Origin of the sequence: Micromonospora lupini, from assembly GCF_026342015.1 — a bacterium.
GTDB classification, from domain to species: domain Bacteria; phylum Actinomycetota; class Actinomycetes; order Mycobacteriales; family Micromonosporaceae; genus Micromonospora; species Micromonospora lupini_B.
This window is the reverse complement of sequence record NZ_JAPENL010000002.1, coordinates 1305090-1362760: the sequence shown is the minus strand read 5'-3', so window position 1 is coordinate 1362760 and position 57671 is coordinate 1305090. Positions and strand designations below refer to the sequence as shown.

Below are 57671 nucleotides of genomic sequence, written 5' to 3'. Positions count from 1 at the left end.
GAACACCGGCACACCGTTCACGCTGATCTTGAGCTGGGTGATGGCGTTGCTGACCGCCTTGACGTCGGTCCACCGCTGCCCGTCGTCGGAGACCTGGATGACGAAGTCGCGGGCGTACGCCTGCTCCCAGACGATGGTGACCTGGTCGAAGGCGACCGGCGAGCCGAGGTCGACCTGGATCCACTGGTTGTCCTCGAATTTCGACGACCAGCGGGTCCTCGGGTTGCCGTCGACGGCGCGCTCCGGGCCGTTCGAGTCGCCGTCGGAGGACGAGGCGGTGGCGGTCCTGCCCAAGGCCAGGTCGACGGTCGGTTCGGCCTGGCGTTGCACCGAGAGCGTCCACATGGACACGCCCCACGAGGTCACCCGGGCGCCGGTCTGGATGCGCAGGTGCCTGGCGGTCTGGCTCGGGAACGTCTCGACCTGGGTGGCGCGACTGCCGAGCGGGGTGTCGTTGCTCACCGACTTCACGTCGGTCCAGGCGCCGCCGTCGGTGGAGACCTGGACGCGGTAGTCGAGGGCGTACGCCTGCTCCCACGAGATGGTGACCCGGTCGAAGTCGACGGCCGCGCCGAGGTCGACCTGGATCCACTGGTTGTCCTCGGCCTGGGAGGCCCAGCGCGTCGTCGGGTCACCGTCGACGGCCTTGGCGGCCACGTTCGTGTCGTTCTCCGTCGAGGAGGCGGTCGCCTCCCGGCGCAGCGCGAGATCTGGGCCGGTGCCGTCGGCCACCGACAGCGAGAACATCGAGATGCCCCACCCGGTGGCACGCTGACCGGCCTGGATGCGGACGTGCCGGGCGTGCTGCCGGTCGAAGGTGACCGTCTGGGTGGCGGCGCCGTCGACGAACTCCAGGGGCGGCTTGCCGGGCGGCGATATGACGATCGGCTGGTGCCAGTCGTAGTCGAACTCGCGGATGCCGAAGCGGAGCTGCCGCCGGTCGCTGACCGAGCGCTTGACGGTGGCGGTGAGCGACAGGTCGTACAGGTGCGGGTCGCCGTAGCCGTTTGGCCACCACAGCCGGGGGTTGCGCAGGCGCAGCGCACCGAATCGGTCCGGTGCGAAGGTGACGGTCGTGTCGCCGCCGGCGGGGACGGTGACCGTGGACTCGACGCGTACCTTGTCGAACTCGGCGCGGACGGTGACAGTGGTCGCGGTTGCCGCCGCGTTGCGCACCGGCACCCTGATGGTGACCTCGGCCGTGCCGGTGCCCGGCAGGTCGGGCAGCGTGGTCTGGACGTGCGGGTCGCCGACGACCACAGCGCCGGTGCTGCGCAGCCGGACGTGGTCCCACAGACCGGTGACCCGGTCCCGGACGGCGGGCATCCAGTCCCAGCCGGACACCGCCAGGTAGGTCGGCGCGTCCAGGTAGTGGTGGGCCGACTGGAGGAAGGTACGGCCGTCGGTGCCCTTGTCGCCGGGGGTGCCGGGGTGGGGCATCGGGGTGACATGGACGGCGAGGACGTGCTCGCGGTGACCGGCCAGGGCGTCGGTGATGTCGAAGGCCGCCCGTGCGAACGGGTGCGCGACGCTGCCGACCCGCACGCCGTTGACCCAGGCGGTGGCCTCGTGGTTGATGCCGTCGAACTCCAACCAGATCCGGCGACCGGCCGACATGTCGAGGCCGCGCGGCAGGCGCAGCGCACGCCGGTACCACCAGGTGTGCCGGGACAGCGCCTCCGGGATGCGCATGTTGTTGAAGCCGGCGACGGGGTCGGGCAGGTGGCCCTGGTCGACGAGGGTGCCCAGCACGGTGCCGGGCACCGTCGCCGGCAGCCAGGACCGCACGTCCACGCCGGCGCGGGAGAGCTCGGCGCCGTCGGCGGTGCCAGCGAAGTCGTCAATCGTCAGCGACCAGCCAGACTCCAGCGGGACCGTGCCGTCGGCGGCCACCTTCAGCTCGGGCACCGGCCCGGTGTTGCCGCGTTCCCAACTGGTCCAGCCCTCGGCCGCCGGGCGGCCCGAGAGGGCGACGCCGTACACCTGGAAGCCGTTGAGGCCGACCGGGTTGCTGTTCGAGCGCTTGGTGGAGGTCATCCGGATCCAGCGCGCGGTCACCGGTTCGGCAAGCTTGATGGCCTGGGTGCCGCCCTGGCCCTCGCTGGTTTCGTACACCGACCGCCACTCGCGGCCGTCGGTGGAGACCTCGATCCGGTACGCCGTCGCGGCGCTGGAAAGGATCTCGTCGCCGTCGGTGTCGGTGTAGTTGCCATCGAACGGGCCGTCGCTGAGCGTGGCCTCGAAGACCAGGGTGACCGCCTCGATCCGGCACAGCGTCTGCAGGTCCACCGAGATCCACTGAGGATCGCCGGGGGCGGCCCGCCAGCCACTGCCACGCACGCCGACCTGCGGCAGACCATCCACGGCGAACGTGCCGGGCGTCGGCGCGTAGTCCGTCGAGGAGACCGCCACCGGGCGGTACCGGGCGAGGTCGGCGGCCGGCTGGGGCGCGGGCGCGGCGAGAGCGGCGTCCGGTAGGGCAGCGGTCACGCCGACCGACGCGAGCAGCGTGGCTCCGGCGGAGAGGAAGGTTCGCCGTGAGATGGGGGATTGCTCGGGCATCGCGCCTCCAGAGATGACAACGTTGTCAGATCTTGGCGGGATGTTTCACGGGAGTCAAGGGCTCGCGTCAGTCGTGATCAGTCCGAACCGGAATCGAACGAAGCCACCCCGTACGCCGACGGGCGCCACCCCCGAGCAGGGAGTGACGCCCGTCGGCGTACCGCGGTCAGCGCGTCTCGACTGCCGTCCCGTCCACGGAGACCGCGCCCTTGCCTGTCGACGTGCCGTTGCCCGGAGTGGACGCCGAGCCCAGCCGTGCCAGCAGGCCGGCCAGGTCGATGCCGGTCAGGTCGCTGCCGAGCTGAAGCCCCTGGGCGACGTTGCCGGCCACCGACTTCGTCAGCGACGACGCGCCATCGGTGGAGATGACAGTCATCTTGTCGATCGCCCCGATCGGAGCGCTCGCCGCCTCGACCACCTGCGGCAGCACCTTGACCAGCAGGTCCAGCACCGCAGCCTCTCCGTACGCCGCGAACGCCTCGGCCTTGCGGGCCATCGCGTCGGCCTCGGCCTCACCCTTCGCCAGGATCGCCGCCGCCTCGGCCGTACCCTCGCGCTCGACCGCCTCGGCGATCGCGGAGCGCCGCCGCTGCTCTGCCTCACCCTCCTTGGCGCCCTCGATCGCGTTCGCCTCGGCAAGCGCCGCCCGCCGGGCCCGCTCGCCCTCACCTGTGAGCCGCGCCTGCTCGGCTTCGGCCTGGGCGGCGGCGATGGTGGCCTGCCGCCGCGCATCGGCGTTCAGCACCGCCGCGTTGCGGGCCGCCTCGGCCTCCTGCTCCACCTTGTACCGGGCGGCGTCGGCCGGCTTGCGCACCTCGGTGTCCAGTTGGCGCTGCTTGAGCTCGGCGTTGCGCTCGGCAACCTTCTGCTGCTCGGAGAGGATCGCCTGGTCCCGTTCCGCCTGGGCGAGCGGGCCGGCCGCTGCGGACTTGGCCTTCGCCGCGTCGATCTCGGCCTGGATGCCGGCCTGCTTCAGAGCCAGGTTCCGGTTCGCCTCCGCGATGGCCTCCTCGGCGAGCAGCCGCTCCTGCTCGGCCTGCTGCCGGGCCCGCGCCTCGGCGATCGCCGCGTCCTTGAGCACCCGGGCCGCCTCGGGCCGCCCCAGATCCTGCAGGTACGAGCCCTCGGCGAGGATGTCCTGGAGCTGGAAGGTGTCCAGCACCAGACCCTGGTTGGTCATCGAGTGCTCGGCCTCCTCGGCCACGGCGCTGGCGAACGCCGCCCGGTCCCGGATGACCTCCTCGACGGTGAGCCGGCCGACGATCGAGCGCAGCGCGCCGGCCAGCACCTCCCGGGTGAAGTTGTCGATCTCGGCCTGCTGGTGCAGGAACCGCTGGGCCGCCGCCCGGATCGCGTCCTCGGTGCCGCCGACCTTGACGATCGCCACGCCGTGCAGGTCGGCGCGGATGCCCTGCTTGCTGACCGCGCCCCGGATGCCGACGTCGATCCGGCGGCTGGACAGGTCGAGCGACTGGAGCTTCTGCACCACCGGGAGCACGAAGACCGAGGCGCCCAGCACCACCTTCTGCCCGGAGTTGTCGGTCGACCGGGCGCCGTCGGCGGTCTGCGTGGTGCGGCCCTTGCGGCCGGTGACGATGAACGCCTCGTTCGGCCCGGCGACCTTGATCCGGGAGAGAACGAAGAACACCAGGATGAGCGCGAGGAGAACCGCGCCGCCGACAGCTATCAACAGGGGCATGGAGGGGAAGTCCCGTCTGCGAGGAGGTGATCAGTAGGTTTCGACGTGCACGCTTGTCTCGCTGAGCGCCTGCACGACGAAGATCTGCGCGCCGATCGGGATCGGCTGGTCGGCGCGGGCGTTGAGTTTGACCGGCTGGCCGGCCACGCGTACCCGGACCTCGCCGTACCCGTTCACCGGCACCGGGGTCACGACCAGGCCGAGCGCGCCGACCAGATCGTCCCGGGTGGGCGTGGGGTCCGTGCGCATGTTGCGCGCCGCCCGACTGAGCCGCGACGCCAACCACGCCGTGGGCACGGCCGCGAGCAGGCCGCCGGCCGCCGCGCCCGCGATCAGCGCGGGGGTACGCGCGCCGAGCATCTCGTTGACGATCGCCCCGCCGAAACCGAACGCGCCGGCGAACCCCGCGACCGTCTCGGTGGAGATGGGCCCGTCCACGTCGGCGTGCCCGAAGTGCAGCAGCTCGCTGCCGAGCAGGGCGAGTGCCAGCACCCCGACACCCGCCCCACCGATGATGAGAAAGATGAGCGTCCCCGTGGCCACGACCCGCACGGTATCGACGTCACGCAAAGGCGGCGACCGGCCGAACGGCTCAGCCTCGCCGCGCGGGACAATGTCGGGATGAGGTGGACTGTGCTCGACTCGCCGATCGGAGAGTTCTCCGTCGGCACCGACGCGGAGGGCGTCCGTGCGGCGCACTTCGGCAGGGTGGAGTCGGCGGCCGACGAGCCCGGTGACGACGCCTCCCGGCAGGCCGTATCCGAGCTGCGGGCGTACTTCGTCGGTGAGCTGACCGCGTTCACCGTGCCCGTGTCGGCGCCGGGCGGCTCCGAGTTCGAACGGGCGGTGTGGCGGGAGATGACCCACATCCCGTACGGCGAGACGCTTACCTACGGCGAGGTGGCACGCCTGGTCGGCGATCCCGGTGCGGCGCGGGCGGTGGGCGTGGCCTGCAACCGCAACCCGATCCCGGTGCTCGTGCCCTGTCACCGGATCGTCGGCGCGGGCGGCAAGCTTGTCGGTTTCGGCGGGGGTCTGCCCCGCAAGGTCAAGCTGTTGGAGTTGGAGGCCGGGGTCGCGCTGCGACACGCCTGGTCCTGACCGTGGTTGACGTGCCACCGGAGGAGCTAAACAAAAGTGGTATGGCCTTCACCCTGACGCTCAAGCCTGAAGTCGAACAGCGCCTCAAGGAGCTTGCCGAGGCCGAGCAGCGGTCCATGCACAAGACCGTCGAGGTGGCGATGCGGATCTACCTCGTCCGCTCTGGCGTGACGCTGAACATGCCCGCGAAGGAGCGGATGGCGTTGACCGACGCGCTGGTCAGCGGTGAGGTCGACTCGGTCGACGAGTTGGCGCTGCGGCTGTCGCCGTACCTGGAGATGGCGGGCTGAACGTGGCGAGGGCCGGGTCCATGCGGACCCGGCCCTCGACGGTGCTGCTGGTGTTTCAGCGGGTCAGCGCTCGACCTCGCCGGCGATGAACTCCTCGACGGCCTGGTGGGCGTCGTGGTCGGCGTACTGCACCGGCGGGGACTTCATGAAGTACGACGAGGCCGACAGGATCGGGCCGCCGATCTTCCGGTCCAGGGCGATCTTCGCGGCGCGCACCGCGTCGATGATGACGCCTGCCGAGTTCGGCGAGTCCCACACCTCGAGCTTGAGCTCGGCGTTGAGCGGGGTGTCGCCGAACGAGCGGCCCTCCAGGCGGATGTACGCCCACTTGCGGTCGTCCAGCCACGGCACGTGGTCCGACGGGCCGATGTGCACGTCGCTCTTGCTCATCTCGTGCGGGATCTGCGAGGTGACCGACTGGGTCTTCGAGATCTTCTTCGAGACCAGCCGCTTGCGCTCCAGCATGTTCATGAAGTCCATGTTGCCGCCGAAGTTGAGCTGGTACGTGCGCAGCAGCTCGACACCGCGGTCCTCGAAGAGCTTCGCGAGCGCGCGGTGCACGATCGTGGCACCGACCTGGCTCTTGATGTCGTCACCGACGATCGGCAGGCCCGCGTCGGTGAACTTCTGGGCCCACTCCGGGTCGGAGGCGATGAAGACCGGCAGGGCGTTGACGAACGCGCAACCGGCGTCGATCGCGGCCTGGGCGTAGAACTTGGCGGCCTGCTCGGAGCCGACCGGGAGGTAGCAGACGACGACGTCGACCTGCGCGTCACGCAGCGCCTGCGCCACGTCCACGGGGGTGGCGTCGGACTCCTCGACGATCTCGCGGTAGTACTGGCCCAGACCGTCGAAGGTCGGACCGCGCTGCACGGACACGCCGGTCGGCGGTACGTCGCAGAGCTTGATGGTGTTGTTCTCGCTGGCGACGATCGCCTCCGCGAGGTCCATGCCCACCTTCTTGGCGTCCACGTCGAATGCCGCGACGAACTCCACGGCGTTGACGTGGTAGTCGCCGAAGGCGACGTGCATGAGACCCGGGACGCGGTCGTTCGGGTTGGCGTTCCGGTAGTACTCGACGCCCTGAACCAGGGACGAGGCGCAGTTACCCACACCGACGATGGCGACGCGGACGGAGCCCATAGCGTCTGCCTCCTTCTTTTCTGTCACGGCCGCTCTTTCCTGGTCTCTCCAGGTGGAGGCGGGCTGTTGTCTTCTCGTCGGCCACCGGCCGTCCCCACGTGCGGGACCGTCGGGGCTCGGCCGGAGCGCTCGTTGGCGATGAGCTCCTCCAGCCAGCGGACCTCACGCTCACAGGCGTCCAGGCCGTGGCGCTGCAGTTCCAGGGTGTAAGCGTCGAGGCGCTCGGCCGCCCGGCCCAGCACGTCGCGAAGCCCTTCGCGACGTTCCTCGATCTTGCGGCGGCGACCCTCCAGAATGCGGAGGCGGGTCGCCTGGTCGGTCCGGGCGAAGAACGCGAAGTGCACACCGAAACCCGTGTCGTCGTAGGTCTCGGGCCCGGCCTGTGCGATCAGCTGGGCGAAGCGTTCCTTGCCCTCCGCGGTGATTTTGTAGACCACCCGACCTCGTCGGCTGGTCAGCGCGGGAACCTCCTCGGCGGTGGCGGGTGTCTCGGCGGCTTCGGTGATCCATCCCGCCGCCTGCAACCTGCGCAGGGTCGGGTAGAGCGAGCCGTAGCTGATCGCCGCCCGGATCGCGCCGAGTTTGGCGGTCAGCTCCTTGCGCAGCTCATAGCCGTGCATCGGAGACTCCTGCAGGAGGCCGAGGATGGCGAATTCGAGCACGAGCCACCCTCTCTTTACCCTCCGGCGCGGAGCGGTAACCGCCGCGATGTATCGGACCGATACATCGCACGTTAGCGGGTCGCGTGGGCCAGGGCAAACCCCCGTTCCGGGGTGCTGTCGTCACGGATCGTGACCGTGGTCGCCTCGTCGAGCCGGACCGCGTACCCTTCTCCGCATGCGTACGCAGCGCCAGGTCGTCGACTACTCGCTTCAGAAGCGAGCAGTGCTGCGTGAGCTCCTCGCCGGCCGGGTCGGCACGTACGACGTGTGCGACGCGTCGCCCTACCTGAAAAACGCTGCCCGGTTCCACGGTGAACCGACCGACCGTCGCTGCCCCATCTGTCGCAGCGAGAATCTGACCCTCGTCCACTACGTTTACGGGGACGAACTCAAGCAGTCCGCCGGACAGGCCCGGACACTTACCGAGCTGCCCGTGCTGGCGATGACGCTACGTGAGTTCCAGGTCTTCGTGGTGGAGGTGTGCCTCGGCTGTGACTGGAACCATCTCGTCGAGCAGTACCTGCTCGGTCGCGACGGTCTCACGGGCGACGGTGACGGTACTGGCGGCAGCGAGCAGGACGCGGCGGGCGCCCAGGGCGCGGGTCGGCGGAGGCGAGAGGCGCAACGGTGATCCCAGTTGGTTCGACCGGCTTCGGGGCCGAGCACATAACCCGGGACGGTCGACCAATCGTTGGTCCGATTGGCCCGATTGATACGGCAATGACCTTGGCGAGTCGGCACCCTCGTGCCGGCATCCCGGGTGAAGCAACTCACGGCAACCCGGTGGCGGCGCAGCCGCGCCCCACCGCGACCGGCAGGGTGTGAGGAATGAACTCGTACGGCGATCCAAGTTCTGCGCGCGGTCGGGCCCAGTACCCGGGTCCGAACGGCGACCCCGGGCCGGGTGCGGACGACGCGTACCGCCGACCCGGAGGTGACTCTCGTGCAGGCGGCTGGTCCGCCTCTGAGGAGCCCGCGGCGCCCCCCGGCCGGGCCTCGGTGACACCGCCGCCCGCCGGTGGTCGTGCGTCGGTGGGTGGTTCGGCGTCCGTGCCGCCTCGCGGTGGTGCCGCCGCCGGTTCCGCATCGGTGGGTTCGGCCACGCCCGGTCGGAGCGGCCGGGCCTCGGTGCCGGTGTCGCCGGCGCCGGGCGCGGCGGCCGGACGGGCCGGCGCGGGTCGGGCCTCGGTGCCGGTGTCACCGGCGCCGGGCGCGCCAGCGGGCCGGGCACGTGTCGGCGCCGCTGCCGTCGGCGCCGCGTCGGCGGGCCGGGCCAGCGTCGGCTCCGCGTCGGTGGGCGGCCGCGCCGCGGTCGCCCGGGCGAGCGTCTCCCCGGTCTCCGGTGGGCCGGGCGGCCCCGCAGGACCCGGTGGGCCGAACGGCCCGGGTCGAGGTGGCCGAGGTGGCCGCGGCGCGGGTGACCCGGCCGGGGCGGCCCGGGCCAAGAAGCGCAAGCGGATGAACCTGCTGATCGCCGGGTTCGCCATCTTCATCATGCTCGCCGGTGTCGGCGTGGTCGGGTTCACCTACTACTCGACAAACGTCGTCATGCCCAACGAGATGCCGCTGCCGCTGTCGACGACCGTCTACGCCAAGGACGGCAAGACCGCTCTGGCCAAGCTGGGCAACGAGAATCGCACCTTCGTCACCATCGACCAGATCCCGCAGTACGTGCAGGACGCGGTCGCCGCCGCCGAGGACCGGAACTTCTACCGGCACTCGGGCGTCGACTACAAGGGCATCGTCCGGGCCGCGTGGAACAACGTCTCCAACGGTGACAAGCAGGGCGCGTCGACGATCACGCAGCAGTACGCCCGCAACGCGTTCGCGAACCTCAAGGACGACACGTACGGCCGGAAGGTCAAGGAGGCGATCCTCGCCTCCAAGCTGAACGACAAATACGACAAGCCGACGATCATGCAGCACTACCTGAACGTGATCTACTTCGGACGCGGCGCGTACGGCATCGAGGCGGCGGCGCAGACGTACTTCGGCAAGCCGGCGATCAAGCTCACGCCCGCCGAGGGGGCGGTCCTGGCCGCGCTGATCAAGCAGCCGCAGGCGACCGACACCCACCGGGGGTACGACCCGGCGGTCAACCCGACGGACGCGAAGACCCGTTGGGACTACGTGATCGACGGCATGAAGAAGGAAGGGTGGTTGGACTCCCCCAACCACCCCGCGGCGCCCACCGCGTACCCGAAGGTCCTGCCACCGAAGAAGGGCGGCAACGGCTTCGGTGTCGACAGCCCTCGGGGCAATGTCATCAACTACGTCCGTCAGGAGATGGACGCGATGGGCCTCTGCTCCGACACCGGGGCGGAGGGCAAGACGAGCTGCGTCGACGCCCTGCGGGACGACGGCTACCGGATCACCACGACAATCGACCCGAAGCTCCAGACGGCTGCCGAGAACATCGCCATGCAGTCGAAGAAGGGCTCCGAGCTCAACGACCAGCCCAAGAACCTGATGGCGGCCGTGGTCTCGATCGATCCGAAGAAGGGCCGCGTACTCGCCTACTACGGTGGTGACAGCGGTGCCGACCTCGACTGGGCCGGCAAGAACACCGACAAGAACGGCGACCTGGCCGGTGGCCACCCGCCAGGCTCCTCGATGAAGGTCTACACCCTCGCCGCCGCGATCGAGGCGGGCATCTCGGTCAAGTCGCACTGGGATCCCACGCCGTTCAAGCCCGAGGGCGCCAAGGACCCGATCGGCAACGCCAACCGCACCAACCTCAAGTGCGGCAAGTGGTGCACCCTCGAAGAGTCGACGATCCAGTCGTACAACGTGCCCTTCTACTGGGTCACCGACGAGATCGGCCCCGCGAAGGTTGTCGACATGGCCCGGAAGGCCGGTGTGACCACCATGTGGGGCATCAACCCGCCGCAGGCCTTCGACCTGTCGAAGAAGGGGCCGAACCCGTTCGACAACTGGACCGGGTTCGGTAAGTACCCGATCACCGTGTTCGACCACGCGAACGCCATCGCCACCTTCGCCAATGACGGCAAGTACATCAAGGCGCACTTCGTCGTCAAGGTGGAGAAGCAGGACAAGGACACCGGCAAGTGGAAGGTGGTCGGCAGCGAGCGCATCAAGCCGGAGCAGCGGATCTCCAAGAAGGTCACCGACGAGGTCACCGCTGTTCTGAAGCAGATTCCCGGGCCGAACAAGCTCTCGCTTGAAGACGGGCGCCAGGCCGCCGCCAAGACCGGGACCTGGGAGTACGACGGCAAGGACAACGCACACGCGTGGACGGTCGGCTACACCCCGCAGATCGCCACCGCCGTCTGGGTCGGCAGCCGGGATCCGAAGAAGCCGCAGATCCATCTCGCCAACGGCAACGACGTCGGTGGTTCCACTCTCCCGGGCCCGATCTGGGAGAAGTACATGAACATCGCGCTCAAGGGCCAGGAGGAAATCCCCCTGCCCACAGTCACCGGCGAGGGCGACGTCACCAAGGGCAACGGCAAGGAGCCCGCGGCGCCGCCGCCAAACCCGGGTGGGCCTGGTGGGCCGGGTGGGCCGGGTGGGCCGGCCTGTGACCCGCTGACCAACCCCTTCTGCCCGCGTACCGACGGCAACCCCGGCGGCAACGGTCCGGGCGGTCCGGGCGGTCCCGGCGGTCCCGGGAACGGCGGAAACGGGGGCGGGATCCTGCCCGGCCTGTCTCCGACCACACGGGACTAGACCGGCAGCGCACACGCCGCCGCCGGCCGGACGATCTGTTCGGCCGGCGGCGGCGTTTTGCGTGTCCACCGGACCGAGACAGGGACGTCGATGACTACCCGGAACTGATGAGCGGTCGGTGGTGCGGTGATGACGGCCGATGCCAGTCTGCCGTTGTCCCTTCCACCTGCGTAGGAGTAACCGTGAAACGACTGCTGCTCATCCCCGGCCTGGCCTCGGCCCTCGCCCTCAGCTTTCTCGCTGGACCCACCCCGGCCCAGGCCGCGCCGGCCCAGCCCGTGCCGGCCTCCGATGTCGAAGCGGTGATCGCAGCGGGGCAGGGCACGCGGATCGACGCGGCGACGCTCGCCACGAGCGGCTGCGGATCGTCGTGCGACGGTAAGGATCCCTATTTCAAGATCTACTACAACGGCTCGAGCTACTACAAGTGCGCCGACGATGCGATCACCAAGTACAGCGTTTCCGACTCGTTCGGCAGCGTGAGCCTGCGCTACAGCCCTCGCTGCCGTACGGCCTGGGCGAAGACCGCCGCCAGTGACGTGCTGTTCAAGGTGGTCAGCCGCTACACCAACGGGAATTACCGGACCTCGATGAGTGCCTTCTACCCGTCCGAATACACGAACATGGTCAACGACGCGGGCTTGGAGGCGCAGGCCTGCTACGACCCGACCGGCCCGGCGGATGGGTGGAACTGCACCAGTTGGTGGTGACCCGACCCGTTGTTCCCTCGGGGCGAGCGCGCCGACCGGCGCGCTCGCCCCGAGGCCGGATCTCCGGCACCGACCGCGTCACCTATTGAGGAACTCCAGGGCGTTGGTGAGCACCTTCAGCGACTGTGTCGTCTCGGTCAACGCTCGCCGGAGCGCTTCAACTGCTTGGCTGGATTGCCGGGAGGTGTCGGGCTCCGTCGAGGTGCCGACCAGGCGAAGGTACAGCTCCTGCACCGGGGCACCCGGACTGATGCCCAGTTCCCCAGCGAGCCGGATCTTCAGCTGGTGTAGCAGCATCAACGCCTCGCCCGTGCGCGACCCCAGATGCAGGGCCTCGGCGAGCCGGCAGTGCAGACCCTCGTGGTAGGGGTAGCCCTGGACCCAGGTGTGCAGAGCCGCGGTGACAGCGCTGTGCTGGCCGCGGCTGAACTCCAACTCCACCAATGTCTCGATGGCCTTGAGTCTGGCTTCCTCCCACGACAGAGCGTCCGCCCGCAGCGCGGGCGAATCGATGCCCTCGAGGACGGTGCCCTGCCAGAGGCCGAGCGCGGCGTAGAGGTGGTTCGCCGCGCGATCGAGCTGCCCGAGTCGCTGAGCGTCCTCGGCCTGGGCACAGAGCTTCCGGAATCTGAGCCCGTCGACCTGGTGTTCGTCCACCTCGAGGGCGTACCCCCGACCGATGCGGTTGATCTGCGCGGTGCGCGCCTGCCCCAGGAGGCACCGCAGCTTGCCGAGTCGATTCTGGACCTGCTGTCGTGCGGTGTTGGGTGGCTGCTCGCCCCACAGCACGTCGATCAGCCGGTCAATGGGCACTGGTCGGTTGGCGTCGAGGAGAAGAGCGGCGAGAAGTCTGCGATTCCGGTCCCCAGCAAGGGGTAGGACCATTACGCCCGATCTAACGGTTAATGGTCCTAAAAACGACATTTCCAATTGAGCCCCCGTGTTGCGTGCGGTGCGTTGGCCATTGCGAGCCGTGAATCAGCATAGCCAGCCGTAGATGCCCGTCAAGCCTGCTCAAGATCACGAAGGCCGAAGGTGGGCAGCCCCGGATGTGAGTGATGTCGGAATATCGGCTCACGCTCCACAGTGCGTTCCGCAGGAGAATCGCCTGCGTGTTGCCCGTGCAAGCGAGAGCCGCCAGGGATGGGTAGGAACGCTTGCCGACGACGCGACAGACGGTCGGCAGGCGCGAGCCGTGCCGCTCGCGACCGACCATCGAAGGCGAGCCGGTCGAGCCGGCTTCTGATCACCGTCGATCCACATGAGAAGCCTCTGTTCAGCGCCGCGTGACAGTTCGCTGACCGAATGGTGCCGGTTCGCGACCCGAACGGGCAGAGGAACACATGACTCACCGCTGCGAGTACGGCAGGATGCCTTTTCATGAGCACCCAGTCGACGCCCGGCATCGACGACGCCGGCACCACCGACCACCCGTCCCGCTCCGACGGGTTCGTCCGCGGCCTCTCCGGTGCGATCGGCGGCCCGTTGGGCGACCACGCGACGGCACTCGACCGGCCGGCCGGCCACGAGCGCCGATTCTGGACCGCCGTCCGGATCGTCCTGGCGCTGGCCTGCCTCACGCTCGCGCTGCACTGGGTGCAGAAATCCCCGTGCCAGGACGGCGCCTGGCAGAAGAACGTCCAGTACACGCGGTTCTGCTACACCGACGTGCTCGCCCTCTACTACGCCGAGGGTCTCAACGAGGGCAAGGTGCCCTACCGGGACCACCCGGTGGAATACCCGGTGCTGACCGGCTACTTCATGGGGGCGCTGGGTCTGCCGGTGCACGCCATCGGCGACGGTGACCCGAGCATCAACCAGGGCCAGTGGTTCTACAACCTCAACGCGCTCGTGCTCGGCGCGCTCGCCGTGGCCACCGTGGCGGTGATCCTGGCGTTACGCCGCCGACGACCCTGGGACGCCGCGTTGTTCGCGATCGCCCCCGCGCTGGTGCTGACCGCGACCGTCAACTGGGACCTGCTCGCCGTCGGATTGGCGGCGTTCGGTCTGCTGGCCTGGGCCCGGCGACGACCAGCCGTGGCCGGGGTGCTGCTCGGCCTCGCCGGCGCGGCGAAACTCTGGCCGCTGTTCGTGCTGGGACCGATCCTCGTCCTGGCGCTGCGGGCGAACCGGCTCCGCGCCGCGCTCACCGCCCTCGGGACGGCGGTGGCGGCCGTGGTCCTGGTGAACCTGCCGGCTTTCCGCGCCAACCCGGACAACTGGGGCCGGTTCTTCGAGTTGAACACCACTCGGCCGATCGACTGGGGCACGCTCTGGTACATCGGTCGCTACCTCGACGGCAAGGTTGGCAACGACCCCGGCCAGCAGGGCCCTTTCGACTGGTTGAACGCCAACATCCCCGCCCTCAACACCCTCTCGTACGCCCTGTTCGGGCTGGCCTGCCTCGGCGTGGCAGTGCTGGCGCTGCGGGCGCCGCGCCGGCCGCGGCTCGCCCAGCTCGCCTTCCTGGTGGTCGCCGCGTTCCTCATCTTCAGCAAGGTCTGGTCCCAGCAGTTCGTGCTCTGGATGCTGCCGCTGGTGGTGCTGGCCCGCCCGAAGTGGGGTGCCTTCCTGGCCTGGCAGTTCGCCGAGATCTGCTACTTCGTCGCCTTCTACGGTGAGCTGCTCGGCGCGGCGACCAGCCGTCCGGTCTTCCCGGAGGGCGTGTTCGTGCTGGCCTCGACGCTGCGGCTGGCGACAGTGGTGACCCTCTGCGTGCTGGTCATCCGGGAGATCCTGCACCCCGAGCAGGACGCGGTACGGGCCACCTATGCCGACGACCCGGACGGCGGCGTGCTCGACGGCGCACCCGACGTCGGCTGGGTCGACCGCTTCCGCCTGCGGCCCAGCGCAACGACGACGGTCGCCGAGGGGGAGGACGTGCGGGTCTGACACCGTGTCGTGCGGCGCCGTCAGGTCGATGGCCGGGTGATCGAGAACTGCTGGCCGACAGGGAACTCAGACCTGGCCGCCCGACGGGAGCCGTCCCGGAGGGACGATCACTTCCGTAGGCCGACCGTCGCGTCCGCCTGGCCGAGTTCCCGGTCGAGGCCGACGTCACATTCGGTGTCCGCCATCGTCACCTCCGGCTCTGTGCCCCGGACGCCGCTGATCCGTACACACAGCCGCGCCGTCACCTCGGCGGGCGCGAGTCCTCCGGCGTAGCCGGTGCCGTCGAAGGCTATGTCCAGCCATATCCGATCACCCGGTTCGGACCGGCGACCGAAGACGAACCCGTTGCGCTCCCCGCTCTCCACCAACTCGGCGATTGCACCGAGCAGCGCCTCCTGGCGCGGGGCCCCCGGGTCGGCCAGCGCGTTCGACATCGCCTGCCGGGACCGTTCGGCCTTCTCGCGGACCACTGCGGTGGCCTTCTCCGTGGCCTCCCGCTCCTGGTCGGGGGCACCGCAGCCGAGGCTCGACGCGGCCAGGGCCGTGCCCGCGAGAAGGCCGAGCAGCCTTCTCGCGGGCACGGGTGATAGGGGTCTGGTCAAAGCCCCATCTTTCCGCGCGTGACGTCGTTCATCACCTGAGCGTAGATACCGGCGCCACTGATCTTCGGGTGGAATGACTGCTGTGAGGCCCCATAGACGTTCCACGAGTCCGGTATCGGGCTCTTGAGCGGTCCCTCTTCACCGGCAGTCAGGTCCTTGATGACACCATTAACCGTTTCTGGTGAACCGCAGATACCCTTGCCCGCGAAGCGCTGGATCGGGTTGCCGAACCACACCTGCACCCCCTCGGCGTTGACCTCGTTGACCGCCTCCTCCATCTTCGTCGCGAGGAGGTCGGCTGTGGAGTTGAGCCAGGGCAGTTCGCCCGCGCCGATGCCGAGGACGCAGTACCCTTCGACCAGCTTGGGATAGCCCATCAGCAAGATCTTGGCTGACGGTGCCTTTTTGTGGATCTCTCTGAGCACGATCTTGAGTGATTCCTTGACCGGCCCTTCGATGCGCTTCCTGGTGGCCGTGCTCACCGGTTCGGTGTCGCCCTTCAACGTGCTGTCCTGGCAGAGTTGGAGGCCGGACCCGTAGATGCATTCCTGGACCACCTTGCTGAACTCGGAGTCGTTACCCCCGACGGAGAGAGTGACCAGGGTGGTGTTCTCATCGAGGAAACCCTTGTCCAGTTGGGACACTTCGCCGTACGAGCCGCTGCCCGTCTTGTTGAACGCGTTCGCCGGCGGTGACTGCCCGGTGGGAACGGTACGGAAGGGCAGCAGGTTGTGAGTCCGGGCTCCCGAGCAGGCATGGAACTGGTAGTCCATCTGCGGATCCCAGGAATCGGCCCGGCTGCCGATCGATGCCGAACTGTCCGACAGCACCGCCTGCCGCGACCAGGAGTACTTGGAGCGGTGGCAGTCGTTCTGGAACAGCACGTCATCGCCGTTGAGTTGCTTGAAATCGGTCTCTCGGTAGTAGTCGGCACCACGGTTTTCCGAGGCTCCCTCGCCGGAGGAGTACGAGTCCCCGAGTGCCACGACCTGGTGACGCGGCTTCGCGTTCAGCTTCTGCACCGCGATCGCGTCCCACGCCACATCCTCTACCCCGGTGCCGTCCTGGGTCTCGGTCGACAGCCGGACGCGGGGAGTCCCGGCGAATTTGAAGACTCCAAGTGACACCCAGCGGTGCTCCTGGGTGCGTTGCAGGAGGACCCTCTTCTTGCCCTTGTCGAAGCCCTGTCCAAGGTCTACCTGATACTCGGCCTGACGGGTGTGCGCGCCCTGGTCGGGCATGTGCACCATCACCCGGGCCCAGCCCTGGACCTGCTGGCTCAGCGACCACGTACCGGACACCCGCAACTTTCCTCCCTGGTCATCGGGCCGCCGGGTGTGCGCGAACCAGAAGTGGCCCCCAAATCCCCCACCGATCTGGTGAAAATCGACCTTGGACGGGTAGTGACCAGTACTGTCCGCGGCGAAGTCCAGATTGAAGGTTCCGGCGTTCGTCCAGGGCCGTCCACAGCCCGGCCTGACCGACGGTGTGCCGTCGACGACGTTGTCGATGATGAGAGCGCCGCTCGGCAAGCCCGACAGGCTGCAGTTCGGTGCGTAGCTCGTGGCGTCCTCCTGATAGGCGTACCCAGGGTCGAATCGGAGCACCTCGTTGCCGGCGTCGAAGCCCTCCTTCCACTTCACCGGCCGGTTGTACCAACACACGAGGTCGAAGCGGCCGGCGGCGTTCTTGTGGGCACACGGGCCGGCTTCTTCGCCCACCACATCCGGATCATCCGGAACGTTCAACTCCCCTGGGTGGCAGGAGTTCGAGTCGTCGCAGAAGAGATCAATCGGCGGCTTGACGGTGATCCGTTGCCGAGTGTCGTTCCACCAAGCGGCCCGGAAGCCCGAGACCAACTGGTCCGGGCCCTCGAGCAACTCCGGCGGGTGTCCGGCGAAACCGAGCACCTTCTCCTGGTACGGCCAGAACTGCGGATTCGCCGCGTCGGCGTACGTGTACTCCAGGAAGGGCTCGCGGTCGGCCCGGTACCTCGGGTTGATCGGGTTGTTTCCCCAACCGACGCCCCACGGGGATCCGTTGCCCTGGTCCGGGTGGAAGCCACTGTTGTATGCCCAGAGAGCGAAGAACCAGTGCTCGAGCCCGCCGGGATCCCCGCTGTTGACGATCAACCCGGCACTCCGGGTCTCGTTCCACTTCGACTGCAGAATCTGCAGCCCGGCGGCGATGTTCGCGGCGAAGTCCAGAGCGACGGCACGTTGCTTGTTCGGGGGCATGGCGACCTCACCTTCCTTCTCCCGGCCCGCCAACCGCATACCGTCAGTGACCTGTGTGACGCCGTACCCGCAGTCTGACTCTTCCCATCTGATGTCCCAGTCGTCCTCCTCCTTGGCGTTGTAGATATCGCGGCCGTAGTAGTTGCCGATCAACGGACTGGCGGTGACGCCCGGGACAGCGTGGAAGGACGCCTGCCAGAGATTCGACTCCTGCGCTGCGATGCCGAGCATGACCTGGGCCGGAACGCGGCCGCCGCCGACCAACGGGATCGGCGGGAACAGATCCTGAGGTCGGTAGGCGGACATGCCAAGGTTCTTCCAGTTGGCCTCCCGCTGCACGTAGAGCGAATTGGTGATCGCCTGGTCGACTGCCCACTCGACCTGGCGCGGCTTGGGCTGCAATGCCTGGTTGTGCGGATCGTTGCGCGGGACCGAGCAGTAGGCTTCCGCCTCCACCGGGTTGGTCGGTGAGCCCGCGGCTGCTGCCGAGGCCCGGCTACCCCCACCGGCCGATGAAAGTTTTGGATGGATCCGCCTACCCTCGGCGGCCTGGGCGTCCGAAGCGTCGCCGGGTTGCACCTGGAAATCGACCTTCTTGCCGTTGGCCAACACAGTGGCCTGGATCTTCACCTGCCGTGGCGACGTCGAGTCCGGAACCGCAACCCGTGGGTCGGCTTGACCCGCCCAGCGGACCTCGGTCAACGCCAATTGCCCTTGCGAAGACAGCTGGGACCCGGCCGCCACCTCGACCTTCGACACGTCCTTCGGTAGGGCGTGCGTCCGGTCTGCCCGGCCAGTGATGAAGGCCCGTCCACCAGCGCCAGGCGTGATGCCTAGTTTGGACAGTTGCCCTTCCGCGAGCGTTCGCGGCTCGGTCCCTGCTTGAGGAAGGGCGCGCCGGACCCGTACCCGGTCACCCGTGCGGTCCATGAACACGACGCCGCCGGCACCGTCCGCCTTGAGCTGGAACGGTGTTCCCGAGGTGGAGGCGACGGGCGTCAGCGTGCCGTTGCCTCCCACCTGCACCAAGCGCGAAGCTCCGGCGGCCACGATGGTGCGTCCCACCGGCAGCGCAGAGGTCACCTCGGCATTGACGAGGATCGGCTGCGAGAGTTGGCCTTTGTCGGCATCGAGCCGGAACAGTCGAGTACGAGCGGGTCCGTCGACCTGCTCGTTCGGTAGCTTGCCTCCGAGTTGGGTGAGGACCGCCGTCTCGTCGGCGCCGCACCCCGGGTTGAAGTAAGCCAGCGACGACTGCACCGGCAGCTTGCGCACCGAGCCGGTCACCAGGTCCACCGATGCCGTGAAGCCGCCGCGATCGAAAAGATCCGCTTTGTTGGTGAAGGTGCGCGGCGCGTAGACGACAACGAGCCGACGACCGGAACCGGTCAGGCAGGCGTTGCCGATCCACTGGTCCGCATCGAATCCCGGCTCGGAAAGACTGGCCACTGTCCGCCACGTGTAACCGCTGCTGGCGGTCGCGGCGAGCACATGGAAGCCGTTGCCGTCTCCCGACGTCGTCCACGCGACGTCCTGGGACTCCTTATAGCCTTCGGTGAGGAGATCGGCCCGACGCTGCGGATCGACAGTGAACGACGGGGTATCCGCAGCGGGTGGCGGCGCAGGCAGCGCGGCTGCTGCGAACGCCACGCCGTGCACCGACTGGGGAAGCAGCACCGCACAGGCCACCGCGGCGACGAGTAGTGCCGGAGATCGGGAACGTCGACGAGCCATCGGACTCCTCTCGGACTCGATGCGGCCGCATTCGCCTTCAGACGCCGTGAGCAAGGCCGGAAGTAAGCGCCGTGGTGGCTGAAGTGCGCGCGAACAGCACCGGGGGATCAGGGAGCCCTCAGCGTGGGGGGTGTCGCCATTGCTATTTCATCGCCGTCACATCGGACGACCGTCACACGCTGTCCCCGAGGTGACGGCGACCGATCCCCGGCGAACCGCCCTTGGGGAAAGACGTCAGAGCCGATAGACGACGGCGTCGCCGACGTCCTGGCGCGTGATGCCGAGCGACTCGACAGGTGCGTCGATGGTGATCTCCCACGGCGTGCCGGGCACCTGGCCGCGGAGCAGCACCACCGTGCGGACGCCGAGCGTCCGCAGGTAGTCGACGCTCATCTGGTCAGGGAACGACTGGCTCACCCGTCGGACGTCGTCGAGCTGCCGAGGCGTGAAACCACTGCCGCCGTTCACCACATCCGGGAACCCGCTGGTCGACCAGAGCATCACGTGCTGATCGGTGCTCTGGTCGCTGGGCAGCACCAGGAGCGGCCCTTCCGCCGACCGCATCGCCGCCGGTTGGGTCGGCACCACCGGATGCGGGGTGGCGTTCAACCCCTCGAGTGTGACAAGCAGCAGCGGCAGCAGGGTGGCCATCCGCAGCCACGGCCCCGGCCAGGACGGGATCCGCTGCGCGGCCAGCTCACGGACCCGGTCGGTGAGGGCGGTGACCGCGCCCGCCGCGAGCAGGGCGAGCAGCAGCGTGACCCAGAGCATCAAGCGGCCCGGAGTACGCAGCGCGTTCCAGCCCGGCGCGTGCTCGAACAGCGGCACGTAGGTGAACGTCCCGTCGAAGAAGCGGGTGCCCATCGCGAAGGCCATCGTCACCAGCACCCCGACGAGCAGCAGCAGTCGGTGCCGTAGCCGCCAGACCGAGAAGAACAGCCCACCGACGGCCAGCGCGTAGAGCACGAAGCCCGGCAGCAGCGTCATCTCCGGATGCCACGGCAGCGCCGCGCGGGCACCCTCGTGCAACCCACCCCAGATCCGTGATTCGGCGGGCGCGGTCACGAAGCCGGACGCCGGCGGCGAGAAGATGCTGATGTCGCGGATCGTCCGCTCGGCGTATGGATGCAGCTCGGTCACCTGGAAGTACGGGAGCGCCATCAGCAGGCCCACCCCGGCGAAGAACACCCCACCGACCACGTCGGCCACGAAAAGTCGGCGGCCGAACGGCAGCACCCGGCCGGACCTCAGCCGGCGAACTCCGAACAGCACCGCGACGATGAGCGCCGCGCCGGCAAGGAAGTACGCGAACGGCAGGCCGATGCCGAAGCCGAGGCTGATCTGCCAGGCCGCCACCAGCCAGCCGGCGTACACCCAGGCGTCGTGGCGCCGCTCCGGCCGGTAGCCGTGCCGCAGCGACCAGCCGTGTCCCCGCGCGAGCATCGCGAGGGCCAGCGGGATGCCACCATTGGAGAGCACGTGCAGGTGCCCGGCCTGGGCCAGCAGCCACGGCGCGTAGGTGTAGCCCACCCCGGCCACGGCGGCGCCGATCCGACCGGCGCCGAGCTGCCGGGCCAGCGCGTACGCCCCGAGCGTGGCGAGCGCGTGCGCCAGCACGAACATGATGTTGTAGCGCAGCACCGCGTCCTCGGGGCCGCTGCCGAGCATCCCGGCCGGGGCGTAGCCGAGCAGCGTGTCGGAGAACGCGAAGCTCCACAGCTCCGGGAAGAACGTGTTGGACTGCCACAGCCGCGCCGGGTCGGCCAGCAGGATGTGCCCGGACCACGCCATCTGCCAGGCTTGCAGGCTCGGGTCCCAGTGGTCCTGCGGAAGTGTGTAGCGCGGGTAGCGCAGCGTCGGCCAGGTCATCAGCACGGCCAGCGCCAGCGCGCCAAGGGTGGCCAGGGTCCATTCGTGGACCAGGCGACGACCGACCGCACGAGCCGCCCGGGTGAGCCGGGAGGGCGCCGGCTCCGGTGCGGACGCGAACGCCTCCCAGCGCTCGGCCGTCACCGGCTTCGCCGCACCGTCGGCCTCCACCGAAGTCTCGGTCTTCGCCGGGCTGTCGGTCTTCGCCGGGCTGTCGGTCTTCGCCGAAGTCTCGGTCTTCGCCGGGCTGTCGGCCTCCACCGAAGTCTCGGTCTTCGCCGGACTGTCGGTCTTCGCCTTCTTGCCCTTGGTGGGCCTGGCGGGTCGGCCGTTCCCGGCTGCGCCGGTCTTCGCGTCGCTGCCCCTGGCTGTGTCGCCGTCCTTGGCGCTGTCGTCGCTTGTCGCCCTGCTCGCCCGGTCGCCGCCGGTGGCGCTGTCGTCTCCAGCGGCGGAGGCTGCGACGCGGTCGCCACGCTTGGCCGTGTTCCCTGCGGCCGCGCCGTCCTTGGCCGAGGTGCCGTCGGCCGAGTCCAGCGTCGCGGTCCCGTTCCTCGCGGCGTCCGGAGCGGGCCCGTCGGTCGGGCCAGCGGTGCCCTTCGCTCCGCCGTCCGTGGCGGCGTCGGCCCTTGTACCGCTGCCCCGAGCCGGGCTGTCCGTCCCGGCGTCCCCGTCCGGGCGGTCCCCGGCGGTCGAGGCCGCGGACGCCGTGGCGACCGCGCGAGCCGATCCCGCGGAGGTGGCACCGGTGGGTGGGGTGGCCGGCGGGACCTGCGAGTCCCCGGCGGAGGTGGGTCGGGTGTTCCCGGTCCCGGGCTGTCCGGTCGTCATGCTGCCGGGCGCTCCGTCCCGAGCTGCTGGCGGAGGAAGTCGATGTCGGCCGCCTGACCGGACACGCCACCCGGGGTCTCGACGACCACCGGCGCTCCGGCGGCCCGGATCACGGCCACCACCAGCTCCGGGTCGATCGTCCCGCCGTCCAGGTTGTCGTGCCGGTCCTGACCGGAGTTGAACGCGCCCTTGGAGTTGTTGGCGTGCACCAGATCGATCCGACCGGTGATCGCCTTCACCCGGTCGACGAGGCCGAGCAACTCCTCGCCACCGGCATACGCGTGGCACGTGTCGAGGCAGAAGCCGACCTCGTGGTCGCCGATGGCGTCCCAGAGCCGGGCCAGCGCGTCCAGCCGGCGGGCGCAGGCGTTGTCGCCGCCTGCGGTGTTCTCGATGAGGACGGGGACGCCGAAGCCGCCGGAGTCGGCCGCGTACGCGAATGTCTTGCGCCAGTTGTCGAAGCCGACCGCCAGGTTGTCCCCGGCGTTGACGTGCCCGCCGTGGACGATCAGGCCCCGGGCGCCGATCGCGGCCGCCGCGGTGGCGTGGCCCAGCAGCAGCTTGCGGCTGGGGATCCGGATGCGGTTGTTGAGGGTCGCCACGTTGATGACGTACGGCGCGTGCACGTAGAGGTCGACCTCGGAGGCGCGCAGCCGCTCGGCGTCCTCCCGCGGCTTGGGGGCCTTCCATCCCTGCGGGTCGGAGAGGAAGAACTGCACGGTGTCGGCGGACCGGGCGGCCGCCTCCGCCAGCGGGTCGGTCGAGTCGACGTGGGCTCCGATACGCATGGCAGCGAGCCTACGTCGCGACCCCGACGGCTGCGGTGACGGCCGGCGCGGTGTCGCCGCTCGTCGCGTCACCCCGGCTGCTCGACGATCGTTGATCTGATGGAACCCGGCGAGCAGGGCCCGGGGCTGCGCGTGGCGGGTACACCGCGCATGGCAGTCGGCGCTCGTCGGCTTGGAGCGAGGTCACCCCTGCGGCGCGGCCCGGCGCCGCGGGGGCGGCCCCCCGACGTGCCAGATCTCCGCCACCGCAGAATCTCGGAAAATTCCGCCTTTTGCCCCAACAAGGCACGAGAGCCGTTGTATCGTCAGATAACAACACGATAAAGCTCCGCGGGGCGTCCTCGGTCCAACCTCATCGGTGTGGTCGTTCCTCCCCAGGTCCCACCCAAGGAATGCGGACGGGACGCTCCGCGGCCTCGTCGACGGGGGCTCGCCACCGACCAGTAACGGTCGGGTGGCGGGCCCCCGTCGGTGTGCGTGGGACACCGACCCGACCACCCCCGGGCATGATCGTCCGGACCGGGTATCCTGGTCAGGTTGTCCGCGTCCGGCCGGGTTCCCCCGGCACGTGCGGGCAGCGACGCACGACCTCCTGCCACGGAAGGACCGTGGCCGCTTAGCCCACAGGAGGTGAGCACGTCTTGCGTCATTACGAGATCATGGTGATCCTCGACCCCAGCCTCGAGGAACGCACCGTCGCCCCGTCGCTCGACACGTACCTGAACGTGATTCGGACCGCGGGTGGCTCGGTTGAGAAGACGGACGTGTGGGGCCGCAGGCGCCTCGCGTTCGAGATCAACAAAAAGGCCGAGGGCATCTACGCCGTCGTCGACCTGCAGGCTACGCCTGCTGCCGTGGCCGAGCTGGACCGTCAGCTCCGGCTGAACGAGTCCGTGCTGCGCACCAAGGTCATCCGGCCGGAGATGCGCTAAGCATTCAGTCCGGCATTCAACCCGGTTCGCCCGGATCAGCCTCCGCGACTCTGTCGTACGGCTCTGAGAGCCTGTACGGCGAGACGCTGAGTGCGCGAGGAGATGGTCATGGCAGGAGACACCACCATCACGGTCATCGGCAACCTGACCGATGACCCCGAGTTGCGGTTCACCCCGTCCGGTGCGGCGGTCGCCAAGTTCCGGGTCGCTTCGACGCCCCGTTTCATGGACAAGACCACCAATGAGTGGAAGGACGGCGAGCCGCTCTTCCTGGCTTGCACCGTGTGGCGTCAGGCGGCGGAGCACGTCGCCGAGTCGCTGCAGCGGGGCGCCCGCGTGATCGTCTCGGGTCGGCTGCGTCAGCGGTCGTACGAGACCCGCGAGGGTGAGAAGCGCACAGTCATCGAGCTTGAGGTCGACGAGATCGGCCCGTCGCTGCGCTACGCCACGGCGAAGGTGCAGAAGATGTCCCGCTCCGGTGGCGGTGGCGGCGGCTTCGGTGGTGGCGGCGGTGGTGGTGGCCAGGGTGGCGGCGGAGGCAACTTCGACGACCCCTGGGCTTCGGCCGCACCCTCTCCCGCGCGTGCTGGTTCGGGCGGCAACTTCGACGAGGAGCCTCCGTTCTAATGGCGCCGAGCGCCCGCGATCGCAAACCAGGAGCAAGGTCAATGGCCAAGGCTGCGGCACTTCGCAAGCCGAAGAAGAAGGTGAACCCGCTCGACAAGGACGGGATCACCTATATCGATTACAAGGACACGGCGCTGCTGCGTAAGTTCATCTCCGACCGCGGCAAGATCCGCGCTCGGCGGGTCACCGGTGTGACCTCGCAGCAGCAGCGGCAGATCGCCCGCGCGGTCAAGAACGCCCGCGAGATGGCGCTCCTGCCGTACACCGCAACGGCCCGCTGAGAGGAGGCACCGATATGAAGATCATCCTGACTCAGGAAGTTTCCGGCCTCGGTGCCCCGGGCGACATCGTCGAGGTCAAGGACGGCTTCGGCCGTAACTACCTGCTGCCGCAGGGCTTCGCGATCGCCTGGACCAAGGGCGCGGAAAAGCAGGTCACGGTCATCAAGCGGGCCCGTTCGGCCCGCGAGATCCGCGACCTCGACCACGCGAACGAGGTCAAGGGTCAGCTCGAGGGTCTCAAGGTCAACCTGAAGGCCCGCGCCGGCGACGGCGGTCGGCTCTTCGGCTCGGTCACCTCGGCCGAGATCGTCGACGCCGTCAAGGGCGCCGGCGGTCCGGTCCTCGACCGTCGCCGGCTGGAGGTGCCCGGTCACATCAAGTCGACAGGCACCTACCCGGTGAAGATCAAGCTGCACCCCGAGGTCACCGCGTCGTTCAACCTGAACGTCGTTCAGGGCTGACGACCAGCTGCACCACGACGAGGGCCCGCACCGAGCGATCGGTGCGGGCCCTCGCGCATGCCCTGGCAGGACAGGCCCGCCGTCAGCCGATCGGCTGACCGGTCACCACGCTGATCAGCACCGTGGAGAGACCACCGCCGACCACCGCCGCGGCCAGCGCGATCGTGGCCGACCGCCACGTCGTCCCGACCCGCCGCAGCAGGGCAGCCACCACCAGACTGCTCACCAGCGCCAACCCGAACCGCGGCGAGCCGGCCAACAGCGACTCCAGCGCGCGTGACCGAGCGGAGTCGCAGCCACCCCCGCTGATGTCGGTGACACACCCCGCCGGCGCCTGCCCGTCCAACGTCAGCAACCACAGGAAGATCAGCACAGCCGGCACCAGGTAACAGGCGGCGGTGTAGAGCAGAGGACGGACGGACCCACCGGGATCCGGGTCGAGCAGGTCGTCCTCCAGACGACGCGCCCAACCTCCCGTGGCCACCGACTCGACCCGCCGCCGGACCGACGCCGCGCCGACCGGCGACCGGTCCGCCCGACGCCGCGCGCCATCCGGGGGTACGGGAGCACTGCGCGGTCGCGGAGCCGTGTAGCCCACCACCGGCGACCGGGGCGCCGACGTCGTCGTATCCATCCAGCGCGGATCGTCGCCGGACAACCGCGTCCCGGGCCAGAAACCGTTGTCCCGACTGGACCACCCCTCGGCCGCCGTGAACCGGTCCGAACGGGGTGGGAGCGTGCGGTCCCACTGATCGTCCTCGACAGCCGAGCGTTCCCACTGGCCGGTGCGGTCCGACCGCTCCCAGCCACCGACGCCTTCCGCCTGCGACCACTGCTCGCTCAGGTCCGTGCCGTCCGGGCCGGCCGGCGGCCACGCGTGCACACCCGAGGCGTCCCACGGATCCACCGCGGGCGCGTACGACGACTCCGGCTCCGCGGCCCGCTCCGACCCGCGTTCCCACGGATCCACCGCCGGACGCGTCCAGGACTCCTCCGCCGCCCGCCGGCTGCGTCGCGTCGGCCGGCTCGGCTCCGGAGGAGCCGTGACCTCGGCCGAGTCGGCCTCCAGGTCCCCACCGGACCAGATCACCTGCGGACGGCCTGCGGGCGCACGGCGGGGACGACGATCCGGGGCCGCGCCGGAGACCGGCTCCTCCTCCGCCGCGTCGGCACGCCGACGGCCCGCGTACCCCCGCTCCTGCGGTCGGTCGAGCGTCCACTCCCGGGTGTGGTCCGAATCGGGGCCCGCGCCGATCGCCGGCTGCTCGCGCCAACCCGTCTCGATGGCACGCCGTCGGGGACCCGTCGTCTCGGCGCTCCGCCAGCCGCCCCCCGAACTCGGACGCTCGACCTCGACCTCGGGCTCGTCCTCGTCGGGCGCGGCATGCCGGCCACCGCCGTCGGCGTGCCGAACCCCCGACTCAAGCGCCCACCGCGGCAGGTAGGCGTCGACCGGTTCGTCCTGCCCACGGTCCAGCGCGCGCCGCCGACTGGAGGTGCGATAGCGCGCGTCCTCGTCGTACGGGTCGACCCGAGCGGGCAGCATGGGCTCAACCCACGAGGCGGTCGGCGGGCGCTCGCGCGGGCTGCCCTCCCCGCGTCCCCAGTCCCGGTAACTCACGGCCGGAGTGTGACCCTTCTGAACCGAAAGCGTAATCCGCTGTCCAGGTGTAGCCGTTCGCTGGAGATAGTACGGGAAGATCGTGTCACAGAACCGACCGAAATATTCTCCTCCACAGGCTGGGGACCGCGTTTCAGCAGCTCAGAGGCTTGTGGCTGAGAATTCCCCAACCGTTGTCCACAGCCTGTGCACACCCTGCGCACATGCTCGTCCACCGGTGTCCACAGGTTGTCCCGAGGCTCGTCCACCGGGCTTGTTGAGTCGCTGACCTCGGGGTCCGTATGGTTGGCCCTCGACCGCCGGCGATGGCCCCCGATCGACCGGCCTGGTCGGAGGAGAACTGTCGTACCCCAGCGGTAGAGCTGGGACCGGATCCGACGCAGTGGAGGGGGGACCGGTGTCGGTCACCGACGACAGGCGCGCGGAGTCACGGCCCGGCGGCGGCCAGCCGCCCGTGCAGCGGGACGGCCAGTTCGACAAGACACCACCCCAGGACGTCGCGGCCGAGCAGTGCGTCCTCGGCGGCATGCTGCTCTCCAAGGACGCCATCGCCGACGTCGTCGAGATCCTCAAGACCAACGACTTCTACCGACCGGTGCACGCCACAATCTTCGACGTCATCCTGGACATCTACGGCCGGGGTGAGCCGGCCGACTCGATCACCGTGGCGGCGGCGCTCGCCGACTCCGGCGACCTCGTCCGCGTCGGCGGCGCGCCCTACCTGCACACACTCATCGCCAGCGTGCCCACCGCCGCGAACGCGGCGTACTACGCGCGGATCGTCAGCGAGCGCGCGGTGCTGCGGCGGCTGGTCGAGGCCGGCACCAAGATCGTGCAACTGGGCTACGGCACCGCCAACGGTGGCAGCCGCGACGTCGACGACGTCGTGGACCTCGCGCAGCAGGCCGTCTACGACGTCACCGAACGGCGGGTCAGCGAGGACTTCGCGGTCCTGGCCGACATGCTCCAGCCGACGCTCGACGAGATCGAGGCGGTGGGTGCGCAGGGCGGGATGATGACCGGCGTGCCGACCGGCTTCACCGACCTGGACCGGCTGCTCAACGGCCTGCATGCCGGCCAGCTAATTATCGTGGCGGGCAGGCCTGGTCTCGGCAAATCGACCGCTAGCATGGACTTTGCCAGAAATGCTGCCATTCGCGCCAACCAGGCTGCTGCCATCTTTTCGCTGGAAATGAGCAAGGTCGAGATCGTCATGCGACTGCTCTCGGCCGAGGCACGGGTGCCACTGCACGTGCTGCGCAGCGGGCAGCTCTCCGACGACGACTGGACCAAGCTGGCCCGATGCATGGGTGAGATCAGCGAGGCGCCGCTGTTCGTCGACGACACCCCGAGCATGAACCTGATGGAGATCCGGGCGAAGGCCCGCCGGCTCAAGCAGCGACACGACCTCAAGATGATCGTGGTCGACTATCTCCAGCTGATGACTTCGCCGAAGCGCACCGAGAGTCGGCAGCAGGAGGTCGCGGACCTCTCCCGTGGCCTGAAGCTGCTCGCCAAGGAGGTCGAGTGCCCAGTCATCGCGGTCAGCCAGCTGAACCGTGGTCCCGAGCAGCGCACCGACAAGCGCCCGCAACTGTCCGATTTGCGGGAATCTGGGTGCCTCACGGCTGATACCCGGCTGATACGGGCGGATGACAATAGCGAGATCACGCTCGGTGAGCTGCTCGCCAACAGCGCGAAGGACATCCCGGTCTGGGCACTGGATGAGGGCCTTCGCTACACCCCGCGCACCATGACCCACGTCTTTCCCAGTGGTACCCGCGAGGTCTTCCGTTTGACCCTCGCCTCGGGCAAGCGAATTGACGCCACAGCCAACCACCCGTTCCTGGCATTCACCGGATGGGTGCCCCTGGGTGAACTTTCGCCGGGAGACCGCATCGCCACGCCGCGACACCTGCCGCCTCCCATGGCCGTCCGGCCGTGGGACGACGCCGAGGTCGTCATGTTGGCGCATCTCCTCGGCGATGGTTCCTTCGTGCGGCGGCAGCCGATCCGGTACGCGAGTTGCGATGAGCTGAACCTCCAGGCTGTGACGGACGCGGCGAAGCATTTCGGGATCAGCGCCGTGCGTGACGACTATCCGGTGGCGAGAGTGACCACGCTCCGCCTGCCCGCTCCGTACCGACTGGCGCGTGGTCGGCGTAACCCGATCGCGGAGTGGCTGGACAGCCTGGGGCTCTTCGGCCTCAGAGCACACGAGAAATTCCTTCCCCCGCCTCTCTTCAGCCTGCCGAAGGAGCAGATCACTAGATTCCTGGGCCACCTGTGGTCGACGGACGGGTCGGTGACCGTCAACAAGTCAGGTCGCGGCGGACGCGTCTACTTCGCGTCCACGAGCCGACGTTTGCTTGAGGACATCTCTCGACTGCTCCTGAGGTATGGCATCACGGCCCGGCTGAAGAACGTCCCAGTGGTGGGTCATCGTCCGCAGTACACACTCGACATCTCCGGCCGCGACGACCAGTTGAGGTTCCTGCGCGAGATTGGCGTCCACGGGCAGCGGTCGGAGGGCTGTACCGCTCTCCTTGCCTCGCTGGAGGCGACGGAGAGCAACACAAACGTCGACACGGTGCCGCGCGAGGTGTGGGCCAGGGTCAAGGAGATCCTGGTCGAGCAGGGGATGACCCATCGCGAGTTTGCGAAGGCGATCGGCACCCAGTTCTGCGGCAGCACCCTCTGGAAGCATGCGCCCAGCCGCTCCCGGCTGGCGGCGATCGCTGGCGTCCTGGACGCTGCCGACCTGGACCTGCACGCCACCAACGACATCTTCTGGGACTCGATCGTGTCCATCGAGTCGATCGGTGAGCAGGAGGTGTTCGACGCGACAGTGCTTGAGAAGCACAACTTCATCGCCAACGGCATCGCCACCCACAACTCGATCGAGCAGGATGCCGACGTGGTCATCCTGCTGCACCGTGACGACTACTACGACAAGGAGTCGCCGCGGGCGGGAGAGGCGGATTTCATAATTGCCAAGCATCGGAATGGGCCGACCGACACGGTGACTGTCGCGGCCCAGCTGCACCTGTCCCGCTTCGTCGACATGGCCATCGGCTAAGGCGTACCGGAGCACCCTACCCGAGCAGGGGGAACCAGCCCGCCGCCTCACCCAACTCCAGTCGGTCCCGGTCGCTGAGCGGGATCCTGCCGGTGGCCTTCAGGAGAAACTCGGTGTCGTCCCATGCGGCGGGGCGGACCGCGTCGTCGCTGAGCAGGCCGTCCATAGTGGACACCGCGACCCGTACCGCCAGTGGGCCGGGTGGAGGCGCGTCCGGCATTTCCGCCGTCAGGTCCAGGTGGTGTACCACGGCCTCGGTGGTCAGGGTGGCCAGGAGATCCGGTACGCGGAGCACGTGCCCCTGCGTGGTGACGTACCCCTCGGGGTCTGCGGAGGAGGCGGCACGGACCGCCGCCGGGGCGGTCTCTTCCCAGAGCCGGACGATGCCTGTCGGCCGGTCGAAGGCGGACGCCGACCGGCGAACCCACCAGGCGTGCCGAACGGCCCCGTCAGCGCCGCCGGGGAAGCCGCGCCAGTAGGACACGTCGTCGGTGTCGGCGGGGCCGTCGACGGGGCTGGCCAGGGCCACAAGTGCCCGCTGGGCGTCGCCGAGCACGTGCAGCAGCAGGTCCGCCACGAGCCAGCCCTGGCAGCGGGTTGCGCGTTGCAGGTGTGTGTCGTCCAGGCCGCCGACCACCGCCGTGATGCCGTCGTACGCCTGGGCGAGGGCCTCGTCCGGCCGGATCTCGGTCATGCGATGCAGCCTCGCATGAGGCGCCCCGGCCGCCAACCATCGACGGCGTGGTGCTGCGCCCGGCCGCACACGAGACGTGCGAACTGCGACGACTGACATGCCTCTGAGTCCCGGGACTCAGAGGCATGTCGCCTGGGATGACTCCGCCGGAAGGGCTCAGCCGAACATCTCGTCGAGGAAGCCCTTGCGCTTCTTCTGCCGGTAGTGGCCGTGGTAGCCCTGGTGCTGTTGCTGATGGCCGTAGGCAGGCGCCGGCGGGTAGCCGTGGACGGGCGGCGGGGGCGGCGGCGGGGGGACCGCGCCGTAGCCGGGCTGGTGCGGCGGCGGGTAGCCACCCGGCTGCTGCTGGACGGGCTGCTGCGGCGGGCCGCCGGCCTGCTGGCGGCTCCAGTTGGCCTCTGCCTCGAACAGCTTCTCCAACTCGCCGCGGTCGAGGAAGATGCCCCGGCACTCCCCGCACTGGTCGATGACGACACCGCTGCGCTCATATTGACGCATTTCGCCGTGACACTTGGGACAGGTGAGGCTATTCATCACCCGACGGTACCTGGTCGAGCTAAGCGGTTGCTGTGAGCGCGTCGACGACCTCGTCGTCGGAGACCTCGTGGAAGTCGTCGTAGTAGACGCTCACCGCGCCGAAATCCGGCGGGCGTTGGGCGCAGACGACCTGGTCGGCCTCGGCCGCCAGCAGCTCGTACGCCTCCTGCGCGCCGACCGGCACGGCCACCACCACCCGGCGGGCGCCGAGCCGGCGGACGACCTCGACGGCCGCGCGGGCGGTGGCGCCGGTGGCCAGGCCGTCATCGACGATCACGGCGACGCGCCCGGCGAGGTCCAACTGTGGGCGACCGCCCCGGTAGAGCCGCTCGCGCCGCTCCAGCTCAACCTGTTCGCGCTGGCTGACCTCGGCGATGTCGTCGCTGCTGAGGCGGCTGGCGATCGCGTCGTTGAGCACCTGCACCCCACCCGGGCCGAGCGCGCCGAAGGCGACCTCCCGGGCCCAGGGCATGCCGAGCTTGCGGACGACCAGCACGTCGAGTGGGGCGCCGAGCCGTTCGGCGACGACCCGGGCCACCGGTACGCCGCCGCGGACGAGGCCGAGGACGACGGCGTCCGGTTCGCCGACCAGGGCGTTGAGCCGCTCGGCGAGCACCCGGCCCGCCTCGGCGCGGTCGCGGTAGGTGGTCATGCCTTCAGGTGTACGCGGTGCGGCGACGTTCCGCCCGCCGGTTAGACCGATGTGGCCCGACCGGGCAGAGGGTCGGGCGCCGGAGTGGTCGGTGCGGTGTCGGGGCGGTGCAGTGCGGGTGCCCAGGTGAGCAGGGCCAGCGGGTACAGCAGGTATCCGAATCGGGTGGAGGGCATCAGCGCGATTGCGGCGAGGAGTCCGTACCCGCAGATCATTGCGGTGGCGGCGGCGGTGCCGGGCGGGCGGCGCGCGAGTCGGACGGCGATGGCGGCTCCGGCCGCGACAAGCAGGGCGGCGGCGATCAGCCGGCCGCCGGGCAGCGTGGCGGCGATCAGTTGCCCGGGGAACGGGGACTGCGCCGGGCTGGTGACCAGGCCGTGCCCGAGCGGGAAGCGCAGGACGTTCTCGGTCAGCGCGTCGCGGTCGACGAGCAGGGCCGGGAGCAGGGCGGCGACGGGCAACCCGATCGCGCCGGCCGCGACGCGGGCGCCGGCCCGCCGGGTCAGACCCCAGACGATCAGGACCAGGGCGATCGGCCAGGCGAACAGCTTCAGCGCGCCCGCCAACCCGACCGCGAGGCCGGCCCGGCCGGGCCGACCGGTGGCGGCGAGTGCGAGGGCCAGCAGGCAGAGCGCGAGTACGGGCATGTCGTCGCCGCCGGTGGCGAGGGTGAGCGCGCAGATGGGCAGGACTGTGGCGGCCTGCACGCCCCGCAGCAGCGCGGCGTCGGAGCGGTGCGCCCCGAGGAGAGGCCCGCCGACGGTGCCCGGCGCGGCGCGCAGGGCGGCCACGGCCAGGGCGAGCGCCAGCGCGGTGCCCACCGCAAACCACACCCGGGCGTCGGTCCACCAGGTGTCGGCGAGTGCCCGGGGCAGGCCGAACAGCGCCATACCGGGTTGGTACGGCGTGTAGCCGAGCAGTTGGTCACCGGCGGGCAGGGCGGCGATCGCGTCTCGACCGAGGTACGGCGTGCCGTGTTCCAGCAGGCGGATGCCGGCCTGTTCGACGACCAGCACCTCCTCCTGCGCGCGGTCGGTGCGTCCGGTGGCCCGCTCGACGCTCTGCCAGAACGCGGGTAGCAGCGCGGTGCTCACCCAGGCGAAGCCGGTCACCGCCCAGCGGGCCGGAAGGCCGACGAGTCGGGACGCCGGGCTGCGCCGACGCCTGAGGAGTTGGACGATCACGGTCAGTGTCGCGATCAGGTAGCCGACGGCGGCGACCGCGCCCCAGGCGCGGTGCGGCAGCAGGGTCGACGTGACCGCGGTGATCGCCGCGAAGAGGGTCGAGACGGCGTAGAGGCCCAGGTCGAGTGCGAGTCCGTCGGCGGCGGTGTCGAGCGTCCGCCAGCGGTGGCGGCGGGCGGTCGGGGCGTCGGCGATCACGGGCGCCAGTCTGGCAGACCTCGCTGGTCACCCGGTCGTCCGCGGGGTTCCGGCCGGCCTCGGTCACACCGGCGGCGGCCGCTCTGCTTCCCGTGGCGGTCCCGGTGCGAGGCTTCTCGTGGTGGTGCTGGCGCGAGGCTTCTCGTGGCGGTGCCGGTGCGAGCGGCGGTGGAGCGTTGCCGGGCGGCGTGTGCGGTCAGGCCGGGAGGTGCGGAAGGCGGTCGGGGCGGGAGCGTCCAGCCTGGCGGCGGCTCTGGCTCAGCCGGATCACCGCGCCGGTGTCGTGCAGCGGCGGCGCCAGGGTGCCGGGTTGGCCCCCCGACCCGCGCTGCAACGCGGCGAGCAGGGTGCCGGCGGGCATCGGCCGGGCGAAGAGGTGCCCCTGGCCGGCCACGCAGCCCAACTCCCAGAGGGCGCGTCGCTGCGGCTCGCTCTCCACGCCCTCGGCCACCACCGCCAGGTTGAGGCTGCGGCCCAGGTCGAGGGTGGAGCGGATGACGGCTGCGGCCTCGGCCGAGCTCTCCATTGTCGTCACGAAACTGCGGTCGATCTTCAGCTCGTGCACCGGGATCCGGGAGAGCAGGGAGAGCGACGAGTAGCCGGTGCCGAAGTCGTCAAGCGCCAACCGCACGCCCTCGTCGCGGAGCCGGCTGAGCACCCGGTCGACCACGTCGAGCTGGCTGAGTGTCAGCGTCTCGGTCAGCTCCAGCACCAGTCGGTCCGGCGGGAGGTCGTGGGCACGCAGCCGGGCCAGCACCGAGCCCGGAAAGCGGGCGTCGAGCAGGCTGCGCGGCGACACGTTTACCGCGACCGGTACGTCGAAGCCGGCGTCGCGCCAGTTGACCGCGGCGATCAGTGCCTGGTCGAGGATCGCCTCGGCGAAGGCCGGCAGCATTCCCGAACGCTCCACCGCCTCCAGGAAGCGCAGCGGGTCGATCAGCCCGTGGGTGGGGTGGTGCCAGCGGGCCAGCGCCTCCGCGCTTGTCACCTCGCCGGTGCCCAGGTCGACGATCGGCTGGAAGTTGACGATGAACTCGTGGTCGGCGACGGCGCGGGGCAGGTCACCGCCGAGAGTGAGGCGGCTCAGGTCAGCGGTGTCCCGGGTCGGGGCATACGTGGAGATGCGCTGCCCGGCCCGTTTCGCCTGGTACATGGCGACGTCCGCGCGGCGCAGCAGCTCGGCCATGCCGCCGCTGGCCGGTGCGACGGAGATTCCGCCGCTGGCCTCGACGCTGATGCGCATGCCGTCCAGCTCGAACGGCTCGTGCAGGGCGGCGAGCAGCGTCTCGGCCCGGTGCGCGGCCACCGCGGGGGCCGGCAGCCCCCGCAGGAGTACGGCGAACTCGTCGCCGCCGAGGCGTGCCACCAGATCGCTTGACTGGGCGGCGCGTCGCAACCGGTCGGCGACCTGGACCAGTACCTGGTCGCCGGCGGCGTGGCCGAGGGTGTCGTTGACCTCCTTGAAGTGGTTGAGGTCGATCAACACCAGAGCGGTGACCCCGTCCGCGTGCCGGGCGCTCAGATGCTCGGTGCCCTGGTCGAGGAGGTGCCGCCGGTTCGCGAGGTTGGTGAGCGCGTCGTGGGTGGCGGCGTACGCGTGCTCGTCGGCGACGCGGGCCAGTTCGGCGTACGCCTGGGCGTTGCGAACGGCCGTGCAGAGGGCCGAGGCGAAGGTGCGCAGCGTGTACTGCTCCCGCTCGGAGAGCTGCACCGGCCCACGGAAGCGCAGGCGCAGGATGCCGACGTCGACGGAGCGGTCGTGGCCTTCCAGCGGGGCGGGCACGATGGTGCCGTCCACGTCGGTGGACGTGCCGGTCGGTCCGTCGAAGGTGATTCCGCCGGTGCCGCCGCGAACGGTGCGGCCGCCGTCGCGTAGCTCGATCTCGACCTCGTCGGCGGAGAACAACTCGGCGGCCTGGGTGACGGCGGTGGTGAGCACGTTGTCCAGGTCGACCACGTTGAGCGCGTCGGTGGTGCGGGCGAGCCGCTGCCACGCCTGTTGCTCGGTGCGCGTGCGAATTCTTGTCGAGTAGGCCAGGTGCAGACTGACCACGAGCGGTGGGACGGCCAACAGGAGCTTGAGGTTGGCGTCGAGGATCAGCAGCGTACAAACCGCGACCATGAACCGTACGGCGAAGCCGGCCATACGGAGGTCGAGATTGCTTCGGAACTGCTTCGAGATCTTGGTTCTGGATGCCAGCGCGATGACCGGGATGGCCAACGCGTCGTCCAGGAGAGCCGCGACCAGGTAGGCCAGCGTCATCGGCATGATCAGGGCGACGAGGTTCTCGGGCGGCCAGTTCCAGGTCGTCATCGCCAGGGTGATGCCGGCACCCCAGGCCACGATGACGTTCTTTCCCATGCTGAAAGCCAGCTTGATCGGCGTCTGACGGCGTGCGGTGAAGGCGATGCCGACCGCGGTGCAGAGCACCACCATCGAGGCCGGAGCGATGGCGAGGCCGATGATGATCGCGGTTTCGGTCCAACTGATCGAGTGGGTGGTGGAGCGGATCCGCACCCTCGCTTTGACCATCGTGCCCAGCGCGATCGTCGCGGTGAGCACGACGAGCACCGCGACATCGTTCATCGTGGCGGTCCGTGCGGAGTGCACTGCGACAGGCAGGGACGCGGCGGTGATGACTGCCGCCACAACGACGACGAGACCGACGAGCAGCCGTAGCCGCCGATCGGTCTCAATCTCTCGTCGCTGAGGAAGGGTCATACCACCCCCGAAGAACTGCCTCCGCCGTGTTCGTAGCCTACCGGCCGGGACTCACGCACGTCCCAGTCGACTTGTCAGTCCCACTCGCTGCCGCGCATCGCAATGCCCCTTCCTCTTCTCGTGCCATTCGGTGACCTGCCTCTGGGGAGGTCTTCGTATGAATGGCAGCTTAAGAGGAGGATGGTCAGCTTAAAAGAAATATATGTCGGTATGCGCAATATTAGTCAAGATAGAGCGGCTTTGCTACGTTCTGTCCATCACGACTAAACGGAGTGCGGTCGGGGGCTTGCGGGCGCCGACTTCCAGGTGGCGGTAGGTAACTGCGTACCTTATCCCTGTTCATCATCGTGTTATTCGTTGAGTCTGGATGGCTTTCGGGGGTTGTTTCATCCGAAGTTTGGGTAGCGCGCGGCGCGGGTCGGGCAAACGTGCGGGTTTGCGGCGTGACAGAGGCCGCAGCGGACAACGCGTGACAGTCGCGTCGCGGCACGTGGCGGTGCAACTTGCTGTTGCCACGATGCGTTCGCGACGACCGGCCGGCTGCCTTTCGCGGGATTCCCCATCTGCCCCCGGGCTGTTCCGGTGCGCCACTCAGGCGCTGTGGCGTCGAAGAGGGGGCCGTAGACTTCGTTGCGTGATCGAATGAACACCGGCGACGGCTGGAGCGGGGCACGTGGAGATTGAGGTGCTGGGCGGTCTTTCGGTGCGACTGCCGACTCGCAGTTTGCGCCTTGGCACACCCAAACAGCAGGCGATCTTCGCGATGCTTGTACTTCAGCCGGGTCGACTGGTGCCAGTGGACGATCTCGTTGACGAGTTGTGGAGTGATTACCCACCGCGATCAGCGGTTGCGAATGTGCTGAGCTATGCCGCCAATCTGCGTCGGACCTTTGAGTCTTTGCCGTCCGGCGGCTGCGCCGTCGTGCGACAGCGGAACGGCTATCGGCTTGACGTACGGCCTGAGTTGATCGACGTTTTCCGCTTCGAGTCGGACCGGAGCGCGGGTCGGGAGGCCCTTGCGGCTGGCCGTCTTGATCAGGCTCGGGATTTGCTTAGTCGCGCGCTAGCTCGTTGGCGCGGTCCGATGCTCGCCGGCATCCCACTTGGGCCTGTGCTGACCGCCCGCGCGGTGGCCGCCGGAGAAGAGCGCCTGGTCGCCACGGAACTCCTCGCCGAGGCGCAGTTGCGCTCGGGCCGTGACGACCTGGCGATTCCCTTGTTGAGGGAGGTGGTCGCCCGGCACCCGCTCCGCGAGTCGGCGTACGTCCTTCTCATGCGGGGCCTGTACGAACGTGGGGACACCGCCCAGGCGCCCCCCGCGCGCCGGGCGCCGCCGCCGAGCGCCCTTCGTCGTACCGCACCGATAGGCTCACGGCCGTGACCGAACCCGCGCAGCTCAGCCACGTCGACCGTGCCGGCGCGGCCCGCATGGTCGATGTCTCCGCCAAACCGGTGACCGGCCGGGTGGCCGTCGCGGCGGGCCGTTTGCGCACCACGCCCGAGGTCGTCGACCTGCTGCACCGCGACGGGTTGCCCAAGGGTGACGCGCTTGCGGTGGGGCGGCTCGCCGGCATCATGGGGGCCAAGCGCACTCCGGACCTGATCCCGCTCTGCCACCCGATCGCCCTGCACGGTGTCACAGTCGACCTGCGGCTCACCGCGGACACGGTGGAGATCACCGCCACCGCTCGTACGGCGGATCGGACGGGCGTCGAGATGGAGGCGCTCACCGCGGTCGCGGTCGCCGGCCTGGCCCTGATCGACATGGTCAAGGCGGTCGATCCGGCGGCGTCGGTGGAGGCGGTCCGGGTGCTGCGCAAGGAGGGCGGCAAGACCGGCGAGTGGGTCCGGCCGGAGGATCGGCAGTGATCCGGGCCCGGGTGATCGTCGCGTCCAACCGGGCTGCGGCCGGCGTCTACGCCGACACCAGCGGCCCGCTGCTCGTCGCCGGTCTGCGCGAGTTGGGCTGTCAGGTCGACGAGCCGGTGGTGGTGCCCGACGGCGAGCCCGTCGGCGTCGCCCTGCGGGACGCCCTCGGCGACGGCGTCGACGTGGTGCTGACCAGCGGCGGCACCGGGGTCACCCCGTCCGACCGGACGCCCGACGTGACCCGGGCTCTGTTGGACTACGAGATCCCCGGCATCGCCGAGGCGATCCGGTCGCACAGTCGCGAGCGGGTGCCCACCTCGGTCCTGTCCCGGGGCCTGGCCGGGGTGGCCGGCCGGATGCTTGTGGTGAACCTGCCCGGCTCGACCGGCGGCGCCCGCGACGGGTTGGCAGTGCTCGGGCCGATCCTCGGGCACGCCGTCGACCAGCTCCGCGGCGGCGACCACTGATCGGTCCGCGGCGACCACCTGCCGGTCCGCGGCGACCACCTGCCGGTCCGCGGCGACCACCTGCCGGTCCGCGGCGACCACTGATCGGTCCGCGCCGGCGACCACCCGCCGGTCCGCGCCCAGGCCCGGCGGGCGTCGGTCCGTCCCGATAGGCTCGGTAGGTGAGCACGGAAACCGCACCGACCGCGGACCGGGTCGCCGCGCCCCCGCCGGCAGGGTGGGAGGAGGCGCGGTCCCGGGTGTACGCGGTGGGTCTGGCCGCCGCGCTGCCTGCCGTCGCGCGGCCGCTTGTCGACACCGACGGGCTGACCCTGGCCGAGCCGCTGACCACCCGCACCGACCTGCCCGCGTTCCCCACCTCCAGCGTGGACGGCTGGGCGGTCCGCGGCACCGGGCCGTGGCGCGTCGTCGGGCGGGTGTTGGCCGGCAACACCCCGGCGCCACTCGCCGAGGACGGCACGACAGTCGAGATCGCGACCGGCGCGATGGTGCCCGAGGGCGCCACCGCTGTGCTGCGCATCGAGGAGTCCACAGTCACGGGCGGCCTGGTCAGCGGCACGCCCCGGCCGACGCCTGAGTGGCGGCAGCCGGGCGAGGAGGCGTACGCCGATGAGGAACTTCTGCCTGTCGGCACGCCGATCGACCCGGCGGTGATCGGCCTGGCCGCCTCCTGCGGGCACGACACGCTGCGGGTCCGGCGGGCGCCGCGCGCCGCGTTGCTGGTGTTCGGTGACGAGTTGCTCACGGCCGGTCCGCCCGGGGCGGGCCGCGTGCGCGACGCGCTGGGCCCGGCTGTGCCCGCGTGGCTGCGCCGGTACGGCTGCCACGTCCGCCCGTCGGACGTGGTGGGCCCGGTGGCCGACACGCTGCCCGCACACGTGGCGGCGGTGCGCGCGGCGCTCACCAACGCCGACCTGGTCTGCACCACCGGCGGCACGATGCACGGCCCGGTCGACCACCTGCACCCGACCCTGGAGGCGTTGGGCGCGGACTACGTGGTCAACACGGTGGCGGTCCGCCCGGGCTTCCCGATGTTGCTCGCCCGGCTGGCCGATCACGACGGCCGGGTCCGGTTCGTCGCCGGCCTGCCGGGCAACCCGCAGTCCGCCATCGTCGCGCTGGTGTCACTTGTCGCGCCGCTGCTCGCCGGGCTCCAGGGTCGCTCGATGCCGGTGTTGCCCCAGGCCACGCTTGCCGAGGCGGTGCCGGGGCGCGGCGACCACACCCATCTGGCGTTGGTCCGACTGGACCGTGCCGCCGGCACGGCGTACCCGGTGCGGCACGTGGGTTCGGCGATGCTGCGTGGTCTCGCGGGCGCCGACGGGTTCGCCGTCATCCGACCGGGCACCAACGGAGGCCCGGGCGACCGGGTGCCGATCGTCCCGTTGCCGCTGCTGTCCGGGGAGCGGGCGTCGTGACCGCGCCGACGATCACCGTCGTCGAGGTCACCGACCAGCCCCTCGACCTCGCCGCGCACGAGGCGGCGGTCGCCGACAGGCGGGCCGGGGCTGTCGTCTCCTTCAAGGGCGTCGTGCGCGACCACGACCACGGGCGTCAGGTGGTGAGCCTGGAGTACGAGGGGCACCCGAGCGCCGCGCAGGTGCTGCGCGAGGTGGCCGACGAGATCGCCGCCGATCCTGACGTCTACGCGGTGGCGGTCTCGCACCGGGTCGGGCCGTTGGCCATCGGGGACGTGGCGCTTGTCGCCGCGGTGAGCACGGCCCACCGCGCCGCGGCCTTCGCCGCCTGTGCCCGGCTCGTCGACGAGGCCAAGGCCCGGTTGCCGATCTGGAAGCGCCAGGTCTTCGCCGACGGTGGCGAGGAATGGGTCAACTGTCCCTGACCGTTCAGCGGCGGCCGTTGACCACCACGGCTCGGGCGAGCCGTTCGCCGTAGAACGCCGGCTCGGCGCCGGGGCGCCAGGGCAGCGCCGCGACCAGCACGATCAGGGCGAGTGCCAGCGAGTTCTCCATAAGCGCCCCGAACAGACCGTCCTGGTAGTGCGACACCTCCGGCAGTTGGTGCTCGTACGGCCAGATGGGGGAGATCAGGAAGAGCAGATAGAGGCCGAGGGCGGCGACGCCGTGCCGGAACCCGGTCAAGGTGGGATACCAGATCGGCGGGCGAAGACCGCTGAGCCCGCTCAGACCACCGAATGCGCTGCCCTGGCCGGTGCGCTGCCCCAGACTCCTGCTCGCCTCCCGTCGCCGGACTGCGGCGTCGGCCAGCACGATGATCGCCGGGATCACCCAGACGAGGTGGTGCGTCCAGGAGATCGGGCTGATCACGTTGGCGGTCAGCCCGACCAGCGTGAACGCGGTCAGCTCGTCACCGTCGGCGCGTGAACTGGCCGCACGGGACAGACCCACCGCCAGGATCAGCACCGAGAAGGCGAGCCAGAGCAGCCCGGGAGTCTCGATCGAGTCGTACAGCCGGGCGAGCAGGCCGGCGAGCGACTGGTTAGGCGTCATGTCGGCCGCGCCGACCCGCTCGGTCTGCCAGAGCACGCTGCCGAAGTACGTCCGCGACTCGTCGCCGACGATCGCGAAGGTCCCGATCGTCACGCCGATGGTGGTGCCGATCGCGGTGGCCGCCACCCGCCACTGGCGGGTGATCAGCAGGTAGGCGATGAACAACGCCGGAGTGAGCTTCACCGCCGTGGCCAGGCCGATTCCGGCGCCCGCCCAGGCGCCACCGTAGACGAAGCGCAGCAGCGGGCCGTCGGTCGCCGCGTAGTGGGTGCCCCGGCGCGAGCGCCAGCGCAGGCCGATCAGATCCGCCATGATCAGTGCGAACAGCAGGAGGTTGACCTGGCCGTAGCCAAGCGTCTCCCGGCTGGGCTCGATGGCGAGCGCGAGCGGCACCGCCAGGGCCACCGTGAACCACAGTGGCCAGGCCAGCCGGTCCACGATGGGGCGGAGCAGCCCGGCCAGCACCAGTGTCAACGCCGCGATGCTGGCGAGGGCGTTGACCATTCCCGCCGCCTCGATCGGCAGCTGCGCCATGGGCAGCATGACGAGCCCGGCGAAGGGCGGGTAGGTGAAGCCCAGGGTGGTGCCGGGCGCGATGAACTCGTACAGCTCGTGACCGCTCGCCCACCACGCCACCGCACCATGGTAGATCTTCATATCGAAGAAGTTGTACGGTCGCCCGAACTCACCGATGGCGAGCCATGCGGCGTAGGCGACGGCGGCCACGATGGCACCCCGTACGACGTTCCTGCGATCGATCCCCCGCGTCATGCGTTGAACTGGGGCGAGGCGGTCCGCCCGTCTACCGACAGCCGTCGGCATGGCGTGGCCACCCCCGTACCAAGGTCGTCCTACCCGTCCAGGTCCTGCACGGAGCCTAGAACGGCGCCTCACGTCAGTGCCTCCCGCGTTATGCGACCGTGTCCGATCCCACACATGTTTTTGACATTTCCACCGCGTTAACGCCTACCGGGTGGTTCAGGTAATTCGTGGCCTTAGCGGGGGGTGGGGGTGACACCGAAGCAGATAGACGCAGGTCAGCCGGGGAGTCGACGTGCGGTGGCCGCTGACCGGACGGCGATCCGGGCCTCGCGGCGGGCGGTGCGGACGGCGCGCTGCACGGAACGTCGAGAGTGGCCGATGCGGTGGCCCGTACGCCAGCGGATACCCGGCTTGCCACCGTTGTCGGCGGCGGCGAGCAGGAGACCGCCGAAGAGCCCGAGATTCTTCAGGGTGTGGATCTCGTTGTTGTTCTTGGCGATGGGGTCGTCGTTGTTCCAGAACGGATGCCCGGCGACGGTCACCGGCACCAGCGTGCCGGCGAGGATCAGCGCGGCGGGCCGGCTGAACCGTCCGGTGGCCAGCATCAGCCCGGCACCGACCTGCACCGCCGCGTTGAGCCGGATCAACGTCTCGGTCTCGGTGGGGAAGTTCGGGTGCGCCATCTTCAGCATCGGCGCGACCTTGTCGGTCACCGGTTTGGCGGCCACGGTGAGCCGGCCGGGGTTGCGGAGGTTGCGATACCCGCTGACCACGAAGATGCCGCTCAGCATGGCGCGGGCGAGGGAGCGTACGGGCGTCATGGATCAGTCATACCCCGTCGCGGCGTTTGCTACCCCGGCAACCGCCGGATCCGGATCGGTCGGTGTGCACGTGCGCCACGCCGATTCGAGCGACCATCGCTGATGGACGGCCCGTCACGGGTAACGTCGCGCGGGTGACGACGCTGCGGCTCCGCCCCGAAGGCCCGGCCGACACCGGCCCGGTGCGTCGGGTGCTGGCCTCGGCTTTCGCCCGCCCGGAGGTGCAGACGCCGCCGGAGGTGGAGCTGGTCGACGACCTGCGCGGCACCGACGCCTGGGTGTCCGAGCTGGCCATGGTCGCCGAGTACGGCGGTGAGGTAGTCGGATACTCGCTGCTCACCCGGGTGCGGGTGCGACCCGATGGAGGTGCCGTCGCACCGGCCCTGACGCTCGGTCCGGTGGCGGTCGCGCCGCACCGGCAGCGGGTCGGTCATGGCAGCGCGGTGGTGCAGGCCGCCCTGGACGCCGCCACCGAGCTGGGCGAGCGACTCGTCGTGGTCCTCGGTGACCCGGCCTTCTACCGCCGCTTCGGCTTCGGGCCGGCCACCGAGCTGGGTCTGACCAGCCCGTGGGCCGGGCTCGGGGAGCCCTGGCAGGCGCTGGTGCTGCCGCCGTCCACCAGCGAGGAGGGGCCACCGCCGCGTGGCGAGGTGGTCTTCCCGGCACCCTGGTCCAGGGTCTGAAACGTCGGCGGGCGCGGCGCTCAGGTTGGCTGCGTGCGTAGGTACCGGCCGAAGTGCGGAACGGTGAAGGCCACCGTGCCCCGCTCGCCCGAGTAGATGAGCCCCTTCTTGATCAGCGCGTCCCGGGCCGGGGAGAGGCTGGCCGGCTTCCGGCCGAGGGCACGGGCGATCTCGGCGGTGGGCACGGCGGCGTCCATGTCGTCCCGGACCGCGCCGCCGGACTCGCCCTCCACCAGGGACAGCGTGGCCATCACCCGCATGTACTCGCGCTCGGCCGGGGTGGCTCGCTCGAACCGGGAGCCGAAGAAGCCGACCGCCAGCTCGGCCTCGGCCTCCGGGGCGGCGACCCGGACGTCGGCGGCGGTGATCGGCGACCGCGGCGCATGATCCCAGGTCGCCTTGCCGTACGCCTGGACGAAGTACGGGTAGCCGCCGGACTTCTCGTAGAGCAGGTCGAGCGCCTTCTGCTCGTACTCCACCTCCTCGCGCTCGGCCGGCGCGCAGAGCGCCTGGTCGGCGGCGATCCGGTCGAGCCGGTCGATGCGCTGGTAGCGGAAGAGCCGCTCCGAGTACGACTTGGCGGCGCTCAGCACGGCCGGTAGGTGTGGCAGCCCGGCGCCGACGACGATCAGCGGCGCACCGATCTGGGACAGCTCGTGGCAGGCGGCGCAGAGAGCCGAGACGTCCTCCGGCCCCACGTCCTGCATCTCGTCGATGAAGACCGCAATGCCGGTGCCCACATCGCTGGCCACGGCGGCGGCGTCGCTGAACAGCTCGACCAGGTCGATCTCGATGTCGCCGGAGTCGGCCCGGCCACTCGCGGCGGGCACGTCGATGCCGGGTTGCCAGCGGTCGCGCAGCTTCGACGGAGCGCCGGCGCGGCCGGTGGGCGCGGACCGCTGGGCGAACGCCTTGAGCACCCCGAGGAAGGCGTCGATCCGGTCCGGGGCGCGGTGCCGGGGGGCGAGTTCACGGACCGCCATGTGCAACGCCGCGGCGACCGGGCGGCGCAGTGACTGGTCCGGGCGGGCCTCGATCTTGCCGCTGCCCCAGAGTCGATTGATCGCCTGGGACCGCAGGGTGTTGAGCAGGACGGTCTTGCCGACGCCGCGCAGGCCGGTGAGCATGAGGCTGCGCTCGGGCCGACCACGGGCGATGCGCTCCAGCACGATGTCGAAGACGTCCAGTTCCCGCCCCCGCCCGGCGAGTTCGGGCGGGCGCTGGCCGGCGCCCGGGGCGTACGGGTTGCGGACCGGATCCACGCATCGCAGAATATCGGGCCCTCTAGCTGCGAAGCTAGATATGGATAGATGGGGCTATCGGCGGGTTGCAGCAGTCGACACAAAACTAGGGCTGTCTAGCGTGGACGCTAGACAGCCCTAGTTTGCGGAAGCGACTACCGCTTCTTCAGGCAGAGCACGTAGTCGAGCACGTCGATCGTGTTGTCGTGCACGTAGTTCGCGGTCGCCTGCGGCGCGAGCGTCTTGCACCGGTCCCCGTCGGTGGTCGCCGGGATGCGCAGCAGCACCTGGTAGGTGTTCGGGCCGCACGGCACCTTGCGCAGGTCCGCGTCGTCCTCGCTGCCGTCGTTGACCACGCAGTCACCCTTGGCGAACTCCTCCTCGTCCGGGGACGGCAGGTTGGGGCTCGGAAGGTCGCTGGGCAGGACCGGCGGGACGACGGGTGCGCTCAGCGACGGGGTGGGCGCGGCAGAGTCACTGCTGTTGTCGGCCGCCTTCCACACCGCCCAGCCGACGAGGCCGAGGCAGGGGCAGACCAGGAGCAGCACCACAAGCACGACGATGAGGGCGATCTTCCCGCCGCTCCTCTTCGCCGGCGGAGCCGGTGGCATGCCGTACGCGCCGGGTACCGGTGGAGCCGGTGGCATGCCGTACCCGCCCGGCGCCTGCGGGGACCACGGCGCCCCCGGCTGGCCGGGGGTGGGTCCGGCGGGCGGGAACGGCCCCGGTGGCGCGTCCCACTCCGAGGGCTGCTGCGGCGGACCCCACTGCGCCGGCTGCGGCGGCGGGCCCCACTGCGGGGCCTGCGGCGGCGGACCCCACTGCGGCGGCTGTGGCGGCTGCGGCGGACCCCACTGGGGGACCGTCGGGTCGACCGGGGACGGGCCGTCGGGGCCGACGGGCGGGGGCTGGTACGGGTCGTCCGGCTGCCCGGAACCCGATGATCCGTAGGTCGTCATCTCATCCCCAGGGGTGGGTGGTCAGCGCTGCTTCAGGCAGAGGACGAAGTCGAGGGTGTCCAGCTCGCTGTCGAAGAAGTACCAGTTGGTGTAGCCCTCGACCTTGGCGCACTTCGCCTCGGCGTCGCGTTCGCCGCTGGTCGCGCCGTCGATCCGCCGCAGCACCTCGTACGACTTCGCCGTGCAGCCGCTGATCAGCAGCTTGGGCTTGCCGCCGGCCGCCCCGTCGTTACGCACACACTGGCCGACCTTGACGAAACGCGGGTCGGCCGACGACTCCGGCGCAGCGGCGCTCGGCACCGGCTCGGCCGGCTCGGTCACGTCCGCGCTGGGCTCCCCGACACCTGCCGAACCGGTCGGCGCGGCGACCGGGGCGACCGGGTCGTCGGACCGGCCGAGGAACCAGTACGCGCCGCCACCGGCCAACGCCAGCAGCACCACGACGGCCACCACCGCGATCAGCGGGCCCTTGCCGCGCCTCGACGGGCCGGGCGAGGGCTCGCCACCGTACGGGCCGCCGTCGGGCCGGTAGGGCTCCCCGCCGTACGGAGGGTTCGCCTCGGCCGGCCGGTACGCACCACCGTAGGGCGTCCCGGCCTCCCCGCCGTAGTGTCCGGCGCCGTAGGGCGCGACGGCCGGCTCGCCGCCGTACGGGGCGCCGGACGGCTCAGCCCCGTAGGGTGCCCCGCGCTCACCGCCGTACGAGGGCCCGCCACCGTAGGGCCTGGCCGGTGCGCCGCCGTACGGACCGTCGCCGTAGGACCCCTGTCGCTCCTGCGGGGCAGGCGGGTAGGACTGCACCGTCGGCGGGTAGGGCTCGGGGCTCGGCGGATAGGGCTGCTGCGGCGGCCGGCCGGGCGTCTCGTCGGGCCGCTGCCCACGCCACGGGCCTCGGAAGCCCTCACCCGGTGGTCCGTAGTTCGTCATGCCGCCCTCCTGCACATGTGGTGAGAGGCCGGCCACCAATGCGCGACGCCGACTCCGAGGTCACCGTAGCGTGGTCCACCGATGAGCTCATCTCCACCGAGCGCCGCCGCCCTGTCCGGCCGCCGCGCCGCCGCCGCGCCAACCCTGGTCTGGACCGCGTTGATCGTGGTCTACGTGCTGTGGGGCTCCACCTATCTGGCCATCCGGGTCGCTGTGGAGACGCTGCCGTCGCTGCTGTCGGCAGCCCTGCGGTTCGCAGTCGCCGGCCTGGTGCTGGCGGTGGTGCTGCGCCTGCGCCGAGGGCCGGGCGCGCTTCGGGTGCAGCGTCGACAACTCGGGTCCGCCGCGCTTGTCGGTGTGCTCCTGCTCGCCGGTGGCAACGGCCTGGTGGTGCTCGCCGAGTCCGGGCCGCCCGGGGTGGCGGTGCCGTCCGGAATCGCGGCTCTGCTGGTGGCGACCGTGCCGTTGCTCGTGGTGCTGCTGCGCTCCGCCACCGGGGACCGGCCCGGGGTCTGGACGTTCGCCGGGGTCACGCTCGGCTTCGTCGGGCTGGTGCTGCTGGTGCTGCCCGCCGGCAGCTCGGACGCGGTGCCGCTGGTCGGGGCGTTGACAGTGGTGGCGGGAGCCGTCACGTGGTCGGTCGGGTCGTTCCTGTCGGGACGGATCCGGATGCCCGGCGATCCGTTCGTCGCGACCGTGTACGAGATGCTGGCCGGCGCGCTGGCGCTGGCCGTCGTCGCCGCCGCCCGGGGCGAGCTGGGCGAGTTCCATCCGACGACTGTCAGCACCCGGTCCTGGCTGGCGTTGGGCTACCTCATGGTGGCCGGCTCGCTGGTGGCCTTCACCGCGTACGTCTGGTTGCTGCAGAACGCGCCGATCTCGCTGGTCTCGACGTACGCGTACGTGAACCCGGCGGTCGCGGTGGGGCTCGGGGCGCTGCTGGTGGCCGAGCCGATCACCCCGCGGGTGCTGCTCGGCGGGGCGGTCATCGTCGCCGGGGTGGCCCTGGTGGTGACCACCGAACGCCCCCGCCGGACGGGCACGGGATCACGATCGGGGACCGCGTCGACGGGGGACCGGCGGTAACGTCCGGCTCATGTCGGCCGCTGGGCTGGTGGGGGTGGCGTTGCTCGGTGGGGCGGTCGGTGTCGTCGTACCCTCACTGGCCCGGCGCTTCACGATCACGCCTGCTCGGCTGCGGCGCGGCGCCTGGCTGAGCCCGCCGGTGGCGGCCGTGGTGTTCGTGGGGCTCGCCGTCGCGCGGGGTGACGACCCGGCGCTGCCGGTCCTCCTCGCGGTGGCGGCGGTGGGGCTGGTGCTGGCACTGGTCGACCTGGCCTGTCTGCGGCTGCCCGACCCGCTGGTTCTCGTCGCCGGGTTGCTGGCCCTCGCGGGTCTGAGCGCTGCGGCACTGCTGGCCGGCACTCCTGCCCGGCTGCTCGGCGTGCTGGGGGGTGCGGCGGTCGCGGGCGCGGCGCACGTGCTGCTGGCCCTGCTGCCGGGGTCTCGGCTGGGCTTCGGGGACGTGAAACTCGCCGCCGTCCTCGGCCTGCCGCTCGGCTGGTTGGGGCGGGACGCCCTGCTCACCGGGCTGGTTTTGCCGCATCTGCTGCATGGTGCCCTGGTCCTCGGCCTGCTCGCGGCGCGGCGAGTCCGCCGCGACGCCCTGCTGCCCGTCGGCCCGGCGCTGCTCGCCGGCGCGTGGCTCGCCGTGCTCCTCGGCTGACCAGGCCGGAACGCGTGGCCGCTGACTGCCGCCGCGCTGCCGGGCCCAGGGCCGGACAATCACCGTCAGTGACCTCGCCGGTGGCGCTCGTCGGCACGAGCGCCATACCTCACAGTCATAGTTATGACTGTGAGGTATACCGCTCGTCGGCATGAGTCGGCCCGAGCGCGCCACGCCGACGGTCGCCAGCCGTCACGGGGCTCAGATCAGGCGGAGTTGGCGGTCCTTCGGGCGGCGTGGTTCGGTCTCGCCGAACCGCTCGAACAGGCCCGGGTCGATCGCGGCGAGGAACGGCGACGGCGCGCAGTCGCGTTCCGCGCCGTGCCTGATGCGGCGGGCGGCGTGGCTGACGTACAGCCGGTCCTGGGCCCGGGTCAGGCCGACGAAGAAGAGCCGGCGCTCCTCGGCGACCGCGTCCTCGTCGGGTGTCGAACCCGGCCAGCGCAGCGGAAGCAGCCCGTCCTCGACCCCGACCAGGAAGACCACCGGGAACTCCAGGCCCTTCGCGGCGTGCAGGGTGAGCAGCGTGACCGCCTCGGCGCGCGGGTCGAGCGCGTCCACCTCCGCGCCGGTGGCCAACTGGGACAGGAACGTCTCCAGGTCGTCGCCGCAGCGGCGGGCCAGCGGGGTCAGCAGGTCCACCGCCGAGCGGACGTCGTCCGGGCGGACCGTGCTGCCCGTGCCGTCCAGGGTGGGCACCGCGAACCGCTCCGCGACCACCTGGCCGGCCAGCCGCACCCGGGCGGCCAGCGAGCCGGCCAGCCCGTCGGCGTGCCGCAGCTCGCGGGCGATGGCCGCCACCCCGGGCCGGTCCCGCAGGCGGTCGTGCGAGCGCTTCTGCACCGGGATGTTGGCCCGGGCCAGGGCGTCCACGATCGGGGCGGCCTGCGCGTCGGTGCGGTACAGCACGGCGATGTCGGAGAACGACAGCGAGGTGGACCGGCCGTCGATCCGACCCGAGTCCAGCGAACGGTGGGACAGGCCGCCGACCAGCTCGTCGACGGTACGGACCACGAAGTCGGCCTCCTCGGCCACCGACGCCGCCGGGTAACGCCCGACGAGCGGGGCCTCCGGGTCGAGCCGCGCCGGGTCCAGCCGCCGGCCGCGGACCAGCGAGGATTGCGCGATGGCCTGCACGGCGGCGGCCAGGATCGGCGCCGACGAGCGGTAGTTGCGGTTGAGCCGGACCAGCCGGGCGTCGGTGAAGTCCTGCGAGAAGCGCAGGAAGTAGCCGACGTCGGCACCCCGGAACGAGTAGATCGCCTGGTCCGGGTCGCCGATCGCGCAGAGGTTGCCGTCGGCGGGGCTGAGCAACTGCAGCAGCTCGTACTGCACCGCGTCGACGTCCTGGTACTCGTCGACGAAGATCCACCGCCAGCGGTCCCGGTACCGCTCGGCAAGCGTGCGGTCGGCCCGCAGCAGCTCCACCGGAAGGCTCACCAGCTCGTCCAGGTCGACCAGGTCCTGCTTCCGTAGCAGCGCCGTGTAGGCGGCGCTGTCGTCGCCCGCCTCCGAGCGAGCCGCGGCCCGCTCGGCGTCGTCGGCGATCCGGAACCCGGCCGGCAGGCCCGCGGCGTCGGCGTTCTCCCGCAGGATCGTCAACCCCAGCGCGTGGAACGTGCCCACTGTGACGTCCTCGGCGACCGGGCCGAGCAGACCGTCGAGGCGGTGCCGCAGCTCCTCGGCCGCCCGTCGGGTGAACGTGATCGCGAGGCAGTGCTCGGGGAAGACATTCAGCTCCGCGCACAGGTACGCGATCCGGTGGGTAAGCGTCCGGGTCTTGCCGGTGCCCGGGCCGGCCACGATGAGCAGTGGCCCGCCGGGCGCGGATGCCGCCACCCGCTGCATGGCGTCCAGCCGGTCCAGCAGGCCGGTGCCGACCTCCTCCATGCCGGAGAGCATCGGCTCGAACGGTTCGTGCGGTGACGGCGGCGAGGCGATCGGTGGCGCGGGCGTGGGGGCCGGCTTGCGCTTCGGCTCCGCCCTGGCCGCCGCCGGACGCTTGGCCGTGGCCGTGGCCGTGGCCGTGGCTTTGGCCGCCGGCTCCGTGGGCCGCCGCTGCGCCGGCACGGGTACGTCGAAAAGCGTCTCCTGTGCCGCGCCAGCCCCCGTGCCCAGCTCCGCCGGGTCGAACAGGGTGATCACCCCGTACTCGCCGTCGTAACCCGGCACCCGCCGTACGTCGCCGCGCCGCAGCCGCCCGATCCCCTCGGCGAGCAGTTCGCCGCCGGCCTGCGCGATGTCGGACAACGGGGTCCTGGTCAGGATCTCCAGCTCCGGGCCGAGCGCGGCGAGCAGCTCGTTGAGTCGGCCCTCGACCCTCTTCGAGCGGGCGCCCACCTTGTTGATCTCGCCAAGGATCTCGGCGAGCGGCACCAGGTGGGTGACGTCCCGGGCGTGCGCCGGCCGGTGCCCCTCGGGGCGGTCGGCCAGCTCCTCGATCCTGCTGAGGACGCCCACGGTGAGGGGCTTGCCGCACTCGGGGCAGCGCCCGTCGGCGGCCCGGGTGCGCTCCGGGGTCCAGTTGACCCCGCAGAGCCGGTGCCCGTCCGCGTGGTACTTGCCCTCCTCAGGGAAGAACTCGATGGTGCCGGCCAGGCCGTCGCCGGTACGCAGCGCCTCGCGAACGGCGAAGTAGTTCCGCTCCGCGGTCAGCACTGTCGCCTCCCGGCCCAGGGCCGGCGGCGAGTGGGCGTCCGAGTTGGAGACGAGCTGATAGCCGTCCAGGCTGCCGACACGCCAGTTCATGGCCGGGTCGGACGACAGGCCGGTCTCCACGGCGAAGATGTGCTCGGCCAGGTCGGCATAGCAGTCGGCGATCGCGTCGAAGCCCGACTTCGAGCCCAGCGCGGAGAACCACGGCGTCCAGATGTGCGCCGGGACGAGATAGCCGTCCGGGCTCGCCTCCAGGGTGATCTCCAGCAGGTCCCGCGAGTCCAGGCCGAGGATCGGGCGGCCGTCGGAGCCGAGGTTGCCGATCCGGCCGAGCGCGGTGTTGAACCGGGCCACCGACTCCAGGTCGGGCAGGTAGATCAGGTGGTGGACCTTGCGGGTCCGGTCGTCCCGCTTGTAGATGGTGGAGATCTCCACGCTCAGCATGAACCGGACCGCGTCCGCGTCGGTCGTGCCGGCGAGTCGCGGCGGCAGCCGGCGGGCGATGTCGCGCTCCGCCTCCGGGTCGAGCCGGTAGAGGCCCGGCTCAGCCGGCCGCAGCGTCTCGGTCAGATGGTCGTACCAGGCGGGGTGGGTGAAGTCGCCGGTGCCGAGCAGGGCGATGCCCTTGCGTCGCGCCCACCATCCGAGGGTCGGCAACGTCAGGTCACGGCTGCACGCGCGCGAGTACTTCGAGTGGATGTGCAGGTCCGCGACGAATGGCGGGAGGCCACCGGGGGGTACGGCGCTGAACGGGGGCACGCCGCATCCTGTCACGCCCGCCACGCCGGCCGCCTTCCGCCACGCGCGGACGTGACGTCCGCTATGCCGAGCGCAACTCGACGAGACTGATCTGCGGCTTGGCGCCCACTCGCACGGGCGGGCCCCAGAAACCGGCGCCGTTGGTCACGTAGACCTTCGTGCCGTCGACCTCGCCGAGGCCGCTGACCACCGGCTGCGCCAGGCCGACGACCAGGTTGAACGGCACCACCTGCCCACCGTGGGTGTGCCCGGAGAGTTGCAGGTCGACGCCGTAACGGGCCGCCTGCTTCGCGGCGAGTGGCTGGTGCGCGAGCAGGACGACCGGGCGGCTCGGATCGCGGTCACCGAGGGCGGCGGCGAAGTCCGGCCCGGCGGCGAGGCCGGTGCCCGCGGGGTCCGCGTCCAGGTCGTTCACGCCGGCCAGGTCGAGCACGCCGCCCCGGGCCTGGATCTCCTGCCGACGGTTCTGCAGCACCCGCAGGCCGAGACGGTCCACCTCCTGGACCCACTCCTCCACCCCTGAGTAGTACTCGTGGTTGCCGGTGACGAAGAAGTTGCCGTACCGGGAGCGCAGGTCACGCAGCGGCGCGGCGGCCGGGCCCAGCTCGGCGACCGAGCCGTCGACCAGGTCACCGACGACGGCGACCAGGTCCGCGTCGAGACGGTTGATGGCGGCGACGATCCGCTCGGTGTGCGCACGCCCGCGGAGCGGGCCGAGGTGGATGTCCGAGACGGTGGCGATGCGCAGACCGTCCATGCTGCGCGGAAGCTTGCGCAGCGGGATCTGCACCCGGTCGAGTTGGGGCGGGCCGAGAGCCGTGCGGACGCCGTACCCCGTGATGCCGGTGGCGGTGAGGCCGGCGAAGATGGCGGCTCCGCGGGCCAGCAGCAGGCGGCGGGCCGGGTCGTGGTCCGGCGCCGTGACGGCGCCGGTGGCCGGCGGATCGGCGGGCCCGGCCGCCCCGACCAGCGCCGGCTCGGGCGCGGCGGTGGTCGGCTCGGCGGCGGTCACCCGGCGGCGCAGCACCAGCCGGGCGACGAGCATCGGCACTTCCAGCACGACGAGCGTGACCAGCAGGTAGAACATCACCGCGAGCCACAGGTAGCCGGGCCAGGCCAGCCAGTAGAGGCCGGCCTGCGTGCCGACGAGGGTGGCCGGCACGAGCACCGCCAGCACCAGGGCGGCGATCCCGCCGGCCCGCCGCCAGCGACCCGGCGTGGTGGTGTCCCGGATGAGGCGCTTCCACAGGTACAGGTGGATGAGACCGGTGACCAGCGCCAGGACGCCCATGAACCCCAGAACCGCCAACATGTGTGTGCCCCCCTCAGCCGCCCGCGAACGGGGGCAGGACATCGATCGTGGCCCCGCCCGGCAGGGGTGCCCGACGATCATGACAGGCGACGCCGTCCACGAGGAAACTGGCCACCCGCAGCACGGCGGCGAGCCGGACGCCGTGCCTCTGGCCCAACTCGGTGGTGAGGTCGTCGAGTGACCGGCCGGCGGGGGTGACCTCCTCGGCGCGGCCGGCAGCGGCGCGCGCACCGGCGAAGTAGCGGACGGTGAGCGGTCTCGGCTCCACAGGTCAACCCCCGATCGCGGACATCGGACGGGTCGGCTGAAGGAAGGTGGGGTCGTCGATGCCGTGGCCGGCGCGCTTGCCCCACATCGCGGTGCGCCACCGCTGCGCCACCTCGTCGTCGGTCGCGCCGCCGCGCAGCGCCGCCCGCAGGTCGGACTCCTCCGTGGCGAACAGGCAGGCGCGGATCTGGCCGTCGGCGGTGAGCCGCGTGCGGTCGCAGTCGCCGCAGAAGGGCCGGGTCACGCTGGCGATCACGCCGACGCGGGCCGGGCCGCCGTCGACCAACCACGTCTCGGCCGGCGCCGCGCCGCGCTCGGTCGGGTCAGGACTGAGATCGAACCGGGTACGCAGGGAGGCCAGGATCTCCTCGGCGATGACCATCGTGCTCCGGTCCCAGCCGTGCTGCGCGTCCAGCGGCATCTGCTCGATGATCCGCAGTTGGTAGCCGTGGTCGAGCGCGAAGCGGAGCAGGGCCGGCGCCTCGTCCTCGTTGACGCCGCGCATCAACACGGAATTGATCTTCACGGGGTCGAGCCCGGCGGCGGCCGCCCCGGCGAGCCCCGCGAGCACCGCGTCGAGGCGGGGACGGCGGGTGAGCTGCGTGAACCGGGCCGGGTCCAACGTGTCCAGCGAGACGTTCACCCGGTCCAGGCCGGCCGTGCGCAGCGCGGGCGCCAGCCGGTCCAGACCGATGCCGTTCGTGGTGAGCGAGATCCGCGGGCGGGGGTCGAGCGCGGCGACAGCTGTCACGATGCCCAGCAAGCCGGGCCGGATCAGCGGCTCGCCGCCGGTGAACCGCACCTCGGTCACGCCGAGCCGCTCGACGGCCACCCTGACCAGCCGGACGATCTCCTCGTCGGTGAGCAGCTCCGGGCCGGCCAACCAGGGCAACCCCTCGGCCGGCATGCAGTACGTGCACCGCAGGTTGCACTTGTCGGTGAGGGACACGCGCAGGTCCCGCGCGACACGGCCGTACCGGTCGACGAGGACGCCGTCGGTCCGTGGGGCGACACTCACCGGTCGACCGTAGCGCGCTCGACGCTGCCCAGGGCGGCTCGGGCGAGTTCGACGACCGCATCGCGGTAGACCTGGCCGAACAGCGCGGTGTGCACGAGCAGCAGATTCAGTTGGTGCAGCGGCACCCGCTCGCGCCAACCGTCGGAGAGCGGCCAGCTCTCCCGGTAGGCGGCCAGCACCCGGTCCAGGTGCGCGACGCCGCCGAAGAGCGCCAGTTGGGCGAGATCGGTCTCGCGGTGCCCGCCGTGCGCCGCCGGATCGATCAGCCAGGCCCGCTCGTCGACACCCCACAGCACGTTGCCCGGCCACAGGTCGCCGTGGACCCGGGCCGGTGGCTCGTCCCCGCCGAACTCGCCGACCCGGTCGATCACCTGCTCGACAAGCGCGGCGTCGGCGCTTGTCAACGCGCCGCCGTCGACCGACAGCCGCAGGTAGGGGGCGAGTCGACGCTTGGCGAACCACGTCGACCAGGGACCGTCGTCGAGGGTGTTGTCCTGCTCAAGGGCGCCGATGAAGCCGGCCCAGGCCGCACCGAAGGCCGGCGCACCGGCCCGGTGCAGGCCGGCAAGCTCCCGACCGAAGCGTTCGGCAGCCTCCGGCGTCGGCTCGCCGGGCTCCACCCAGTCGAGCGCCAGCAGGTCGGGCAACGCCACGATCACCTCGGGTACGCCGATCGCGTCGGCCTCCCGCAGCCAGCGCAGCCCGGCGGCCTCGGCGGCGAAGAAGCCCTCGGGCGCCGGCCGGTCGGCCCGCTCCGGCCAGGACTTGGCGAAGACCGAGTGACCGTCGTCAAGGGTGAGCCGGGCGGCGGCGCAGATGTTCCCCCCGGCGACAGGCGTCTCGCGGAGTCGCTGATGGGTCCGGAACGTCGGCAGGTGTGCCGGGTGCGCGCGCAGGTACGCCAGGTCCATCAGCGCACGGTAGCCGCTGGGCATGACACCGCAGTGTCGTGTGCGCACATCGAAACTCGTCCACCTGCATGAATACGCTCAGTCACTGTGGATAAGCCGCGTGTCATCCACAGGGGCGGCGCGGCCGGGTGGGCTCGCCGCAGGCTGCCGGCATGACCTCGACCGAACGTGCGAAGCTCTCCGTCCGCTCACCCGCCGACCTGCTCGCCGCCGTGCCGTACCTGCTCGGGTTCCATCCCGCCGACAGCGTGGTCGCGGTGGCCCTGCGCGGCCGGCAGATCATCTTCGCCGCCCGCGCCGACCTGCCTGATCCGTCCACGGACCCGGTCGACAGCGCCCGACACCTGGCAGGGGTGATCCAGCGGCAGGGCGCGGATGCCGCCACCGTCGTGGGCTACGGGCCACCCGACCGGGTGACGCCGAGCGTGGACGCGGTACGCGCCGCCCTCACCGGCGTCGGCCTGGAGGTGCTCGACGCGCTGCGGGTGACCGATTGCCGCTGGTGGTCCTACCTGTGCGCCGAGGCGGACTGCTGCCCACCCGAGGGTCGGCGCTACGACCCGACGGCCAACCCGGTGACCGCGTCTGCCGTGTTCGCCGGTCAGGTCGCGCTCCCCGACCGGGCGGCCCTCGCGGCGCAGGTGGCGCCGGTGGACGGCGCGGCCCGCGACGCGCTGCACGCGGCCACCGTGCAGGCCGAGCGGCGCCTGGTCGAGCTGCTCGAGCAGGCGCCCGACGGCGACCTGCTCGGCGGGCGGGCACTGCGCTCCGCCGGGGTGGCGGCGGTCCGTGAGGCGCAACGCCGGCAGCGGCGCGGTGAGCGGCTCGACGACGACGAGGTGGCCTGGTTGAGCCTGCTGCTGAGCCACCTGCCGGTGCGTGACCACGCCTGGGAGCGCACCGACGGTCGTGACCGGGACATCGCCCTCTGGACCGACGTGCTGCGCCGGGCCGAGCCGGAGCTGACCGCGGCCCCGGGCGCGTTGTTGGCGTTCGCGGCCTGGCGGGCGGGGCAGGGGGCGCTGGCGGCGGTCGCGCTGGAGCGCACGCTGAGCCTGCACCCCGACTACTCGCTGGCCCTGCTCCTGGACGACCTGCTCCGGCGCGGTGTGCCCCCGTCCGAGCTGGACGGCTGGCCGTCGGTAGGGATGCCTGGCGTGGTCCGGCCACGGAAGCGGAGCCGACGTGGCCGCCGCTGACGGGTCCCGCCGAGCGCGCGGTAACACCGTTGGTGCTACCGGAATTGATAGGCTGGCGGATGTGACAGTGAAGCGCTCCGTGAGCCTCCCCGACGACGTCGCGGACTGGCTCGACCAGCAGCCAAACGTCTCGGCCGCCATCACTGCCGCGGTACGGGTCCAGATGGCCCGTGCGCACCTCGACGAGGTGCTGCGGCGAGCTGGCATCGAGGTGACCGAGGCGGGCCGGGCGCGGTGGCGGGAGCGCCTGGCGGCACCCATTCCGGCGGACGCGTTGGTCGAGGGACGCCGGATGTTGGGACGCGAAGGATGAGTGATCGGATCGCTGTCGTGTTCGACGCGTCGGCGGTGACGGCCTACATCGAGGGCAACGTCTCGGTGGGGGAACTGATGCTGGAGGTTGCCGACGAGGGTCGGCAGGTGGCCATCCCCGCGACCTGCCTGGCGGTCGCCTTCGCGAGCGTGGCCGACGAGATCGATGCCGCGCTACTGGCACTGATGATGACTGCCCCGATGATCCGCATCCTGCCGCTCGGCGCCGAGGACGTGCGAGACACCGGCAAGCTGGCCCGCGCCGTAGACGGAGACATCTCATCCGGCCATGCCGCCCGTGCGGCTCTCATCCACGAGGCGCACTACGCGACAGCGCACCCCAAGGCGGCGGCGAGAGGGCTCCCCACCAACTGGAGCATCCTCGAGTTGGCCCGAGGTGTGCCGGGGTGACCGTTACCCTGTCGGCAGCCTGACGCCGACGCCTTCGCTGCCGCGTGCTGATCAGGGTGTCGAGAGCGGTAGGCGCACGGCCGGCGGCAGTGGCGCCCGCGCCGAACTTGTCTGGAACGACTGGATCATGAATGCCGCGAAACGACGGGCGGCTGCCAATCGTCTGGCGGCTGACTCGGCTCGTATGCCTTCGTTGGCCATCAGCGCCAGGATGAGGTCATCCAGGACGAAGTCGTCCCGAAGCTCTCCCGTCGCTCGCGCGCGGTCGACGAGTTCGGCCAGCATGCGCAGTGTTCGGGTGCGATCGGCGGTGAAGCCGGCTTCCTGGGGAAGCTGGCTGATGAAGGCGCGGGCGAAGCCTCGATCGTGGGCATGCGTCTCCATGAGCTTCTCCACCACCAGGCGGAAGCCCAGCCAGGCGTCGGGCTGAGCGAGGCCGTCCTCGACGATCGCCGAGCAGACGGTCATCTGTTCGGCGAACGCCTCGGCGAGCAGTGCGTCCTTGGTGGGGAAGTGCCGGTAGATCGTGGCGACGCCGAGCTGTGCGCGCCGTGCGATCTCCCGGATCGGCACGTCGAGGCCGTTGGTCGCGAACGCCAGGCGAGCGACGGCCAGGATGCGCTCCCGGTTGTCGCGCGCATCCGACCGCTGAACCTGTCTCACTTCGGCCGTCACCGGTCTCACTTTAGCTAACCGGACGGGGTGCTCCGTTACGGTTCGGCCCATGAGAGCTGTCGTGTTCGCCGAATTCGGGCCGCCCAACGTTGTGCACGTCGCCGAGGTCGCAGCCCCGCACGCTGGGCCGGGTCAGGTCCGCATCGCCGTCCGGGCATCAGGGGTCTCGACGGGGGAGGTGCTCATCCGGTCCGGCAAGCTGGCCGACATGGTCCCCGTGACGTTCCCGTGCCGGACCGGTTTCGACGCGGCTGGCGTGGTCGACGAGGTTGGGGACGGCGTCAGGGGCGTCGCCGTCGGCGATCAGGTGTTCGGCATGGCGTCGTCGGCCACGCGTGGCGCCAACGCCGACCGTGTGGTGCTGAGCGCGTGGGCCGGTAAGCCCGCCAACTGGAGTTGGGAGGAGGCGGGCGGTGCCGCCGGCAGCGTCG

General features: G+C 70.7%; 49 protein-coding genes and 1 pseudogene (2 of these 50 cut by a window edge). 23 read left to right on the top strand and 27 right to left on the bottom strand.

Annotation, left to right across the window (positions count from 1 at the left end):
* The 3 genes from OOJ91_RS21180 to OOJ91_RS21170 form a co-directional block, all read right to left on the bottom strand.
* A protein-coding gene (locus OOJ91_RS21180) for a discoidin domain-containing protein (protein WP_266247480.1) crosses the window boundary here: on the bottom strand, positions 1–2562 show its 5' portion. 1452 nt of this gene lie to the left of the window's left edge; only the first 2562 of its 4014 coding nucleotides appear in the window; it begins with the start codon at positions 2560–2562; its stop codon lies beyond the left edge, outside the window.
* 166 nt (positions 2563–2728) lie between these two features.
* Positions 2729–4261, bottom strand: coding sequence for a flotillin family protein (locus tag OOJ91_RS21175; protein WP_266247478.1), 1533 nt, complete (start codon positions 4259–4261; stop codon positions 2729–2731).
* Positions 4262–4291: 30 nt separating this feature from the next.
* A complete protein-coding gene (locus tag OOJ91_RS21170) occupies positions 4292–4813 on the bottom strand; it encodes a hypothetical protein (RefSeq protein ID WP_266247476.1) in 522 nt (173 codons plus the stop codon).
* A gap of 69 nt (positions 4814–4882) precedes the next feature.
* On the opposite strand from OOJ91_RS21170, the gene OOJ91_RS21165 reads away from it, so the two are divergent.
* Complete coding sequence (locus tag OOJ91_RS21165; protein ID WP_266247474.1) at positions 4883–5362, top strand: methylated-DNA--[protein]-cysteine S-methyltransferase; 480 nt, start codon at positions 4883–4885, stop codon at positions 5360–5362.
* 41 nt (positions 5363–5403) lie between these two features.
* Positions 5404–5652 carry a hypothetical protein gene (locus tag OOJ91_RS21160; protein ID WP_266247472.1) on the top strand — a complete coding sequence of 83 codons (249 nt, stop codon included), beginning with the start codon at positions 5404–5406 and terminating at the stop codon, positions 5650–5652.
* A gap of 63 nt (positions 5653–5715) precedes the next feature.
* On the opposite strand, the gene OOJ91_RS21155 is transcribed toward OOJ91_RS21160, so the two are convergent.
* Together OOJ91_RS21155 and OOJ91_RS21150 are read right to left on the bottom strand one after the other, a co-directional pair.
* On the bottom strand, positions 5716–6795 hold the full coding sequence (locus tag OOJ91_RS21155; protein WP_007453851.1) for an inositol-3-phosphate synthase: 1080 nt from the start codon (positions 6793–6795) through the stop codon (positions 5716–5718).
* A gap of 23 nt (positions 6796–6818) precedes the next feature.
* Entirely contained in the window at positions 6819–7457 is a 639-nt protein-coding gene (locus tag OOJ91_RS21150; RefSeq protein WP_266247469.1) for a PadR family transcriptional regulator, read from the bottom strand.
* Between the two features lie 175 nt (positions 7458–7632).
* Here OOJ91_RS21150 and OOJ91_RS21145 point away from each other — a divergent pair, with 175 nt between their 5' ends.
* The 3 genes from OOJ91_RS21145 to OOJ91_RS21135 all read left to right on the top strand — a co-directional run bounded on the left by OOJ91_RS21145 (position 7633) and on the right by OOJ91_RS21135 (position 11857).
* Positions 7633–8088: a DUF5318 domain-containing protein gene (locus OOJ91_RS21145; protein WP_266247467.1), complete on the top strand. Its 456-nt coding sequence runs from the start codon at positions 7633–7635 to the stop codon at positions 8086–8088.
* Between the two features lie 197 nt (positions 8089–8285).
* A complete protein-coding gene (locus OOJ91_RS21140; protein WP_266247466.1) occupies positions 8286–11147 on the top strand; it encodes a transglycosylase domain-containing protein in 2862 nt (953 codons plus the stop codon).
* Between the two features lie 182 nt (positions 11148–11329).
* The gene (locus OOJ91_RS21135; RefSeq protein WP_266247464.1) at positions 11330–11857 is read left to right on the top strand and encodes a DUF2690 domain-containing protein; all 528 of its coding nucleotides are present in this window, start codon (positions 11330–11332) and stop codon (positions 11855–11857) included.
* 78 nt (positions 11858–11935) lie between these two features.
* Here the strand turns inward: OOJ91_RS21135 and OOJ91_RS21130 are convergent, their stop codons facing one another.
* Positions 11936–12670: an AfsR/SARP family transcriptional regulator gene (locus OOJ91_RS21130; protein WP_323178537.1), complete on the bottom strand. Its 735-nt coding sequence runs from the start codon at positions 12668–12670 to the stop codon at positions 11936–11938.
* Positions 12671–13237: 567 nt separating this feature from the next.
* On the opposite strand from OOJ91_RS21130, the gene OOJ91_RS21125 reads away from it, so the two are divergent.
* Positions 13238–14749: a glycosyltransferase family 87 protein gene (locus OOJ91_RS21125; RefSeq protein ID WP_266247461.1), complete on the top strand. Its 1512-nt coding sequence runs from the start codon at positions 13238–13240 to the stop codon at positions 14747–14749.
* Positions 14750–14856: 107 nt separating this feature from the next.
* On the opposite strand, the gene OOJ91_RS21120 is transcribed toward OOJ91_RS21125, so the two are convergent.
* The 4 genes from OOJ91_RS21120 to OOJ91_RS21105 form a co-directional block, all read right to left on the bottom strand.
* Positions 14857–15330, bottom strand: a complete 474-nt coding sequence (locus OOJ91_RS21120) for a hypothetical protein (RefSeq protein ID WP_266247459.1) — start codon at positions 15328–15330, stop codon at positions 14857–14859.
* 17 nt (positions 15331–15347) lie between these two features.
* Complete coding sequence (locus OOJ91_RS21115; RefSeq protein WP_266247458.1) at positions 15348–19265, bottom strand: SGNH/GDSL hydrolase family protein; 3918 nt, start codon at positions 19263–19265, stop codon at positions 15348–15350.
* 291 nt (positions 19266–19556) lie between these two features.
* Positions 19557–22019, bottom strand: a complete 2463-nt coding sequence (locus OOJ91_RS21110) for a hypothetical protein (RefSeq protein ID WP_266247456.1) — start codon at positions 22017–22019, stop codon at positions 19557–19559.
* The gene (locus tag OOJ91_RS21105; RefSeq protein WP_266247455.1) at positions 22016–22807 is read right to left on the bottom strand and encodes a deoxyribonuclease IV; all 792 of its coding nucleotides are present in this window, start codon (positions 22805–22807) and stop codon (positions 22016–22018) included. The genes OOJ91_RS21110 and OOJ91_RS21105 overlap by 4 nt, the downstream gene beginning before the upstream one ends.
* A gap of 641 nt (positions 22808–23448) precedes the next feature.
* Between OOJ91_RS21105 and rpsF the strand changes: the two genes are divergently transcribed.
* From rpsF to rplI, 4 genes are all read left to right on the top strand, one after another.
* Complete coding sequence (rpsF, locus tag OOJ91_RS21100; RefSeq protein WP_007453836.1) at positions 23449–23739, top strand: 30S ribosomal protein S6; 291 nt, start codon at positions 23449–23451, stop codon at positions 23737–23739.
* A gap of 90 nt (positions 23740–23829) precedes the next feature.
* Positions 23830–24366, top strand: a complete 537-nt coding sequence (locus OOJ91_RS21095) for a single-stranded DNA-binding protein (RefSeq protein WP_266247452.1) — start codon at positions 23830–23832, stop codon at positions 24364–24366.
* A 41-nt stretch (positions 24367–24407) separates the two neighbouring features.
* Positions 24408–24647: a 30S ribosomal protein S18 gene (rpsR, locus tag OOJ91_RS21090; RefSeq protein ID WP_007073789.1), complete on the top strand. Its 240-nt coding sequence runs from the start codon at positions 24408–24410 to the stop codon at positions 24645–24647.
* Positions 24648–24661: 14 nt separating this feature from the next.
* Positions 24662–25108: a 50S ribosomal protein L9 gene (gene rplI, locus OOJ91_RS21085; RefSeq protein ID WP_007453817.1), complete on the top strand. Its 447-nt coding sequence runs from the start codon at positions 24662–24664 to the stop codon at positions 25106–25108.
* Between the two features lie 82 nt (positions 25109–25190).
* Here the strand turns inward: rplI and OOJ91_RS21080 are convergent, their stop codons facing one another.
* Positions 25191–26729: a hypothetical protein gene (locus tag OOJ91_RS21080; RefSeq protein ID WP_266247400.1), complete on the bottom strand. Its 1539-nt coding sequence runs from the start codon at positions 26727–26729 to the stop codon at positions 25191–25193.
* 382 nt (positions 26730–27111) lie between these two features.
* On the opposite strand from OOJ91_RS21080, the gene OOJ91_RS21075 reads away from it, so the two are divergent.
* Complete coding sequence (locus OOJ91_RS21075; protein ID WP_266247398.1) at positions 27112–29808, top strand: replicative DNA helicase; 2697 nt, start codon at positions 27112–27114, stop codon at positions 29806–29808.
* 16 nt (positions 29809–29824) lie between these two features.
* On the opposite strand, the gene OOJ91_RS21070 is transcribed toward OOJ91_RS21075, so the two are convergent.
* The 5 genes from OOJ91_RS21070 to OOJ91_RS21050 form a co-directional block, all read right to left on the bottom strand.
* The gene (locus OOJ91_RS21070) at positions 29825–30502 is read right to left on the bottom strand and encodes a maleylpyruvate isomerase N-terminal domain-containing protein (RefSeq protein ID WP_266247396.1); all 678 of its coding nucleotides are present in this window, start codon (positions 30500–30502) and stop codon (positions 29825–29827) included.
* A 156-nt stretch (positions 30503–30658) separates the two neighbouring features.
* Entirely contained in the window at positions 30659–31036 is a 378-nt protein-coding gene (locus OOJ91_RS21065) for a zf-TFIIB domain-containing protein (RefSeq protein WP_266247394.1), read from the bottom strand.
* Between the two features lie 22 nt (positions 31037–31058).
* Positions 31059–31691 (bottom strand): phosphoribosyltransferase, encoded by a 633-nt coding sequence (locus OOJ91_RS21060; protein ID WP_266247393.1) that lies wholly within the window; start codon positions 31689–31691, stop codon positions 31059–31061.
* 41 nt (positions 31692–31732) lie between these two features.
* The gene (locus tag OOJ91_RS21055; protein ID WP_439117122.1) at positions 31733–33070 is read right to left on the bottom strand and encodes a glycosyltransferase 87 family protein; all 1338 of its coding nucleotides are present in this window, start codon (positions 33068–33070) and stop codon (positions 31733–31735) included.
* Between the two features lie 199 nt (positions 33071–33269).
* Positions 33270–35795, bottom strand: coding sequence for a putative bifunctional diguanylate cyclase/phosphodiesterase (locus OOJ91_RS21050; RefSeq protein ID WP_266247389.1), 2526 nt, complete (start codon positions 35793–35795; stop codon positions 33270–33272).
* 673 nt (positions 35796–36468) lie between these two features.
* On the opposite strand from OOJ91_RS21050, the gene OOJ91_RS21045 reads away from it, so the two are divergent.
* The 5 genes from OOJ91_RS21045 (at position 36469) to OOJ91_RS21025 (ending at position 39974) form a co-directional block, all read left to right on the top strand.
* Positions 36469–37176 (top strand): AfsR/SARP family transcriptional regulator, encoded by a 708-nt coding sequence (locus tag OOJ91_RS21045; RefSeq protein WP_266247387.1) that lies wholly within the window; start codon positions 36469–36471, stop codon positions 37174–37176.
* Positions 37173–37664 carry a cyclic pyranopterin monophosphate synthase MoaC gene (gene moaC / locus OOJ91_RS21040; RefSeq protein ID WP_266247385.1) on the top strand — a complete coding sequence of 164 codons (492 nt, stop codon included), beginning with the start codon at positions 37173–37175 and terminating at the stop codon, positions 37662–37664. The genes OOJ91_RS21045 and moaC overlap by 4 nt, the downstream gene beginning before the upstream one ends.
* Positions 37661–38131: a MogA/MoaB family molybdenum cofactor biosynthesis protein gene (locus OOJ91_RS21035; RefSeq protein WP_266247384.1), complete on the top strand. Its 471-nt coding sequence runs from the start codon at positions 37661–37663 to the stop codon at positions 38129–38131. The genes moaC and OOJ91_RS21035 overlap by 4 nt, the downstream gene beginning before the upstream one ends.
* Before the next feature lie 161 nt (positions 38132–38292).
* Positions 38293–39549, top strand: coding sequence for a molybdopterin molybdotransferase MoeA (locus OOJ91_RS21030; protein WP_266247382.1), 1257 nt, complete (start codon positions 38293–38295; stop codon positions 39547–39549).
* Positions 39546–39974 (top strand): molybdenum cofactor biosynthesis protein MoaE, encoded by a 429-nt coding sequence (locus OOJ91_RS21025; RefSeq protein WP_266247380.1) that lies wholly within the window; start codon positions 39546–39548, stop codon positions 39972–39974. The genes OOJ91_RS21030 and OOJ91_RS21025 overlap by 4 nt, the downstream gene beginning before the upstream one ends.
* A gap of 4 nt (positions 39975–39978) precedes the next feature.
* Here the strand turns inward: OOJ91_RS21025 and OOJ91_RS21020 are convergent, their stop codons facing one another.
* Both OOJ91_RS21020 and OOJ91_RS21015 read right to left on the bottom strand, forming a co-directional pair.
* On the bottom strand, positions 39979–41424 hold the full coding sequence (locus tag OOJ91_RS21020) for a glycosyltransferase 87 family protein (RefSeq protein WP_266247378.1): 1446 nt from the start codon (positions 41422–41424) through the stop codon (positions 39979–39981).
* Positions 41425–41639: 215 nt separating this feature from the next.
* Complete coding sequence (locus tag OOJ91_RS21015) at positions 41640–42185, bottom strand: DoxX family protein (protein ID WP_266247377.1); 546 nt, start codon at positions 42183–42185, stop codon at positions 41640–41642.
* 134 nt (positions 42186–42319) lie between these two features.
* On the opposite strand from OOJ91_RS21015, the gene OOJ91_RS21010 reads away from it, so the two are divergent.
* The gene (locus OOJ91_RS21010) at positions 42320–42868 is read left to right on the top strand and encodes a GNAT family N-acetyltransferase (RefSeq protein WP_266247375.1); all 549 of its coding nucleotides are present in this window, start codon (positions 42320–42322) and stop codon (positions 42866–42868) included.
* Positions 42869–42888: 20 nt separating this feature from the next.
* On the opposite strand, the gene OOJ91_RS21005 is transcribed toward OOJ91_RS21010, so the two are convergent.
* From OOJ91_RS21005 to OOJ91_RS34420, 3 genes and pseudogenes are all read right to left on the bottom strand, one after another.
* A complete protein-coding gene (locus OOJ91_RS21005; RefSeq protein WP_266247374.1) occupies positions 42889–44130 on the bottom strand; it encodes an ATP-binding protein in 1242 nt (413 codons plus the stop codon).
* A gap of 134 nt (positions 44131–44264) precedes the next feature.
* On the bottom strand, positions 44265–44720 hold the full coding sequence (locus tag OOJ91_RS34425; RefSeq protein ID WP_323178579.1) for an LppU/SCO3897 family protein: 456 nt from the start codon (positions 44718–44720) through the stop codon (positions 44265–44267).
* A 369-nt stretch (positions 44721–45089) separates the two neighbouring features.
* Positions 45090–45596: pseudogene (locus OOJ91_RS34420) on the bottom strand (LppU/SCO3897 family protein); the annotation flags it as partial.
* Positions 45597–46076: 480 nt separating this feature from the next.
* On the opposite strand from OOJ91_RS34420, the gene OOJ91_RS20990 reads away from it, so the two are divergent.
* Together OOJ91_RS20990 and OOJ91_RS20985 are read left to right on the top strand one after the other, a co-directional pair.
* The gene (locus OOJ91_RS20990; RefSeq protein WP_266247369.1) at positions 46077–47081 is read left to right on the top strand and encodes an EamA family transporter; all 1005 of its coding nucleotides are present in this window, start codon (positions 46077–46079) and stop codon (positions 47079–47081) included.
* A gap of 10 nt (positions 47082–47091) precedes the next feature.
* A complete protein-coding gene (locus tag OOJ91_RS20985; protein WP_266247368.1) occupies positions 47092–47721 on the top strand; it encodes a prepilin peptidase in 630 nt (209 codons plus the stop codon).
* Positions 47722–47922: 201 nt separating this feature from the next.
* Here the strand turns inward: OOJ91_RS20985 and OOJ91_RS20980 are convergent, their stop codons facing one another.
* From OOJ91_RS20980 to OOJ91_RS20960, 5 genes are all read right to left on the bottom strand, one after another.
* Positions 47923–51135: a UvrD-helicase domain-containing protein gene (locus OOJ91_RS20980; RefSeq protein WP_266247367.1), complete on the bottom strand. Its 3213-nt coding sequence runs from the start codon at positions 51133–51135 to the stop codon at positions 47923–47925.
* A gap of 61 nt (positions 51136–51196) precedes the next feature.
* The gene (locus tag OOJ91_RS20975) at positions 51197–52447 is read right to left on the bottom strand and encodes a metallophosphoesterase (RefSeq protein ID WP_266247366.1); all 1251 of its coding nucleotides are present in this window, start codon (positions 52445–52447) and stop codon (positions 51197–51199) included.
* A 13-nt stretch (positions 52448–52460) separates the two neighbouring features.
* Positions 52461–52715, bottom strand: a complete 255-nt coding sequence (locus OOJ91_RS20970) for a MoaD/ThiS family protein (RefSeq protein ID WP_266247364.1) — start codon at positions 52713–52715, stop codon at positions 52461–52463.
* A gap of 3 nt (positions 52716–52718) precedes the next feature.
* Entirely contained in the window at positions 52719–53732 is a 1014-nt protein-coding gene (gene moaA / locus OOJ91_RS20965) for a GTP 3',8-cyclase MoaA (protein WP_266247363.1), read from the bottom strand.
* Positions 53729–54643: a fructosamine kinase family protein gene (locus OOJ91_RS20960; protein WP_266249785.1), complete on the bottom strand. Its 915-nt coding sequence runs from the start codon at positions 54641–54643 to the stop codon at positions 53729–53731. Before OOJ91_RS20960 ends, moaA begins: the two co-directional genes overlap by 4 nt.
* 152 nt (positions 54644–54795) lie before the next feature.
* On the opposite strand from OOJ91_RS20960, the gene OOJ91_RS20955 reads away from it, so the two are divergent.
* From OOJ91_RS20955 to OOJ91_RS20945, 3 genes are all read left to right on the top strand, one after another.
* Positions 54796–55842: a DUF4192 domain-containing protein gene (locus tag OOJ91_RS20955; protein ID WP_266247361.1), complete on the top strand. Its 1047-nt coding sequence runs from the start codon at positions 54796–54798 to the stop codon at positions 55840–55842.
* A gap of 61 nt (positions 55843–55903) precedes the next feature.
* Positions 55904–56155 carry a hypothetical protein gene (locus OOJ91_RS20950; protein ID WP_266247360.1) on the top strand — a complete coding sequence of 84 codons (252 nt, stop codon included), beginning with the start codon at positions 55904–55906 and terminating at the stop codon, positions 56153–56155.
* A complete protein-coding gene (locus OOJ91_RS20945; protein ID WP_266247359.1) occupies positions 56152–56565 on the top strand; it encodes a hypothetical protein in 414 nt (137 codons plus the stop codon). Before OOJ91_RS20950 ends, OOJ91_RS20945 begins: the two co-directional genes overlap by 4 nt.
* A gap of 51 nt (positions 56566–56616) precedes the next feature.
* Here the strand turns inward: OOJ91_RS20945 and OOJ91_RS20940 are convergent, their stop codons facing one another.
* Positions 56617–57240, bottom strand: a complete 624-nt coding sequence (locus OOJ91_RS20940) for a TetR/AcrR family transcriptional regulator (RefSeq protein ID WP_266247358.1) — start codon at positions 57238–57240, stop codon at positions 56617–56619.
* Positions 57241–57289: 49 nt separating this feature from the next.
* Here OOJ91_RS20940 and OOJ91_RS20935 point away from each other — a divergent pair, with 49 nt between their 5' ends.
* Positions 57290–57671, top strand: the beginning of a protein-coding gene (locus tag OOJ91_RS20935; RefSeq protein ID WP_266247357.1) for an NADP-dependent oxidoreductase. 569 nt of this gene lie beyond the right edge of the window; the window shows 382 of its 951 coding nt (coding positions 1–382); its start codon is at positions 57290–57292; its stop codon lies beyond the right edge, outside the window.

Coding starts and splice junctions, on each gene's coding strand:
- OOJ91_RS21175 (WP_266247478.1), bottom strand. CDS start 4,261: ATGCCCCTGTTGATAGCTGTCGGCGGCGCGGTTCTCCTCGCGCTCATC.
- OOJ91_RS21165 (WP_266247474.1), top strand. CDS start 4,883: ATGAGGTGGACTGTGCTCGACTCGCCGATCGGAGAGTTCTCCGTCGGC.
- OOJ91_RS21160 (WP_266247472.1), top strand. CDS start 5,404: ATGGCCTTCACCCTGACGCTCAAGCCTGAAGTCGAACAGCGCCTCAAG.
- OOJ91_RS21155 (WP_007453851.1), bottom strand. CDS start 6,795: ATGGGCTCCGTCCGCGTCGCCATCGTCGGTGTGGGTAACTGCGCCTCG.
- OOJ91_RS21145 (WP_266247467.1), top strand. CDS start 7,633: ATGCGTACGCAGCGCCAGGTCGTCGACTACTCGCTTCAGAAGCGAGCA.
- OOJ91_RS21140 (WP_266247466.1), top strand. CDS start 8,286: ATGAACTCGTACGGCGATCCAAGTTCTGCGCGCGGTCGGGCCCAGTAC.
- OOJ91_RS21125 (WP_266247461.1), top strand. CDS start 13,238: ATGAGCACCCAGTCGACGCCCGGCATCGACGACGCCGGCACCACCGAC.
- OOJ91_RS21110 (WP_266247456.1), bottom strand. CDS start 22,019: ATGACGACCGGACAGCCCGGGACCGGGAACACCCGACCCACCTCCGCC.
- OOJ91_RS21105 (WP_266247455.1), bottom strand. CDS start 22,807: ATGCGTATCGGAGCCCACGTCGACTCGACCGACCCGCTGGCGGAGGCG.
- rpsR (WP_007073789.1), top strand. CDS start 24,408: ATGGCCAAGGCTGCGGCACTTCGCAAGCCGAAGAAGAAGGTGAACCCG.
- rplI (WP_007453817.1), top strand. CDS start 24,662: ATGAAGATCATCCTGACTCAGGAAGTTTCCGGCCTCGGTGCCCCGGGC.
- OOJ91_RS21070 (WP_266247396.1), bottom strand. CDS start 30,502: ATGACCGAGATCCGGCCGGACGAGGCCCTCGCCCAGGCGTACGACGGC.
- OOJ91_RS21065 (WP_266247394.1), bottom strand. CDS start 31,036: ATGAATAGCCTCACCTGTCCCAAGTGTCACGGCGAAATGCGTCAATAT.
- OOJ91_RS21060 (WP_266247393.1), bottom strand. CDS start 31,691: ATGACCACCTACCGCGACCGCGCCGAGGCGGGCCGGGTGCTCGCCGAG.
- OOJ91_RS21050 (WP_266247389.1), bottom strand. CDS start 35,795: ATGACCCTTCCTCAGCGACGAGAGATTGAGACCGATCGGCGGCTACGG.
- OOJ91_RS21020 (WP_266247378.1), bottom strand. CDS start 41,424: ATGCCGACGGCTGTCGGTAGACGGGCGGACCGCCTCGCCCCAGTTCAA.
- OOJ91_RS21015 (WP_266247377.1), bottom strand. CDS start 42,185: ATGACGCCCGTACGCTCCCTCGCCCGCGCCATGCTGAGCGGCATCTTC.
- OOJ91_RS34425 (WP_323178579.1), bottom strand. CDS start 44,720: ATGCCACCGGCTCCGCCGGCGAAGAGGAGCGGCGGGAAGATCGCCCTC.
- OOJ91_RS20990 (WP_266247369.1), top strand. CDS start 46,077: ATGAGCTCATCTCCACCGAGCGCCGCCGCCCTGTCCGGCCGCCGCGCC.
- OOJ91_RS20985 (WP_266247368.1), top strand. CDS start 47,092: ATGTCGGCCGCTGGGCTGGTGGGGGTGGCGTTGCTCGGTGGGGCGGTC.
- OOJ91_RS20975 (WP_266247366.1), bottom strand. CDS start 52,447: ATGTTGGCGGTTCTGGGGTTCATGGGCGTCCTGGCGCTGGTCACCGGT.
- OOJ91_RS20960 (WP_266249785.1), bottom strand. CDS start 54,643: ATGGACCTGGCGTACCTGCGCGCGCACCCGGCACACCTGCCGACGTTC.
- OOJ91_RS20955 (WP_266247361.1), top strand. CDS start 54,796: ATGACCTCGACCGAACGTGCGAAGCTCTCCGTCCGCTCACCCGCCGAC.
- OOJ91_RS20945 (WP_266247359.1), top strand. CDS start 56,152: ATGAGTGATCGGATCGCTGTCGTGTTCGACGCGTCGGCGGTGACGGCC.